The organism is Haloarcula sp. K1 (assembly GCF_001647155.1).
Lineage (GTDB): Archaea > Halobacteriota > Halobacteria > Halobacteriales > Haloarculaceae > Haloarcula > Haloarcula hispanica.
Window position 1 is genome coordinate 497,734 of record NZ_LRHL01000043.1, and the last position, 55,395, is coordinate 553,128.

The 55,395-nt window shown below is 64.4% G+C and carries 59 protein-coding genes and 1 tRNA gene (2 of these 60 cut by a window edge); 39 read left to right on the forward strand and 21 right to left on the reverse strand.

Features of this window, described 5'->3' with window-relative positions:
• Window positions 1-1,533: the 3' portion of a type II/IV secretion system ATPase subunit gene (locus AV929_RS16065; protein ID WP_023843417.1), read on the forward strand. It extends 141 nt beyond the left edge of the window; 1,533 of the gene's 1,674 nt are visible here — the last part of the coding sequence; its start codon lies beyond the left edge, outside the window; it ends in the stop codon at window positions 1,531-1,533.
• A gap of 2 nt (window positions 1,534-1,535) precedes the next feature.
• Window positions 1,536-3,284 (forward strand): archaellar assembly protein FlaJ, encoded by a 1,749-nt coding sequence (flaJ, locus tag AV929_RS16070; RefSeq protein WP_014041331.1) that lies wholly within the window; start codon window positions 1,536-1,538, stop codon window positions 3,282-3,284.
• 268 nt (window positions 3,285-3,552) lie between these two features.
• Here the strand turns inward: flaJ and AV929_RS16075 are convergent, their stop codons facing one another.
• Window positions 3,553-4,650 (reverse strand): aminopeptidase, encoded by a 1,098-nt coding sequence (locus AV929_RS16075; RefSeq protein ID WP_050037091.1) that lies wholly within the window; start codon window positions 4,648-4,650, stop codon window positions 3,553-3,555.
• 244 nt (window positions 4,651-4,894) lie between these two features.
• Here AV929_RS16075 and gnd point away from each other — a divergent pair, with 244 nt between their 5' ends.
• Complete coding sequence (gene gnd / locus AV929_RS16080) at window positions 4,895-5,818, forward strand: phosphogluconate dehydrogenase (NAD(+)-dependent, decarboxylating) (RefSeq protein WP_255359481.1); 924 nt, start codon at window positions 4,895-4,897, stop codon at window positions 5,816-5,818.
• An 18-nt stretch (window positions 5,819-5,836) separates the two neighbouring features.
• On the opposite strand, the gene AV929_RS16085 is transcribed toward gnd, so the two are convergent.
• The gene (locus AV929_RS16085) at window positions 5,837-6,286 is read right to left on the reverse strand and encodes a type IV pilin (protein ID WP_129755612.1); all 450 of its coding nucleotides are present in this window, start codon (window positions 6,284-6,286) and stop codon (window positions 5,837-5,839) included.
• Between the two features lie 145 nt (window positions 6,287-6,431).
• Here AV929_RS16085 and AV929_RS22870 point away from each other — a divergent pair, with 145 nt between their 5' ends.
• From AV929_RS22870 to AV929_RS16125, 9 genes are all read left to right on the forward strand, one after another.
• Window positions 6,432-7,016 (forward strand): 2Fe-2S iron-sulfur cluster-binding protein, encoded by a 585-nt coding sequence (locus AV929_RS22870; protein ID WP_014041327.1) that lies wholly within the window; start codon window positions 6,432-6,434, stop codon window positions 7,014-7,016.
• A 49-nt stretch (window positions 7,017-7,065) separates the two neighbouring features.
• Window positions 7,066-7,138 (forward strand) — tRNA-Arg (locus tag AV929_RS16095).
• A gap of 232 nt (window positions 7,139-7,370) precedes the next feature.
• A complete protein-coding gene (locus tag AV929_RS16100; RefSeq protein WP_014041326.1) occupies window positions 7,371-8,255 on the forward strand; it encodes an NAD(P)H-binding protein in 885 nt (294 codons plus the stop codon).
• Between the two features lie 43 nt (window positions 8,256-8,298).
• Window positions 8,299-9,201 carry an NAD(P)-dependent oxidoreductase gene (locus AV929_RS16105; protein WP_014041325.1) on the forward strand — a complete coding sequence of 301 codons (903 nt, stop codon included), beginning with the start codon at window positions 8,299-8,301 and terminating at the stop codon, window positions 9,199-9,201.
• Window positions 9,202-9,313: 112 nt separating this feature from the next.
• Complete coding sequence (locus AV929_RS16110) at window positions 9,314-10,711, forward strand: selenium-binding family protein (protein ID WP_064288705.1); 1,398 nt, start codon at window positions 9,314-9,316, stop codon at window positions 10,709-10,711.
• Window positions 10,712-10,733: 22 nt separating this feature from the next.
• Complete coding sequence (locus AV929_RS16115) at window positions 10,734-11,051, forward strand: 2Fe-2S iron-sulfur cluster-binding protein (protein WP_014041323.1); 318 nt, start codon at window positions 10,734-10,736, stop codon at window positions 11,049-11,051.
• Between the two features lie 107 nt (window positions 11,052-11,158).
• A complete protein-coding gene (locus tag AV929_RS21965; protein ID WP_155120759.1) occupies window positions 11,159-11,509 on the forward strand; it encodes a hypothetical protein in 351 nt (116 codons plus the stop codon).
• On the forward strand, window positions 11,506-11,838 hold the full coding sequence (locus AV929_RS16120; RefSeq protein ID WP_014041321.1) for a hypothetical protein: 333 nt from the start codon (window positions 11,506-11,508) through the stop codon (window positions 11,836-11,838). Before AV929_RS21965 ends, AV929_RS16120 begins: the two co-directional genes overlap by 4 nt.
• Window positions 11,839-11,899: 61 nt before the next feature.
• The gene (locus tag AV929_RS16125; RefSeq protein WP_064288707.1) at window positions 11,900-13,228 is read left to right on the forward strand and encodes a M28 family peptidase; all 1,329 of its coding nucleotides are present in this window, start codon (window positions 11,900-11,902) and stop codon (window positions 13,226-13,228) included.
• 466 nt (window positions 13,229-13,694) lie between these two features.
• Here the strand turns inward: AV929_RS16125 and AV929_RS16130 are convergent, their stop codons facing one another.
• Complete coding sequence (locus AV929_RS16130) at window positions 13,695-14,384, reverse strand: hypothetical protein (RefSeq protein ID WP_064288930.1); 690 nt, start codon at window positions 14,382-14,384, stop codon at window positions 13,695-13,697.
• A 134-nt stretch (window positions 14,385-14,518) separates the two neighbouring features.
• On the opposite strand from AV929_RS16130, the gene AV929_RS16135 reads away from it, so the two are divergent.
• The 4 genes from AV929_RS16135 (at window position 14,519) to queC (ending at window position 16,846) form a co-directional block, all read left to right on the forward strand.
• Complete coding sequence (locus AV929_RS16135; RefSeq protein ID WP_064288708.1) at window positions 14,519-14,797, forward strand: hypothetical protein; 279 nt, start codon at window positions 14,519-14,521, stop codon at window positions 14,795-14,797.
• 94 nt (window positions 14,798-14,891) lie between these two features.
• Complete coding sequence (locus tag AV929_RS16140; RefSeq protein ID WP_050037084.1) at window positions 14,892-15,341, forward strand: 6-pyruvoyl tetrahydropterin synthase family protein; 450 nt, start codon at window positions 14,892-14,894, stop codon at window positions 15,339-15,341.
• Window positions 15,341-16,123 (forward strand): 7-carboxy-7-deazaguanine synthase QueE, encoded by a 783-nt coding sequence (locus tag AV929_RS16145; RefSeq protein ID WP_064288709.1) that lies wholly within the window; start codon window positions 15,341-15,343, stop codon window positions 16,121-16,123. Before AV929_RS16140 ends, AV929_RS16145 begins: the two co-directional genes overlap by 1 nt.
• Before the next feature lie 24 nt (window positions 16,124-16,147).
• Window positions 16,148-16,846: a 7-cyano-7-deazaguanine synthase QueC gene (gene queC, locus AV929_RS16150; protein ID WP_064288710.1), complete on the forward strand. Its 699-nt coding sequence runs from the start codon at window positions 16,148-16,150 to the stop codon at window positions 16,844-16,846.
• A 35-nt stretch (window positions 16,847-16,881) separates the two neighbouring features.
• On the opposite strand, the gene AV929_RS16155 is transcribed toward queC, so the two are convergent.
• The 4 genes from AV929_RS16155 to AV929_RS16170 form a co-directional block, all read right to left on the reverse strand.
• Entirely contained in the window at window positions 16,882-17,265 is a 384-nt protein-coding gene (locus AV929_RS16155) for a methylglyoxal synthase (protein ID WP_050007260.1), read from the reverse strand.
• A gap of 50 nt (window positions 17,266-17,315) precedes the next feature.
• Complete coding sequence (locus AV929_RS16160; RefSeq protein ID WP_014041313.1) at window positions 17,316-17,594, reverse strand: HalOD1 output domain-containing protein; 279 nt, start codon at window positions 17,592-17,594, stop codon at window positions 17,316-17,318.
• A 225-nt stretch (window positions 17,595-17,819) separates the two neighbouring features.
• Window positions 17,820-18,479, reverse strand: coding sequence for a helix-turn-helix domain-containing protein (locus AV929_RS16165; protein WP_005537411.1), 660 nt, complete (start codon window positions 18,477-18,479; stop codon window positions 17,820-17,822).
• 222 nt (window positions 18,480-18,701) lie between these two features.
• Window positions 18,702-19,364, reverse strand: coding sequence for a deoxyuridine 5'-triphosphate nucleotidohydrolase (locus AV929_RS16170; RefSeq protein ID WP_315898943.1), 663 nt, complete (start codon window positions 19,362-19,364; stop codon window positions 18,702-18,704).
• On the opposite strand from AV929_RS16170, the gene AV929_RS16175 reads away from it, so the two are divergent.
• From AV929_RS16175 to AV929_RS16210, 8 genes are all read left to right on the forward strand, one after another.
• Window positions 19,326-21,299 (forward strand): aconitate hydratase, encoded by a 1,974-nt coding sequence (locus AV929_RS16175; RefSeq protein ID WP_014041311.1) that lies wholly within the window; start codon window positions 19,326-19,328, stop codon window positions 21,297-21,299. The two genes, AV929_RS16170 and AV929_RS16175, sit on opposite strands and share 39 nt — an antisense overlap.
• Before the next feature lie 644 nt (window positions 21,300-21,943).
• On the forward strand, window positions 21,944-22,441 hold the full coding sequence (gene rimI, locus AV929_RS16180; protein ID WP_050007259.1) for a ribosomal protein S18-alanine N-acetyltransferase: 498 nt from the start codon (window positions 21,944-21,946) through the stop codon (window positions 22,439-22,441).
• 132 nt (window positions 22,442-22,573) lie between these two features.
• Window positions 22,574-23,029 carry a DUF5810 domain-containing protein gene (locus tag AV929_RS16185; RefSeq protein ID WP_044952035.1) on the forward strand — a complete coding sequence of 152 codons (456 nt, stop codon included), beginning with the start codon at window positions 22,574-22,576 and terminating at the stop codon, window positions 23,027-23,029.
• Window positions 23,030-23,052: 23 nt separating this feature from the next.
• Window positions 23,053-23,466, forward strand: coding sequence for a DUF5809 family protein (locus AV929_RS16190; RefSeq protein WP_014041308.1), 414 nt, complete (start codon window positions 23,053-23,055; stop codon window positions 23,464-23,466).
• Window positions 23,466-23,879 carry a hypothetical protein gene (locus tag AV929_RS16195; RefSeq protein ID WP_050007258.1) on the forward strand — a complete coding sequence of 138 codons (414 nt, stop codon included), beginning with the start codon at window positions 23,466-23,468 and terminating at the stop codon, window positions 23,877-23,879. The genes AV929_RS16190 and AV929_RS16195 overlap by 1 nt, the downstream gene beginning before the upstream one ends.
• Window positions 23,876-24,418: an NUDIX hydrolase gene (locus tag AV929_RS16200; protein ID WP_064288711.1), complete on the forward strand. Its 543-nt coding sequence runs from the start codon at window positions 23,876-23,878 to the stop codon at window positions 24,416-24,418. The genes AV929_RS16195 and AV929_RS16200 overlap by 4 nt, the downstream gene beginning before the upstream one ends.
• A 38-nt stretch (window positions 24,419-24,456) precedes the next feature.
• Entirely contained in the window at window positions 24,457-24,843 is a 387-nt protein-coding gene (locus AV929_RS16205) for a rhodanese-like domain-containing protein (RefSeq protein WP_064288712.1), read from the forward strand.
• 343 nt (window positions 24,844-25,186) lie between these two features.
• Entirely contained in the window at window positions 25,187-25,972 is a 786-nt protein-coding gene (locus tag AV929_RS16210; protein WP_064288714.1) for a hypothetical protein, read from the forward strand.
• Between the two features lie 42 nt (window positions 25,973-26,014).
• Here the strand turns inward: AV929_RS16210 and AV929_RS16215 are convergent, their stop codons facing one another.
• The gene (locus AV929_RS16215) at window positions 26,015-27,019 is read right to left on the reverse strand and encodes a phosphate uptake regulator PhoU (RefSeq protein ID WP_014041303.1); all 1,005 of its coding nucleotides are present in this window, start codon (window positions 27,017-27,019) and stop codon (window positions 26,015-26,017) included.
• Between the two features lie 330 nt (window positions 27,020-27,349).
• On the opposite strand from AV929_RS16215, the gene AV929_RS16220 reads away from it, so the two are divergent.
• Genes AV929_RS16220 through thiE form a run of 7 tightly spaced genes read left to right on the forward strand, consistent with a single transcriptional unit; the run spans window position 27,350 to window position 35,690 of the window.
• Window positions 27,350-28,501, forward strand: a complete 1,152-nt coding sequence (locus AV929_RS16220) for a substrate-binding domain-containing protein (RefSeq protein WP_064288716.1) — start codon at window positions 27,350-27,352, stop codon at window positions 28,499-28,501.
• Between the two features lie 59 nt (window positions 28,502-28,560).
• Entirely contained in the window at window positions 28,561-29,682 is a 1,122-nt protein-coding gene (pstC, locus tag AV929_RS16225; RefSeq protein WP_014041301.1) for a phosphate ABC transporter permease subunit PstC, read from the forward strand.
• A complete protein-coding gene (gene pstA, locus AV929_RS16230; protein WP_064288717.1) occupies window positions 29,679-32,333 on the forward strand; it encodes a phosphate ABC transporter permease PstA in 2,655 nt (884 codons plus the stop codon). The genes pstC and pstA overlap by 4 nt, the downstream gene beginning before the upstream one ends.
• Window positions 32,326-33,267, forward strand: a complete 942-nt coding sequence (gene pstB / locus AV929_RS16235) for a phosphate ABC transporter ATP-binding protein PstB (protein WP_014041299.1) — start codon at window positions 32,326-32,328, stop codon at window positions 33,265-33,267. Before pstA ends, pstB begins: the two co-directional genes overlap by 8 nt.
• A 3-nt stretch (window positions 33,268-33,270) precedes the next feature.
• Entirely contained in the window at window positions 33,271-33,948 is a 678-nt protein-coding gene (gene phoU, locus AV929_RS16240; RefSeq protein ID WP_050037074.1) for a phosphate signaling complex protein PhoU, read from the forward strand.
• A 2-nt stretch (window positions 33,949-33,950) separates the two neighbouring features.
• Entirely contained in the window at window positions 33,951-35,012 is a 1,062-nt protein-coding gene (locus tag AV929_RS16245; protein WP_064288719.1) for a phosphate uptake regulator PhoU, read from the forward strand.
• Window positions 35,013-35,054: 42 nt separating this feature from the next.
• Window positions 35,055-35,690 carry a thiamine phosphate synthase gene (thiE, locus tag AV929_RS16250; RefSeq protein WP_014041296.1) on the forward strand — a complete coding sequence of 212 codons (636 nt, stop codon included), beginning with the start codon at window positions 35,055-35,057 and terminating at the stop codon, window positions 35,688-35,690.
• An 84-nt stretch (window positions 35,691-35,774) separates the two neighbouring features.
• Here thiE and AV929_RS16255 read toward each other — a convergent pair whose 3' ends face one another.
• Complete coding sequence (locus AV929_RS16255) at window positions 35,775-36,071, reverse strand: hypothetical protein (RefSeq protein ID WP_044952033.1); 297 nt, start codon at window positions 36,069-36,071, stop codon at window positions 35,775-35,777.
• Between the two features lie 106 nt (window positions 36,072-36,177).
• Window positions 36,178-36,432 carry a glutaredoxin family protein gene (locus AV929_RS16260; protein WP_050007255.1) on the reverse strand — a complete coding sequence of 85 codons (255 nt, stop codon included), beginning with the start codon at window positions 36,430-36,432 and terminating at the stop codon, window positions 36,178-36,180.
• 86 nt (window positions 36,433-36,518) lie between these two features.
• Between AV929_RS16260 and AV929_RS16265 the strand changes: the two genes are divergently transcribed.
• The 3 genes from AV929_RS16265 (at window position 36,519) to AV929_RS16275 (ending at window position 39,445) form a co-directional block, all read left to right on the forward strand.
• A complete protein-coding gene (locus tag AV929_RS16265; RefSeq protein ID WP_023843413.1) occupies window positions 36,519-37,460 on the forward strand; it encodes an oxidoreductase in 942 nt (313 codons plus the stop codon).
• A gap of 83 nt (window positions 37,461-37,543) precedes the next feature.
• Window positions 37,544-38,620 carry a hemolysin family protein gene (locus AV929_RS16270; protein WP_014041292.1) on the forward strand — a complete coding sequence of 359 codons (1,077 nt, stop codon included), beginning with the start codon at window positions 37,544-37,546 and terminating at the stop codon, window positions 38,618-38,620.
• Between the two features lie 39 nt (window positions 38,621-38,659).
• The gene (locus AV929_RS16275) at window positions 38,660-39,445 is read left to right on the forward strand and encodes a hypothetical protein (RefSeq protein ID WP_014041291.1); all 786 of its coding nucleotides are present in this window, start codon (window positions 38,660-38,662) and stop codon (window positions 39,443-39,445) included.
• Window positions 39,446-39,450: 5 nt separating this feature from the next.
• On the opposite strand, the gene AV929_RS16280 is transcribed toward AV929_RS16275, so the two are convergent.
• On the reverse strand, window positions 39,451-39,753 hold the full coding sequence (locus tag AV929_RS16280; RefSeq protein WP_014041290.1) for a cupin domain-containing protein: 303 nt from the start codon (window positions 39,751-39,753) through the stop codon (window positions 39,451-39,453).
• Between the two features lie 57 nt (window positions 39,754-39,810).
• Window positions 39,811-41,043 (reverse strand): hypothetical protein, encoded by a 1,233-nt coding sequence (locus AV929_RS16285; protein WP_064288721.1) that lies wholly within the window; start codon window positions 41,041-41,043, stop codon window positions 39,811-39,813.
• A gap of 154 nt (window positions 41,044-41,197) precedes the next feature.
• Here AV929_RS16285 and AV929_RS16290 point away from each other — a divergent pair, with 154 nt between their 5' ends.
• A complete protein-coding gene (locus AV929_RS16290) occupies window positions 41,198-41,377 on the forward strand; it encodes a ribbon-helix-helix protein, CopG family (RefSeq protein WP_050037068.1) in 180 nt (59 codons plus the stop codon).
• A gap of 28 nt (window positions 41,378-41,405) precedes the next feature.
• Here AV929_RS16290 and AV929_RS16295 read toward each other — a convergent pair whose 3' ends face one another.
• The 3 genes from AV929_RS16295 to AV929_RS16305 all read right to left on the reverse strand — a co-directional run bounded on the left by AV929_RS16295 (window position 41,406) and on the right by AV929_RS16305 (window position 44,515).
• Complete coding sequence (locus AV929_RS16295; protein WP_064288722.1) at window positions 41,406-42,641, reverse strand: MBL fold metallo-hydrolase; 1,236 nt, start codon at window positions 42,639-42,641, stop codon at window positions 41,406-41,408.
• Window positions 42,642-43,054: 413 nt separating this feature from the next.
• Window positions 43,055-43,360, reverse strand: a complete 306-nt coding sequence (locus tag AV929_RS16300; RefSeq protein ID WP_008307932.1) for a hypothetical protein — start codon at window positions 43,358-43,360, stop codon at window positions 43,055-43,057.
• Between the two features lie 294 nt (window positions 43,361-43,654).
• Entirely contained in the window at window positions 43,655-44,515 is an 861-nt protein-coding gene (locus tag AV929_RS16305; RefSeq protein WP_014041285.1) for a sulfurtransferase, read from the reverse strand.
• 263 nt (window positions 44,516-44,778) lie between these two features.
• Between AV929_RS16305 and AV929_RS16310 the strand changes: the two genes are divergently transcribed.
• Window positions 44,779-45,579, forward strand: coding sequence for a sulfurtransferase (locus AV929_RS16310; RefSeq protein WP_064288724.1), 801 nt, complete (start codon window positions 44,779-44,781; stop codon window positions 45,577-45,579).
• A 20-nt stretch (window positions 45,580-45,599) separates the two neighbouring features.
• Here the strand turns inward: AV929_RS16310 and AV929_RS16315 are convergent, their stop codons facing one another.
• Window positions 45,600-46,604 carry an AI-2E family transporter gene (locus AV929_RS16315; RefSeq protein WP_014041283.1) on the reverse strand — a complete coding sequence of 335 codons (1,005 nt, stop codon included), beginning with the start codon at window positions 46,602-46,604 and terminating at the stop codon, window positions 45,600-45,602.
• Window positions 46,605-46,668: 64 nt separating this feature from the next.
• Window positions 46,669-47,751 carry a geranylgeranyl reductase family protein gene (locus AV929_RS16320; RefSeq protein WP_064288726.1) on the reverse strand — a complete coding sequence of 361 codons (1,083 nt, stop codon included), beginning with the start codon at window positions 47,749-47,751 and terminating at the stop codon, window positions 46,669-46,671.
• A gap of 199 nt (window positions 47,752-47,950) precedes the next feature.
• On the opposite strand from AV929_RS16320, the gene AV929_RS16325 reads away from it, so the two are divergent.
• Window positions 47,951-48,337, forward strand: a complete 387-nt coding sequence (locus AV929_RS16325) for a hypothetical protein (RefSeq protein ID WP_064288728.1) — start codon at window positions 47,951-47,953, stop codon at window positions 48,335-48,337.
• 42 nt (window positions 48,338-48,379) lie between these two features.
• On the opposite strand, the gene AV929_RS16330 is transcribed toward AV929_RS16325, so the two are convergent.
• From AV929_RS16330 to AV929_RS16340, 3 genes are all read right to left on the reverse strand, one after another.
• Entirely contained in the window at window positions 48,380-49,354 is a 975-nt protein-coding gene (locus AV929_RS16330) for a hypothetical protein (RefSeq protein ID WP_064288732.1), read from the reverse strand.
• Between the two features lie 101 nt (window positions 49,355-49,455).
• Window positions 49,456-51,363: a prolyl oligopeptidase family serine peptidase gene (locus AV929_RS16335; RefSeq protein ID WP_064288734.1), complete on the reverse strand. Its 1,908-nt coding sequence runs from the start codon at window positions 51,361-51,363 to the stop codon at window positions 49,456-49,458.
• A 105-nt stretch (window positions 51,364-51,468) separates the two neighbouring features.
• Complete coding sequence (locus tag AV929_RS16340) at window positions 51,469-52,236, reverse strand: hypothetical protein (protein ID WP_014041278.1); 768 nt, start codon at window positions 52,234-52,236, stop codon at window positions 51,469-51,471.
• 127 nt (window positions 52,237-52,363) lie between these two features.
• Between AV929_RS16340 and AV929_RS16345 the strand changes: the two genes are divergently transcribed.
• Together AV929_RS16345 and AV929_RS16350 are read left to right on the forward strand one after the other, a co-directional pair.
• Window positions 52,364-52,660 carry a UPF0175 family protein gene (locus tag AV929_RS16345; protein ID WP_050007252.1) on the forward strand — a complete coding sequence of 99 codons (297 nt, stop codon included), beginning with the start codon at window positions 52,364-52,366 and terminating at the stop codon, window positions 52,658-52,660.
• The gene (locus tag AV929_RS16350; RefSeq protein WP_064288737.1) at window positions 52,657-53,238 is read left to right on the forward strand and encodes a DUF3368 domain-containing protein; all 582 of its coding nucleotides are present in this window, start codon (window positions 52,657-52,659) and stop codon (window positions 53,236-53,238) included. Before AV929_RS16345 ends, AV929_RS16350 begins: the two co-directional genes overlap by 4 nt.
• Here AV929_RS16350 and uvrA read toward each other — a convergent pair.
• On the reverse strand, window positions 53,235-55,395 hold the 3' portion of the coding sequence (gene uvrA, locus AV929_RS16355) for an excinuclease ABC subunit UvrA (RefSeq protein ID WP_064288739.1). Its footprint extends 821 nt past the window's final position; only the last 2,161 of its 2,982 coding nucleotides appear in the window; its start codon lies beyond the right edge, outside the window; its stop codon occupies window positions 53,235-53,237. The genes AV929_RS16350 and uvrA overlap by 4 nt on opposite strands.

The following is a 55,395-nucleotide window of genomic DNA, read 5'->3' on the forward strand; positions in this document are numbered from 1 at the left end:
TACGAGACGAACCGGCCGAACGTGCTCTACCCGGTCGGCGGCCCCATCTTCTGTCATATCTACGGCGACGTGGGCCAGGACATGAAGTACTACGCCATCGAGCCGGAACTCGACGAGGACGAGCGGGCCGTCTTCGGCAAGGTCCGGAACCGCCTGCTCCAGCGCAGCGTCAACAAGCCCGCGCCCGAAAACGAGGCCCAGTTCGACGACCGTATCGAGGAACTCCTGCAGGAAACCACCAAAGTCCGAGACGAAGACAGCGACAGCGGCGTCCTCACGCGCCTGTCGAACCTGACCGACGTGAACAGCGTCGAGGTCACACAGGAGACCTACGAGAACATCCTCTACCGGCTGAACCGCGACATCGTCGGCCTCGGCCCGCTCGAACCGGTCATGCGCGACCCGGCCAACGAGGACATTCACGTTATCGGCCGCAGCGAATGTCACGTCGACCACGGGGTCTACGGGATGCTCGAAACCACTGTCGAGTGGCAGAGCGAGGAGGCCTTCGACCAGTGGCTCCGCAACATGGGCGAACGGATGGGTGACCCGGTCTCTGACTCGGACCCTATCGTCGACTCGACGCTGCCGGACGGGTCGCGTCTGAACCTTATCTACTCCGACGACGTGAGCCTCAAAGGCCCGTCGCTCACCATCCGTCAGGGCGACGACGTTCCGCTCTCGATTTTCCAGATTACCAAGTGGATGACGCTGTCGCCGCAACTGGCCGCGTATCTCTGGCTCTGTCTGGAGAACGAACAGACGGTGTTCGTGGTCGGGGAGACGGCGTCCGGGAAGACGACGACGCTGAACGCCATCACCTCGTTCATCCCCGACGACGCGAAGATCTACACCGCGGAGGACACCGCCGAGGTGCTGCCCCCGCACAACACCTGGCAGCAACTCCTCACTCGTGAAGGCGAAGACGAGGGGACCAGTATCGACATGTTCGACCTCGTCGCCGCTGCACTGCGTTCCCGCCCCGACTACATCATCGTCGGGGAGGTTCGTGGTGAGGAAGGACGGATGGCGTTCCAGGCCGCCCAGACCGGCCACCCGGTGATGCTGACCTTCCACGCGAGCGACATCGTCTCGATGATTCAGCGCTTCACCGGCGAACCGATCAACGTCCCCGAGACGTTCATGGACGTGGCCGACGTGGCGCTGTTCCAGAACCGCGTCAAGCAGGGCGATCAGGTCCTGCGCCGCGTGACGAGCGTTCAGGAGATCGAGGGGTACTCGAAGGAGATGGACGGTGTCGTCACCCGGCAGGTGTTCAACTGGGACCCCGTCGAGGACGAGATCATCTTCCAGGGGATGAACAACTCCTTCGTCCTCGAAGAGCAAATCGCGACCCTCCTGGGGTACGAGGACACGCGTGACATCTACGACGACCTCCAGTTCCGTGCTGACATGATCGAGCGGGCCATCCAGGAGGGGATTCTGGGGTATCACGAAGTCAACGACTTCATCTCGGACTTCCAGCGTGACGGCGTCGAAGGGATTCCGTTCAACATCGCCAGGCCTGACTAACGATGGCACAGGGCGAAGCCGAAAGCGGACTCGACCTGACGATATCCGAGACGATCCAGTCGCTCGTGGAGTCCTACCGCCAGATGACGATCCCGCTGGAGCGGTATCTCTTCCTCATCCTGCTACCAGCCGTCGCCTTTTTCGTTATTTCGACGGTCGTCGCCTTGCTGCTGGATCAACCCCTTGCGGTCCGAGCACCGATTCCCCTGCTTGGATTTCTGGTGATGGCGTCGGCGATTTTCTACCCAAAGATCCTCCTGAGCCAGCGCAAACGCGAACTCAACAACCGGTTTCACCTGCTTATCACGCACATGACCGTGCTCGCGACGACGAAAATCGACCGCATGGAAGTGTTCCGAACGCTGGCCGAGGAAGACGAGTACGGCGAACTCGCGATGGAGATGCACCGCATCGTCCAGCTAGTCGACACCTGGAACCTGAGCCTCGACGACGCCTGCCGTCGCCGGGCCAAACAGGTCCCGAGCCGCGCAGTTTCGGACTTCTTCGACCGCCTCGCGTACACGCTCGGGGCCGGACAGGGACTCGACGATTACCTCCTGACTGAACAGGAGCAGATCATCCAGCACTACTCGACGGTGTACAAGAGCTCGCTCGACAGCCTGGAAGTCATGAAGGACCTCTACCTCTCGATGATTCTGTCGATGACGTTCGCGCTGGTGTTCGCCGTCGTCCTGCCGGTGCTGACCGGAACGAACCCGACGATGACCGTCAGCGCCGTCATCGTGATGTTCGTGTTCGTCCAGACCGGCTTCTACCTCGCCATCCGCTCGATGGCCCCCTACGACCCGGTGTGGTTCCACCCGGTCGACTACCCGTCGCCGATCGAGTCCAAACTCAACAAATCGATGGTCGCCGGCGTGGGACTGTCGATGCTGCTCGTGTTCATCACGCTTGGGGGGATGCTCGGCATCTCGCCGATCACGCTGAACGACCTCTTTTTCATGTTCGACGAGGTGCCGCTGCCGCTGTACGCCGCCGCGCCGATCACGCCGATGCTCATCCCCGGCATCGCCTTCCGACAGGAAGAACAGCGCATCAAGGACCGGGACTCCGAGTTCCCGAACTTCATCCGTGCGCTCGGGGCGACCGAGGGCGCGAAGCAGTCGACGACCGGTGCGGTGCTTCGTACCCTCCGCAAGAAGGACTTCGGCGCGCTCTCGCCGAACATCGATAATCTCTACAAACGACTGAATATGCGGATCGAGCCGACCTCTGCCTGGCGCTTTTTTACCGCCGACTGTCGCTCCTATCTCATCCAGACCTTCTCCGAGATGTACCTCATCGGCCGCGAGATGGGTGGATCGCCAAAGCAACTGGGCGAGCTTATCTCCGAGAACATGAATCAGGTGCTACAACTCCGCCAGAAGCGCAAGCAGGCGGCAACGACGCTTGTGGGCCTCCTCTACGGGATGACCGCCGCGTCGACCTTCGCCTTCTTCATCGGCCTGCAGGTCGTCAACATCCTCGCTGATATGTCGCTCAACCTGAGCACCGGGAGCCGGCTCGACGCTGCCTCGCTTATCAACACTAGCGTCTACAACATCCCGCTCATCGAGTTCCTGCTGATCATCATTATCATGTTCGGCGCGATGCTGTCATCGCTGATGATCCGGACCGTTGACGGTGGCCACAACGCCAACACCTACATGCACTTCGTGGTGCTCTCGTGGATCGGCGCAATTACTGGGACGTTTACGAAGTGGCTGGTGTCGCAGTTCCTCTCTATCTAGTACCTTTTTACTTCGTCGCCCTTCCTCGCGGCGCTTCGCGCCGCTGTGGAGGGCTCCTCGCAAAAATCTACGCTAAAAACGACCTCCGAGTCGCGGCCTGCGGCCGCGCTCGGAGTGAAACCGCTCGCTCCGCTCGCGGTACATCACAACAGCATCAGTACAGCCCTCAGCAGGCCTGCCCTCCCCCGGGTCGTGGCACGGAGGCCACTCCCGGCCCACAGCACTGCAACAGCGATTCCCGCCCGACAGCACTGCAGTACCGCGACAGCTACCCTTCGAAGCCGTCTTCCCAGCGGAACAGGCCGTCTTTCTGAATCGTCTCGCCGTCGACTTCGAGCCGCGACCCCTCGCCCATCGTCGTGATGAGGTCCTCGTGGACGGCGCTGTCGTTGCCGGATTCGCCCTCAGGGAGGCAGGCGTCGTACGCGCGCCCGAGCGCGAGGTGGACTGTCCCGCCCATCTTCTCGTCGAAGAGGATGTTGTCGGTGACGCGGTCGACGCCGCGGTTCATCCCGATACCGAGCTCGCCCAGTTGGCGCGAACCGCCGTCGGTCCCGATGATTTCGCCGATGACACCCTCGCCCTGTTCGGCCGCCCAGTCGACGACAACGCCGTCCTTGAACGTCAGCTCGACGTTTTTCACCCGGCGGCCCTGTATCGTCATCGGCACGTCGAAGGTGACGACGCCGGCGGTGTCGTAGGGCGCGGTGAACACCTCGCCGGAGGGGAGGTTGTGGGAGTCGTAGGCCACGCTGGCGGCGGAGTTGACGGCGATACGGCCGTCGATGTACAGCGTGATGTCCGTCCCGTCGGCCACGATTCGGACCTCTTTGCCGTCGTCGAGGATATCCTTCAGTTGGGCCTGCTCCTCCGCCAGCGCCTCCCAGTCCCGGAGCGTTGCGTCGTAGACGAAGTCTTTGTAGTCAGCGTAGGCCATCCCGGCCTGCTGGGCCATCGCCCGCGTCGGGTGCTGGGTCGACACCCAGTCGGTGTCCAGACGGGCCTCCCTGATTGCCTGTCGCGCCGTCGAGTACGCCTGTCGCTGGTCGCTGTCCACGTCGGCCGTCTCGGTAGTGTTCCGCGACCCTTTCAGGAACAGCACGCTGTCGGCCCGTTCGTACAGCGCCAGTTCGTACTCGGGGTTCTCGGTGAATGACCCGTCGTGGGCCCCCAGATAGGCCCGCGTGAGTTCGTCCGACTGGTACGTCGACAGGAGGTTCGCGCCGCGGTCGCCAAGCTGCTCGGCCACGGCGACTGCGAGATCGTGTGCGCCGTCCTCGACAGCCACGACCACGTCGTCGCCCGCGTCGATGCGAGCGCTCCAGTCGACGAGAATCCTGGCGTGTTCGCGTATGCGGTCGTCCATATTCTCACCAAGAGTGGCCGGAACAAAACGGCGGTGGTCCCGGGATTACAACGGACGATGTGATTGTATTCCGTGGATTTTTTGCGTTCCAGAGCCGGAGTATCCGGTGCAGTACGGGACAGGACTCGTGGCAATTGCTGGCTCCCACGACCGCTTCCGAGACGGTCGGCCGGGGCGGTACCATGACTGACGACGGCACGGGTGGTGTTCGTGCCACGCTTTTCTGTCGAACCGCAATCCCTACCTGTTCGGTCAGCGACTCCCCGGTATGGAACTTGGCGTCATCGGACTCGGACGCATGGGCCGAATCGTGGTCGACCGCGTGCTCGAAGCCGGCCACGAGGTCGTCGTCTTCGATATCGACGAGAAGAGCGTCGCCGACGCAGCTGAAGCCGGTGCACAGCCGGCATCGTCCATCGCCGACCTCGCGGCGAAACTCGGCTCGGAGAAACGAATCTGGCTGATGGTCCCAGCCGGGGACCCGGTCGACGCCGCGCTGGATGAACTGGCCCCATCACTGGACGATGACGACATCGTGGTCGACGGCGGTAATTCCTACTTCGAGGACTCGGTTCGCCGTGCCGAGTCGACCGATGCGGCCTACCTCGACTGTGGCACCTCCGGCGGCCCCGCCGGTGCGGAGCTGGGCTTCTCGCTGATGGTCGGCGGCCCGCAGTGGGCCTACGACGAACTGGTTCCCGTCTTCGACGCCGTCGCGACCGGCCCCGACGGCCACGACCGGATGGGGCCGGCGGGGTCGGGCCACTACGTCAAGATGGTTCACAACGGGGTCGAGTACGCGCTGATGCAGACCTACGGCGAGGGCTTCGAACTGCTGGCTAACGGCCGGTACGACCTCGATCTGGAATCGGTCGCAAACACCTGGAACAACGGGGCCGTCATCCGCTCGTGGCTGCTGGAGCTCTGCGAGGAAGCGTTCCGCGAGGAGGGCAACGACCTCGGCGACGTGGCCGACCGCGTCGAAGGCGGGTCGACTGGGACGTGGACCGTGCAAGAAGCGCTCGAACAGGAGGTGCCGATCCCGCTCATCTACCAGTCGTTGGCCGAGCGGTTCGGCTCGCGGGCCGACGACGGCCGCTTCTCGCGCCGCCTCGCCAGCCGCCTCCGATACGGCTTCGGTCGCCACGACGTCCCACGTCGGACGTGAGTGTGCTACCGTATCGCTTCAGAACTCGCTTGCCTGAGCGGTACCCTTTGCGAGCACCGTTGTCTGGTCGTCCCCGTGCCAAACGAGGCTGACTTCAGCTCCGTCTTCGACGCTAACGCGTGACTGGTCGCCGGCGGTCACCTCGCCGTCGTCATCGTCCCACCCCACTGTTCGTCCGTCCGCCACTTCGATAGTGAGTTGCTCCGCACTGATCGTATCACCACCGTCATGTGTCACGACGGCAACGACGCCGTCTGTCGTCTCTTCGTACTCGAACGTGAACGAGGCCTGCGGGGCCACAGCTACGTCGCCGCCACTGCTACCCATGCCCAGTACGAAGGACGCAATTATTGCCGCGACGATGATGATGATCGGAATCAGGATGAACAGGACAGCCACGCCGACGCCCAGTCCGACGAGTACCTTTCCGGCGGTACCGAGATCGTTCCACGAATCTTTTAGTCCCACGACATACTCCATTAATTGATAGTACTAAACACTGTGGAAATTAATCGCCCGTCGCCGGGCACACAGTCGTCTGGTGGCCGGGCCGTTCGCGGGCGGCTGCGGGTGAAACAACAGCTAATTAAACCAGTATTCCATAGCCGGACACATGGTAGAACTCGTTGGACTCGCCGCCGGGGCCACGCTCACCCTGATAGTGGTCGCGCTCCACTACGCCAAAGGGACCGGTTGGGAGGCACCGGAAGACATCTCCCAGGAGGTCCTCGAGCAGCGGGCCGCGACAGTCCCCGAGACGGACTTCCCGGAGCCGTACAACCGCTCTATCGGTGGTGGCGGTGCCACAGCGATTCCGGCTGGTGAGGCCGAAGGCGAACTCGGCGAAGGCGAGGAGGCCGAAGAGGAGGACGAGGGCTTCGACCCCGACGATATCGCCGAGGACGAGGTCGAGTACTACGAGATCGAATTCGCCAAGGAGGGTGAAACGATCGAGGTCGCCAACAACGAGCCGCTCCTCGACGCCGGCGAGGAGGAAGGCTGGGACCTCCCCTATGCCTGCCGCGAGGGCCAGTGTATCTCCTGTGCCGGCCACATCGAGGACGGCCCGGCCGAGGACTACATCCGCCACAGCAACAACGATTCGCTGATGGACGACGACATGGAGGAGGGGTACTGCCTGACCTGTGTCGCGTACCCGACCAGCGACTTCACCCTTGAAACTGGCGAGTCACCTTGACGCTGCGGTTCACAACCGTTAAGACGGACAGTCTGATAGCACTTTTCGTGGGCGGCTAGTTCAGCGGACAGAACGCCTGGTTCCGGACCAGATGGTCGGGGGTTCAAATCCCTCGCCGCCCGCTATTCTGCGAGGAACGGATGTGACGAGCGAATAGCAACACAAGAGCGGTTTGAACCCTGCCAGTCGCGCGCAGCGGAGCGAGCACGTCTGGCTTCGGTTCAAATCCCTCGCCGCCCGCTATTTTGCGGCCACACTGTGACCGATACGTCTCGTCCTACAGCTCTAGACAGCGGCAGGACTGCACGGCAATCGCCGCAACGTCCTTGAGGTTCCGACACAAGGTACGAACACATGCGTGTGCTCGTTATGGGTGCGACCGGATTCATCGGACAGCGACTGGTTCATACCCTGGCCGAAGCGGGCCACGAGGTGGTGGCGTTCTCCCGGAGCGCGAGCGAGGAATCCTTTCCCGACGGCGTCGAGCCGTTCGAGGGCGATCTCGGCGAGCCGGACTCTCTCGATGGCTTCTGTGACGATATCGACGTTGCGTACTACCTCATCCACTCGCTCACGTCCGAGAACTTCGCCGAGCTAGACCGGCGCTACGCCCGTCGGTTCGCTGACTCGGCGTCGGCTGCGGGGGTCGACAGGGTCGTCTATCTCAGCGGTATCAGCGGTGACGAGGAGAATCTCTCACCCCATCTGGCGTCGCGGCGCGAAGTCGAATCGGTGCTCGCAGAAGGGTCGTTCGATCTGACAGTGCTTCGGGCGGCGGTCATCATCGGCCCGGAAAGTGCGAGCTTCCGAATCGTCGACGACCTGACCGACCGCCTGCCGCTGATGCTCGTCCCCAAGTGGGTCCGAACGCCGTGTCAGCCCATCGGCGTCGACGACGCAATCAGCTACCTCGTGGAGCTACTCGGTGCCGACGAGACCCGCGGCGAGACCTACGACATCGGCGGGCCGTCGGTGTGGTCCTACGAGTCGCTGCTGAAACTCACCGCCGCGGAGAAGGGCAAGCGGGTGTTTATCATTGCCGTGCCGGTGATGACGCCGGGCCTGTCCTCGCACTGGCTTCGCTTCACGACAGACGTACAGTACGCCATCGCGCGGCCGCTGGCCGAGAGTATGCGGAACCCGGTCACGGTTGACCCGGAGATGGACCTGCAGGACGTCGTGCCGATTGACCAGACGCCGATCAAGGACGCCGTTCGGCGGTCGCTGATGGCATCGTAGGCCCTGCGGGACTGTTTTGGGGCTGTGCGGTGCAGACGTAGCTATGCCCGAATCGGTCGCCGTTACTGGTGGCAACGGCCGCGTCGGCCAGCACGTCCTCGAACACCTGACTGCAGCGGGGTATCGAACGGTCAACCTCTCCCGTGGGAAACGGGAGGAAGACCATTCGGACGCATACGTCAGGACTGACCTGCTCGATGCGGGCGAGGTCTACGGCGCACTCGCAAAATCCGGCCCCGACGCGGTCGTCCATCTCGGGATGATTCCCACGCCCGACCACACGCCGGGGTACCGGACCTACGAGAGCAACGTCATGTCCAGCTATCATGTGCTGGAGGCGGCCGGCGAACTGGGTGTCGATACGGTTGCCCTGGCGTCGAGTTTCAGCGCTATCGGCGGCGGGTTCGAATCAGACCCCATCACAGTCGACTACCTTCCGATCGACGAGGACCACCGCCTCACGCCGTCGAACCCGTATGCAATGGGGAAACAGGCACTGGAGATCACCGCCGACGGGTTCGCTCGCCGGAGTGCGGACGCCCCGGACACTATCACGTCGCTTCGGCTTCCGTGGGTCGTCGACGACGACCTGGCCAGGGAGACGTTCGTCGAGGCAGACCGGACACTCACCGGGTCTCGGGCGTCACCGCACTTCCACACCCAGCGGAACACGCTGTACGCGTACGTCCACACCACCGACGCCGTTCGGCTCGTTGAGCGGGCCGTCGCGGCGTCGTTCGACGGCCACGAACGCGTCTGGGTCTCGGCACCAGATACGAGCGCCGAGACGCCGAGCGCCGAACTCGCGGCGGAACTGTACCCTGATGCTGACTACCGGGGGCCGACAGCCGACGACGAGAACCCGTATGCGACGCTCATCGACACGACGAAAGCCGAGCGGCTGCTCGACTGGGAGCCGACTTGGAGCTGGCGACAACTGGCGTGAAGTCAGCGGCGGCCCGCGCATCGATCCGGACGCCGCCATTACCACGCCGCATGTAGCGGCCGTTTCATCCGGAACACGTTGCTAAAATGTAATGTGTATGTAACTAACAAGCATGAGTGACGCCGAACAGCCGTCAGAGAGCGAGACACACGACCATCACGAGCATCACGACCACGAGGGGCCGGGCTATGCCACCCCGCAGGCGGCCATTGAGGAGGCCGAGCGCGAACGGACCGCCTACGTGATGGGCCTCCACGTCGGTCAGGACGTCGACGCGCCGGACTTCCTGGCCGTCGTCGACGTAGACCCCGACTCAGACACGTACAGTGAAATCATCAACCGGGTCGAGATGCCGAACAAGGGCGACGAACTCCACCACTTCGGGTGGAACGCCTGCTCGTCGTCGTGCCACATGGAGGGGTTGGAGCGCCGACACCTCGTCATTCCCGGCCAGCGCTCCTCGCGCATCCACATCGTCGACACGAAGGAGCGCCGCGACCCCGAACTGACGAAAGTCATCGAACCGGAGGCGGTGTACGACCACGACCTCTCCGCGCCCCACACCGTCCACTGCATCCCCGACGGTGAGATTCTCATTTCCATGCTCGGCGATGCCGACGGCGACCTCCCTGGCGGCTTTCTGGAACTGAACGACGACTTCGAGGTGCAGGGCCGATGGGACCCGCCCGGCGAGATCGAGATGAACTACGACTACTGGTACCAGCCCCGCCAGAACGTGATGCTGTCGACGGAGTGGGCGGCCCCGAAGACGTACTACCCCGGCTTCGACCTGGACGATGTCGAGGACGGCAAGTACGGCCAGCGGCTCAACTTCTGGGACTGGGAGGCCGGCACCGTCGAGCAGACCATCGACCTCGGCGAGGACGGCCTGATTCCGCTAGAGGCCCGCTTCCTGCACACGCCCGAGAGCACGCACGGCTACGTCGGCGCGGCGCTATCCTCGAATATCATCCATTTCCATGAATCGGATGGCGAATATCACGCCGAGCCGGTCATCGAGTTCGACGACCGCGAACACGAGGGGTGGGACATGCCGGTCCCGGCACTGGTGACGGACATCCTCATCTCGATGGACGACCGCTACCTCTTCGGGTCGAACTGGCTCCACGGCGAGGTGTGGATGTACGACATCTCGGACCCGTCGAACCCCCGAAAAGCCGATTCCATCTCTATCGGCGGCTACTTCGGCGACATCGAGCAGGTCCAGGGTCGCGATATTGTCGCCGGGCCGCAGATGCTCCAGCTCTCGCTCGACGGCGAGCGGCTGTACTGGACGACCTCACTGTTTTCGTCGTGGGACAACCAGTTCTTCCCCGAGGAGGCCGAGCAGGGGTCGGTGATGCTCAAAGCCGACGTAGACCCGCGGACGGGGACGATGTCGCTGGACCGGGATTTCCTCGTGGACTTCGGCGACCTACCCGAAGGCCCTGCTCGCGCCCACGAGATCCGGTGGCCCGACGGCGACTGTACCAGCGACGTGTGGCAATGAGGACGATGCGACTGGGCGGCCGATGACCGAGGTCCTGCTGGACTGGCGGGACAGCGACCGGACGGAGACGGTTTCGGTGCCAGACGGCGAAACGATACTCGACGCCGCGGAGGCCGCGGATATCGGGCTGCCGTTCGGCTGTCGAACCGGAGCGTGCGGGACCTGTACCGCTCGCCTGCTGTCCGGCGACGTGGTCCATCACCGCCCGCCGCGGGCGCTCAAAGAGCAGCATCTGGCGGACGGCTACGTCCTGCTCTGTGTCGCCGAGCCGACGACCGACGCGCACCTCGCCGTCGGCGCGACGGTACAGGCCGAACTGGTGCCGAACCCCTGGAAGTAACCAGCACCGATTCCACTCAGCCCGACAGCGCTTGCTGGAGGGTTTGTCCCAGAAACCCGATAGCTGGAATGACGAACACTGTCGCGTGGACCCAGGCGTCGTAGGTGATGTCGCCAGGCTTGGTCAGGAGAAACAGGCCAGAGGACGATCATCACGACGACCCACAGGACGGTGATGACCAGGAACGGCACGGCGTCCCGGACCGGCTCGGCGACCGCTTCGCGCAGTGTGGCGGACATACCCGGGTAGTCGGACGGAATCGGCAAAAGCGTACCCCGCGACGGTCCGAACCCTGCCGCCGGTTCGATGCAGTCGGTTTCGGCTTCGATGGCCGCCGGCACGTCCGCGACGGCGCTGTCATCGATGCCGTGCCCCGGACAACGGCGCACCGGACCGCTGACCGGCCAGCTATCGGGAGCCGATTTTATGTATCCTCTCCAGCCATCTCCCAGATATGACCTTCCTCCCGGTTGTTGTCGCCCTGTTCGTGTCGCCGTCCGTCACCGCGCTGGTGTACGCCGACGCCAGGCGGCGCGACCTGTCCCAGCGGTACTGCACCGCCGCCGCCTCCGCCGTCGGTCTCGCCAGTTTCGGCGGGTTTCTCGCCGCGAGTGTCCTCGGTAGCGGGCTCCTTTCGGCGTTCTACCGCCTGTTGGACCGGCCGGTCATAGCCGTCACGCCGCTCGACCTCCTTTTCTCGCTGCTCTTCTTCGGACTCGCAATCACTGCAGTCGCAGTTCTGGGATACGGGTTCGCCAGCCGGTACGGCCCGCTCGCCCCTTCGTAATTGCTTCATCGGCCGCCCGACGACCCCTAATTTCAAACCCGGCACGGCCCCACCGGGACGTATGGACGACACTGACTGGATCGGCGAGACGTTCACCAGCACGGCCGGCTGGGATCACTTGGAGACGCTGGTCGACATCGGGAACCGGATGGCAGGCAGCGACGGCGAACGGGCGGCCGCAGAAGCGACTCGGGACGCGCTGGCGGCGTACGCCCGCGACGCTCGGCTCTCGGAGTTCGCAATCCAGGGCTGGGAACGGGGCGACAGCGCCGTCCACGTTGACGGGTCGCCGGTCGCGGCGCAGGCCGACGAGTGTATCGCTCTGCCGCGGTCGCCGGCCGGCGAGGTGACCGGTGAACTGGTCGACGTTGGGCACGGCCTCCCGGAGGAGTTCGAAGACGCCGACTGCGAGGGCAAAGTAGTGCTGGCCCGCTCCGACGTGCCCGACTGGTACGACCGGTACATCCACCGACGGGAGAAGTACTATCACGCCGTCGAGGCCGGCGCAGTCGGATTCGTTTACCGCAACCACGTCGAGGGCGTCCTGCCGCCGACCGGAAGCGTCGGGACAGCAGACGCACCTATCGGCGAGATTCCGGCTATCGGCGTCGCCAGCGAGACGGGCGCGCGACTGTCGCGTCGCTACGCGGGCGACGATATCACTGTCAGCGTCGACTGCGGGACGCCCGACGCGACGAGCCAGAACGTCCACGCCGAACTGGGACCGGACACCGACGAACGACTGTTGGTGACCAGCCACGTCGACGCTCACGACATCGCGGAGGGGGCGATGGACAACGGGGCCGGAACGGCGATGGTCGTCGAGGCCGCCCGCGCGCTGGCCGGCCGCGAAGACGAACTGGAGACACGCGTGGAGTTCGTCGCCTTCGGTGCCGAGGAGGTCGGCCTCGTGGGGTCGAACCGCCTCGCCGACGAAACTGCTCCCGACGACGTGACGGCCGTGCTCAACTTCGACGGCGTCGTCCAGGGCCGCACGCTGAAGTGTTACACCCACGGCTTCGACGCACTCGCGGCCGCCGCCGAGGACGTGGCCGACCGCTTCGATCACCCAATCTCGCTCACGCCGGAGCAAGGCCCCCACAGCGACCACTGGCCGTTCGTACGCCGGGGCGTCCCCGGCTATCATGTGACCAGCGAAACCGGCGGTGAGGGGCGTGGCTGGGGCCACACCCACGCCGATACGCTGGACAAACTGGAGCCCCGGACGTTCCGCGAGCAGGCCGTCCTCCTGACCGAACTCGCCGTGACACTTGCAGACGACTCAGTGCGGCCCGCCCACAAAGACCCCGCAGAGATAGCCGATGCGCTCGAAGCCCAGAACCTCGCCGAAGGGATGCGGATTACAGGTGACTGGCCCTTCGACGACTGACGCGACGCCAGTCACTTCACTGCCGCGTTCGACTCCCGCCACCTGTGCGAAAGAACTACCAGATTTCTAGCATTTTCGCCTCCTCCAGTGTTCCGGTTCTCTGGTCGCTGACGATTGGATATAATGATTTACTCAGTATAGAAGTAACATATTTCGTAGGTTATTTACCATATGGGTACCTGGAAATCGATGGCAGGTTGATTGGTCTACGTACTGTAGCCGTATGTGAACGCCGTCACCGGCGTTCGCTGCCAAGCTCCCATGCTTATCGGTCTCGCGGAGTCCGAGGCCGAGTCGACGTGAGTAAACCATCCCTGCCGTCGTCAGTCAACACCAACACCAATACCTGACACAACGGCCGTCCATGTGCCAAGACGGCCGTCGTGTCCACTTTCGGACTATTCCTCTGAGGAACACCAGTCAGTAGCGAGCGCGATGCAAGGCGACACCCAGCGGCGGAGCCGGTCTATGACTCGTAGGCCTGTTCTACGTCAGCCTTCGCCGACGGAATGACCTGCTGTTCAGCCCGTCGCATCGACCGCAACGCCTCGTCGGTGAACTCGACGTCGAGCGTAGGGAGGGCTCGTGCCAGACCGCCCAGCACCTCACCGGGGTCGATGGTGAGTTCGAAGGCGAAGGCGTTCTGATTCTCCCGCAGTGGGACGGAGAACTCGAAATGGGTCTGGACGATGTCCGTCGCCCTCTCCTGATCATATGCGTCGGTGACAGCCGTCCAGAAGTCGTCGCTGTCGGCGGCGACAAGCGGTGCGAGGTCGTCCCCGAACGACTGCTGGCGGGCCAGCAGGCTCTCTCGAATCCGGTCCCGGCGGTCGCCATGGACGGTGTCTCGAAGTGCGTTCCAGTAGATATCACGGGCCAGCACTTCGTCAGCATAGGTATCGAACGCCGCGTCAGTGGCAGCGTAATCCAGTACGGGCTCCAGTTGGGCGAGTATCTGTTGCTGGTAGGACTGGAGTTTCGGCCGGACGACGTGGCGCTCCAGCGGGCGGCTGTTGTTCAGCAGTTTGCCCGCAACGCGGCTTCCGCTCCCGTTTGACCCGCGTAGCACGGCTGCCACGTCGAAGGCCGCGTACGTCTCGTCGACGAACTGCGAGAGGTAACGTTCGAACTCCTGTTCGACGGCACGTCGTGTCACACCCGACTCTGTGGGCTGCAGCGACCTATCCCTTACGCCGATGTCCGCTGCCGATAGTCGTTCGCGATACGGGCCGCCGCCCATCGCTGTACAACTAACACGAGCGTTATGACTGTGCATAACTAACCGCGGATGTGCCCAGAGACCTGCCCAGCGACGTCCACGCGGTGCTGACACAACTCGCTGACGAGGGCGAAACAGCGATTATCGCGGCGGAGTTCGATACGGCCCGACAGACAGTTGCGACGGCTGAGACGGTCAGCCGGAACAAACTGCCGGAGTGTGATCTGCGGTCGCGGTTGTTGCACGGCTGCGAGCAAGTGTACACCGCGCTAGATAACGACCATCCCGATGCTGCCGCCGAGTATCTACGAGCGATGAACCGACGACTTGCGGCCGTCGACGACTGCTGATACCGGTCATCAAACTACTGTTGGCTCCGTAGTATCGAGACATTGGTGGGCCAGCTCCCGTGAGAGTTAATACATCGACCGATAATACCGTGGTATGTCTCAGCGACTATCGAAGGCCGAGGACACGCTCGCCGACGCGGGCGAACGCGAACTCGTCGTCGGCGGTGACCGGCCGATCCGGATCTCTGCGGGCCATCGACTGCGACACCACGACGGGAAATGTTCGCGCCCGCACGGACACAACTACGAGATAACTGTCCGCGTCACCGGCGAACTCACCGACGAGGGGTGGGTCGTCGACAAGGGCGAGGTCACGGACGTGGTCGACGAGTGGGACCACCGCTTCCTATTGGAGGCCGGCGACCCACTGGTCGAGGCTTTCGACGCCAGCGGCGACGGCGACGCCGTGGTCGTCCTCGACCACCCGCCGACAGCCGAGGTCATGGCGACGATACTGGAGCAGCGACTCGCCGACCGCCTCCCGGAGACGGTGTCGGACGTGGCTGTCTCCGTTCGGGAGACCAGCGAACTCTGTACCCGCTGATGCCGGTCGCAAACGACGCGCCCGGGCTCGGCATCGAGGGGACCGACGCCGACGCGGAGACGGGCGATCTCCCCATCAACGAATTGTTCCAGTCGCTTCAGGGCGAGGGCCGACTGGCCGGCGTCCCGAGCGTGTTCGTCCGGACCAGCGGCTGTAATCTGCGCTGTTGGTTCTGTGACTCCTATCATACCTCCTGGGAACCGACCCACGATTGGTTTACCGTCGATGACGTGCTCGCGGCTATCGAGGCGTACGACGCCGACCACGTCGTCCTCACCGGCGGCGAACCGCTCATCCATGATTCGAGCGCGGACCTGCTGAAACGGCTGGCCGACCGGGGCTACCACACAACGGTCGAGACCAACGGGACCGTCGTCCCCGACGCTCCTATCGACCTCGCCAGCGTCAGCCCGAAACTGGCCTCCAGTACGCCGACGGCCGAACGCGATCCCGACGGTGACGGCGAGTGGGCGGACCGCCACGAGGAGCGCCGACTCGATGTGCCGACGCTGGCCGAACTCGTCGAAACCTACGACACGCAACTGAAGTTCGTCGTCACGGGCCGCGAGGATATGGCCGAAATCGAGCGCCTCGTCGAGCGACTCCGCGACGCCGTGTCTACCCGCGTTCGTGACGACGACGTGTTACTGATGCCGGAAGGCCAGACGCGCGACCAACTCGAAGCGACCCGGGAAACAGTCGCGGACCTCGCGCTGGAGTTCGGCTACCGGTACACACCGCGACTCCACGTCGACCTCTGGAACGACGCACCGGGAACGTAACTGCTTGCGACACCACGTACAACGATGACCGACGATACCCGCGCTGTCGTGCTCGCCTCCGGCGGCATGGACAGCGCCACGGCGGCCTACGAAGCACAGACCCGCGGCTACGACCACCTGTACCTGCTGCACACCAGCTACGGGCAAAACACCGAAGACCGGGAGTACGACTGCGCCAGCGCGCTGGCCGACCACGTCGACGCGGCGGACTTCCTCCACGTCGAGACCGGCCACCTTACCCAGATAGGCGCGTCGTCGCTGACCGACGATTCGATGGACGTGGCGGACGCCGACACCGACAGCGACGAGATTCCGACCTCGTACGTCCCGTTCCGCAACGCCAATCTGCTGTCGATGGCGGTCTCCTACGCCGAGGCCAACGACTGCGGGGCCGTCTTCATCGGCGCACACAGCGAGGACTTCTCGGGGTACCCGGACTGCCGGCCCGCCTTCTTCGACGCCTTTCAGAGCGTTATCGACGCCGGCACGAAACCCGACACCGACATCGACCTCGTCGCACCCTTCGTCGAGTGGTCCAAGACCGACATCGCCGAGCGCGGCGTCGAACTCGGCGTCCCCTACGAGGACACCTGGAGTTGCTACCGAGACGACGAACCGGCCTGTGGGACGTGTGACGCCTGTGTCTTCCGGCTCGAAGCGTTCCAGCGAATCGGCGAACGTGACCCCATCGAGTACGCGGAACGGCCGACGTACGCTGAGTAAGTAGATTGCAGGCGGTTGTCTCCCGCTCCGACGGGCTAGTCGTCGGCTTCGTCTCGAACCAGCCCTTCGAGGATGTACTCCGCTGAGGTCCGCGTCGTCGCCAGCGGTACGTCGTGGACGTCACAGATACGCAGGAGGGCCGAGATGTCCGGCTCGTGGGGCTGTGCCGTCAGCGGGTCCCGGAGGAAGACGATGCCGTCCATCCGGCCCTCGGCGACCTCAGCGCCGATCTGCGTGTCGCCCCCCATCGGCCCGCTCTCCTTTCGTTCGACGGTGAGATCGGTCTCTGCCATGATGCGCTTGCTCGTCGTACCGGTCCCGACCAGGTCGAACTCCGACAGCGTGGCTTCGTAACTCTGTGCCAGGTCGATCATCTCGGGCTTCTCGTCGTCGTGTGCGATGAGTGCGACGCGGGTCATATCTGGGGCTCTCGGGCCATCGTCTTATGTCATTTGGACATAGCACCGACTCAACTGTCGACAGAAACCTCTCCGTCAGCGGTAATCGTCACGTCGTGTCCTTCGACACCGAACGTGAGCGACTCCGTCGTCCTCTCTGTGACGACCGCACGGAGTGACTCGATGTCGACGTACGTATCCAGTCCGTCAATATCGTCCGCATCTAGATCTGTCGCTTCGATCACCGCATCGGCAATAACATCACCTGCGGGTTCGGGGCTGACCCAGTCGTCGGACCCCTCCGTGGCCCGGTTCCGCAACATATACACAGTCCCCTCGTTCGAACTCATACCACAGTGTACGCTCCCTTCTCTTATAACAGCAGATGAGTGGTTTCACTGTCTGAAGTAACCGGTGGGCCGATGACAGACCATCGGTCTTGCATCTGACGACTGTCGCTTTGAGCAACGCAGAACGCAGCTATTCGGCACTACCCACCCCCGGACCCGCTGCTCACAGCGATTCGGCGTTCCACCACCTTCGTCTTCTCTCAACCGAACTCTGTTCCGCCCCGGTTACTCCGGCGGTGAGCCGACAAGCGGCCGCTCAGGGGCCGCCAGTGTGTTCTGGACCAGCGTCCGCGTCCCCCGCCGGAGCCGCTCCGAGGCGGCCTGACTGGAGATCCCGAGCTCCGCGGCGAGGTCCGAGAGGGACGATTCTCGCGGGACGGTGAAGTAGCCACGGTTGAGCGCGAGCAACAGTACTTCTTGCTGTGGATCCGTCACGCCGAACTGGGGAGAGGCTTCCGTGTCGTCGGTGATGGTCTGAATGTCGATGTTGATATCACTGGACACGAGCACGTCACGGAACGACAGCACCGAACTCTTCTCGGGGAACCGGGCTCGAAACACCCAGTCGTCGCCGGTCTGTGCGGCACCGAGTAGGAACCCGTCCGCGTTCAACAACGCTTCTCCGATCGTATCGATTATCGTGTCAGTTGTATGCAGGGTGTACCAGTGACCATCTCCTTCTGCCGCTACGTGGGCATAGTCGGTGATACTCTCGTCCTGGGCCAGATTCGCTTCGATGGCGGGCCGCTCGACGGGGCCAATCCAGGCGACGGCACGGCAGTCGCCACTCTCGCAGTGAAGTCGCTGTATCCGTATCGCTGCTTTACTCAGCGTTTCAGCTGTTCGCTGCAAGAGGGGGGCATCGATGTGAAATTCTACTATCATGTCTCACTGTCACGCAGCAACGGTGATAAACCCCGGTCAGACAGTTGTCGTACCTGAAAACGGTGCTTGTGTAATTTCCGGGTACTGAAGGCTGACGGCAGTATGGACCGAGGTATAGTTGCTTCAAGCACCAATCGATAGCACTCAGGAAATCCACTTAAATTCACAGCATGGCCTACCATGTCTCAGGCTATGAGACGTGTTTCGGACCGCGATCACGCATCAGAGATTCTCACCCTGATACGACCCCTCGTACGTCCCCTCGTGAGCGGCGTCGGCGAGAACGAGCTGTGCGATCCGCGCGCCCTGTTCGAGTTCTATGGGATGGTGGACCTCCAGTAACCCCTCACCTCGCCCCTCGTAGCCGGCGTCCCAGACGGCCGTATCGAGCATACACGAATTACGGAGCAACGACGACCGCGGGAGGAGAAAGCCGATGTGTCCATCCGGAATGACGACCCGGTCGGCGTACTCGACGATGTAGCCGCCGCGGTCGAGCTGATAGATCCCGTCGCTGGGTTCGAGTTCCCGACGGTCGCCGACGGTCTTGCCGCCGCGTTCGATGCGTCCCGGCTCGCTCTGCTCGTAGATCGCACCGAGCGTGAGGTCGACGCCGTTCGGTTGTACCTGTGATTCTCTCAGGTCGCCGAGGGAATCGGCGACGAACCGCCCGCTTTTGAACATACGCGATTCTGTGCGAGTGTCGTGGAAAGACCTGCCGATCTGGCCGACCGCCGTTCCGGTCGGTTGACTCGCTTCTGAGCGACGGACGGAGCGGGTTTTTATATGAAAAATACGACGGAATACGCGGGATTTATACCGCCGCGCCATCCATTGACGCACGTTATGGGACAGACGCTTACGGAAAAAATTCTCGACGACCATCTCGTCGAAGGGGAGCTAACACCCGGAGAAGAGATCGGTATCGAGATCGATCAGGTGCTGACACAGGACACGACCGGGACGCTCGTCTGGCTGCAGTTCGAAGCGCTGGGCCTCGAAGAGGTCCAGACGGAACTGGCCGCCCAGTACTGTGACCACCAGACCTACCAGTTCGACTTCAAGAACACCGACGACCACCGCTTCCTCCGCTCTGCGGCAGGCACGTTCGGGGCCCACTTCTCGCGCCCCGGTAACGGTATCTGCCACAACGTCCACAAGGAGAACTTCGCCGCACCCGGCAAGACGATGCTCGGGTCCGACTCCCACACGCCGACCCCCGGCGGTCTCGGCGAACTCGCCATCGGATCCGGTGGGCTCGACGTCGCCGTCGCGATGGGTGGCGGCGCGTACTACATCGAGATGCCGGAAGTCGTCAACGTCCGCCTCGAAGGCGAGCTGCCCGAATGGGCCACCGCCAAGGACGTCATCTTGGAGCTGCTCCGCCGACTGTCGGTCAAGGGCGGCGTCGGCAAGGTGCTCGAATACACCGGCCCGGGCGTCGAGACGCTGACCGTCCCCGAGCGGACCACCATCACCAACATGGGGACCGAACTCGGTGCCACCTCCTCGATCTTCCCGACGGACGACCAGACCAAGGACTACCTCGAACGCCTCGGCCGCGAGGACGTCTTCGAGGACATCGGCCCCGACGAGGACGCCGAGTACGCCGACGAGATCGTCGTCGACCTCTCGGACCTCGAACCGCTCATCGCCGAGCCGTCCATGCCCGACAACGTCGTGCCCGTCTCCGAGGTCGAGGGCGTCGACGTCGAGCAGGTCATGATCGGTTCCTGTACGAACGGCGCTTACGAGGACATCCTCCCGGCCGCGAAGATGCTGGAAGGGCGCAACATCGACAAGAAGACCGAGATGATCGTCGCCCCCGGCTCCAAGCAGGCCTCCGAGATGCTGGCCCGCGAGGGCTGGACCGCGGAGATGATGGCCGCTGGCGTCAACTTCTCCGAGGCGACGTGTGGTGCCTGTATCGGCATCGGTCACGTCCCGGCCTCCGACTCCGTCTCCCTGCGGACCTTCAACCGCAACTTCGAGGGTCGCTCCGGTATCGAGGACGACAACGTCTACCTCTGCTCGCCGGAAGTCGCCACCGCGGCGGCCATCAAGGGCGAAATCGTCGACCCGCGGGACCTCGCCGACGAACTCGGCGACCTCGAGGCCCCCGGTCTGGAGATGCCCGACCAGTACATCGGCAACTCCGAATCGGATCTCATCGCGCCCGACCAAGCCGTCGACGACGAACTCATCAAGGGCCCGAACATCGGCGACGTGCCGCTGAAGGACCCGCTGGAGACCGAAGTCGGCGGTGAAGCCCTCCTCAAGATGGAGGACAACATCACGACGGATCACATCATCCCGGCCACGCAGGACATCCTGATGTACCGGTCGAACGTCCCGAAGCTCTCCGAGTTCACGCTCTCGCGCGTCGACGACACGTTCGCGGAGCGCGCACTCGAAGCCGACGGCGGCGTGCTCGTCGCCGGCGAGAACTACGGCCAGGGCTCCTCGCGCGAACACGCGGCCCTGTGCCCGATGTACCTGGGTATCGAGACCGTCCTCGCACAGAGCTTCGCCCGCATCCACAAGGCGAACCTGTTCAACTTCGGTATCGTTCCGCTCACCATCGACGAGGAGACCTACGAGAAGATCGAGGAAGGCGACGACATCGAGGTCGTCGACGACGCTGCCGAAGCCGTTCGCTCCGGTCAGGAGGAGTTCACCATCCGCGTGAACGACGACTGGGAAGCGACCGGCCAGCTCGATGCCTCCGAGCGCGAACGCGAGATCCTCGCCGCCGGTGGCAAGCTCTCGCACACGAAACAGCAGCACGACGAAGGCGGCGCTGCACCTGCAGACGACTAGAGAGACTCCGAACATAGTGAGGAGTCTCTTACGGGTCGAACGGCGCGTCGCGCCGTGAGACACGCGAGGTTTCGCAGAAACCTCGTATTGGGAGCGGGACCGCAGGTCCCACGAGCAGAGCGATTCCGAGCGTAGCGCGGTCGCCTTGCGACCGCGGTTTTTTGTGAGCGGTGAAGCCGGAACAGCGAAGACGCTCGGTTTGTGCGAACGGCGCGAAGCGCCGTGAGACAGTGCGTTGCTCCCCGACCGCGGCTTTTCCGGCAGTGAAATCGGGCCTAGTGCCACGTCTGTCCTAGGTCAACGGCGATATACGAAGTCTGCCTCGCGACAGTGCCAGACCCATCGTGCCCTTCTGTGACTGCTGTCGCTTCCCCGGCGTGTGCAGTCGACTCTGACAGAACCTACATCTAGTACAACTCGGCAGCGATGGAAAAGTTCGGAAAGAGGGGTGGGGGTGGGGGTGGTGGCACCCAAAACGGGTGCAACTACACGTAGACTCGTCAGACTAAAGAACCTTCCGGCGTTCTAACTCTGTCTCGGCCCTATCGATGCATGAACTATCAGCACCTATCGACAAACAGTCAGATACCAGGGTATCTTCGGTCGGCGGTAACACATATGTAGGGCCACACCGAAGTACACATGTGACAACGGTCGCTCCTGACGGGCCGGAGACGCCGGATACGCCAGCGGTTCGGCGCGCCGTCCGCGCGGATCTCATCGAGATCCACCGTATCGAGCAGGCGTCATTTCCACAGCCATGGCCGTTTTCTGCACTGGAGAGCTATCTCGGCGAAGCGGGGTTTCTCGTCGCCGAAACCGGCAACGACGATGGCGACCCGCCCGCTGTCGCAGGCTATATCATCGCGGATACGGTGCCGAACCACGGTACCCCGCTTGGTCATGTCAAAGACATCGCGGTTCGGCCGGCGTACCGGCGACAGGGCGTTGCGAGCGCACTGTTGCGGCGTGCGATGGAGGTCATCGGCGAGACGGGTGCCGGTTCAATAAAACTGGAGGTTCGAGCCGACAACGAGGGAGCGCGACGGCTCTACCGGCGCTTCGGGTTCGAACACCGGAAGACTATCCCGAACTACTACAGCAACGGCGAGGACGCGCTCGTGATGGTCCGTCTGCTGTAGGCGTTCTGTCTTACTCCGCTGTTGTGTCTCCTCAGTGCAGTCCCGGCGAAGAGCGGGAACGCCGGTCTGAAACGACGACCGCTCCGAGACCCCGACTACATATACGGCTCCGAATCCACGGTTCGGACACCGATGGGATACGCCTGTCCAGTGTGTGACGACCCGCAAGCCGACGACGTGCATCTGGCGAACCACCTCGCGTTCACGGCGATGACCGGCGGCGACGACCACGAGGCGTGGCTCGACGAGCGCGTCCCTGACTGGGGCCAACTCGGCGAAGACGAACTGTCCACCGAGGTCGTCGAGTACGCCGAGGAGACCGAGTTCCCGCAGGTATTCGAGGACACCGTCGACCGCAGCGGCGACGGGCACAGCCACGACCACGATCACGGCCACGGTGACCTCCCCCAGGGCGCGGACCGCCACCGGGGGTCGAACGCGCTGAGCGACCACGACAGCGAGGTGCTGGCCGAGGCTCGGGACCTGACACGGGAGATGTTGCGCGACAGCGACGACGGCGGTACGGCGGACGACGGTTCGGACGCCGATGCTGCGGATGCGACCGCGTCCGGAGACGAAACCGAATAGTCCCGCCGGCGGCAAGGGGACGTATGGAAACTGCAGGGCAGTTCGCGCCGGCATCGGCAGCCGAGGCCCGCGAGCGCTACGAAGCGTTCGGGCCGACGGCGCAGGTCGTCGTCAAGGAAGTCGCGAAGGCGATGGGCCTCGACGCGGAGGCCTACGAAGAACGTGTCACCAGCGAGGTCGTCGAGACCGCCCGCGACGTGCTGTTCGCGGAATCGCTCGCTGTCCAGGTCGGTTCGATGACGGAGTTCGAGGAGTGGCGCGCGGACACCGATTGCGAGGTGACGCTGGTCGGCGCGGAGAACGTCGACAACGTCGTCTGGCACGCCGCACCGTTCACAGAGCAGGCCGTCGCGGCGACGTTTCAGGACGAACGCCGGGCCGCCGTCGGGACGCTCCGTCGCCAGGCTTTCGGCCGCATCTACCGCGAGGTCGTCTGATGCGCCCGGTCACGCGGAACACCCTACTCGGCATCATCGCCGTCGTCATCCTGCTACTGGCGCTGGGTGCGCTGCCGGGCCTCCTCAAGAGCGGGGATCCCTACTACACTGTCGCCACGCCGACCGACGGTGAGTACAGCGTCGACAACGGCACGGCGATCAACTGGAGTACCCAATCCGAGCGGCGCTTCCCGTACACGAGCGCGGCGCTTTCCGACGCCTCCCCGTCGGCCGCCGGGCAGTCCGAACCGTACTGGCGCGGGCCGCTCGGATTCAAGGGCGCGTTCACTCACTCGCCCTTTGACGAACGCGACGCACTCAGCCAGCAGTACGACGGGGCCGTGACCGACGACGGCGTCGTCGTCAGGCACAACGGCACGTTTTACCACATCGCGGTCCGACAAGACGTATGACCCGCGAACCGGCCCACGAGTGGCCAATCGTTGAGAGCGAACGCGAGTACGAGACCGGCTGGTACACCGGCGGTTACGACCGGGTTCGCCAGCCCGACGGCTCCGAGAAGGACTACTACTGGGCCGAACTGCCGGATGCGGCCGTCGTGGTTGCCACGACTGGTGACGAACTCGTCATGGTCGACCAGTACCGCCCGACCATCCGCGAGCAGTGCCTCGAACTCCCGGCTGGCATCGTCGAGGACGACGAGTCCTACACGGCCGCCGGTGCGCGCGAACTCCGCGAGGAGACCGGCTTCGAGGCCGCCGGCGTTTCACTTATCGAAGAGTTCTCGTGTTCGACCGGCGTGCTCCGCCATCGCCGTGGCATCGTCTTCGCCGAGGGGCTCGAACCCGTCGACCGGAACCTCGACGACAACGAGTTCCTCTCGGTGACGACTGTGCCCATCGACGAAGCGTTGCAGGTCGCCCGGCGCGAACCGGCTAACGACGCGACCATCGAAGGTATCCTGCTGGCACAGGCCGATGGCTTGCTGTAGCCGGTGAAGGTTTAGGTATCGCCCGCTAGCGGCTGGATATGGACGGCGAAATCGACGCCGACGAGCTACGGTCGAAACTCGACGAGGAGGCGGTCCGGGTAGTCGATATCCGCTCGCCCGGCGCGTTCGAGCGGGGCCATATTCCCGGAAGCGAGAACGTCCCGTTCCCGTCGCTCGTCGACGAGGTCGAACGGTTCGAAGGCGACGACGAGGTCGTGACAGTGTGTCCGAAAGGAAAGTCCAGCGTGCAGGCCGCCCGGCTCATTGCGTCGTACGAAGGGTTCGATGGCGACGTGGTAAGCTTCGAACCCGGGCTGAACGGCTGGGAGGGGCAGCTGGAGCGCGAGAACGCTGGCGGAGAGACAATGTCGGACAGTGCGACTGCCGACGGAGACACCGACGAAGGTCCTGCTGCACCGTTTTAGCCGCTGTTTGGAGTCGAAATGGTGGCTCAGGAAAAGTCCATCGTCACAAGGGGCTCAGCGGGGGTAACATCTCGTCATCGCCACCGTTGAGCCGTACTTGCCCGTGTGGCAAAAGTGCATCCGTTGACGACGACGCGAACGGACGATCTGACAGCATGGGTGCCCGGTATGATCTCCTCGCGTCCTGCTATTCCCGAAACCACTGGAACAAGAGTGGTCGCGCGGCCTGCTGAGCCTGTCCCGGACTACCCGTTGGCCGTTCAGCGGTAGCGGTACTGTCGACTATATAGCGAACATATAAAATACCTATACGACGACAGCTGACGGTTCGGTCGAGTACTCCGTGTCTGACACTGAGACGAGCCAGCCACAGATCGAGCAGGCGCTCGCCGTCGTTCAGCGGGAGATCGACTGTATCGAGGCTGAACTGTCGGCCTTCAGGCGCTTTCGGACCAGACTCGTGTCCATCGAACCGACGGGACAATCCGCAGGCACCGTCGACACCTCAGCCGGGGGGATGTCGGTGCTCAGTGCCCGGCAGCTGAAACCCGATACGAGTCTGCGTGCCGTCCAGGAAGCTTACCGAGAGACAGTCATGGCTGTACCGCACTTCGAGGCCGAGTACGACGATTCGCTGGAGGCGAATATGTCGATGGAGTTCGGGCCGGAACTCGGCACGCAGATCGCGACAGGAACACGCCTGCCCCCGCAATTGTACGAGGCGCTGCTGACCGCGAGCGAGGGGGCACGCGACGAACGCGAGACGTTGCTCCCGGCGCTCGAACGCGAACGGGAGTCGTTACAGTCGGTGCGGGCGACGCTCGACGACTGTGAACGCCGCGGGGCCGCACTCGGTGCGAACGCACGGCGAACGACCGACCCAGCCCGACTCGACACTATCGATGACCAGCTCGCCGAAATCGAAGCCGACTGCGAGACGGCGGCAGCGGCCCGCCAGCGACAGCTACACAGCCGGTCGGCCGCTGCCATCTCGGGCATCGACGGGACCAGTCTCGTCCGGTATCTCTACGGCGACTGTTCGGCGACGTGTCCGGCGCTCGCCGACATCCTCGCGTGCCTCGATACGATCAGGCGGCACCGCCGTCACTGTCTGGTTTCGACACGCTGAGATCACAGAACGGCTGTCCGTCGTTCCCTGTAATGACGACTCTCAGGACTGCGGTCGTGGTGCGGCCTTCTGGAGCGCGCTCTCGGCGATGTTGCCGCCGTAGTCGGCGGTCCGGGACAGGGAGTCGACGATGAGGCCCAGTACCTGTGCGCTCTGTGGGTCGAACTCGCGGATCTGCCCGTCGACTTCGCGAGCGGTTCCGTCGACGTCGGGGATCTGGCTCCGGGCCTCGTTTGCCAGTTCGACGGCCTCGTCGGAGTCCTCGGTCAACAGTGCGTCCATCGCGGTCTCGGGGACGGCGATAGCCTCGGCTTCCAGCTGATCGAGCAGTTCTGCGGTTTCCCCAGTTATTTCCCCGATTTCCTGGGAGAGGCTGGCGATCTTGGTTGCGTGGTCGGCGATACGCTCCAGTTGACGGGCGCTTGACTGGAAATCGAACACGGTCTCGCGTGGGAACCCGATCTCGTCAGCTGTCGTTGGGTTTCGGAGGACGGTGCGAAACACGCGCGAAACCATGTACCAGAGGCGGTCCACGTCGTCGTCGCGTTGCATCACGTCCGCCGCGAGGTCGTCGTCGTCCTCGATGAGCGCCTCGACAGCGTCGGAGAGCATCGTCAGCGAGACCAGCCGCATTCGTGTGATCGCGTTGTGGACCGACAGCTCCGAGGAGTCCAGCAGGTCCTGCAGGACAACCCGGTCAGTCGTCTCTTCGATCATCTCTAAACCGACCAGTCCCTGGGTCGCATCGCGGATGATCCGACGCTGTTCGGCCGTTATCCGCGTTGCTTCGAGCTGGATGATGTCGAAGCCGCTGACGTACATCGTCATCACCGCCCGCGTGAGTTCGTGCCTGTTTTCGAGTCCCTCCACGTCAAGCGTGCCCTCCACGCGGCCGTTGTCCCGCTGTGGAGCGAGCAACAGCAGGTCCCGTTCGGCGTGGAATTCGACGACGCTGCCCGCGCTCACGTCGTTTTCTGTCGCCCACTCTTTGGGGAGGGAGACGGTGTATGTCGACCCGCCTGTCACCTGGACCTTGCGTGTCTCCATGTGGCTGGCACTCGTTCACGGGATGATATAAACCCACTCATATCTATATACTATATCCAACCTCTAATATTTGGGGACATATTCTCCGGATAACCGTCGATTCGGCGACGAAATTCGCCGGTAACGGTGATTCAAACGGCTGAAAAAGCTATATTCACCGCTCGTTCATATACGGTGTATTCGGGATGCTGAAGGCACAATGGCGACGTGATTGCTGATATATGCCCGCCTATTTGCGGGTGTTTAACATACTATATCTATATAGTAATAACCCAATAGATATAGCTATCTTAGCAGGTTACTTATTACCTGTCTCACTGGACTCTGGTGATGGCGCACGATCCAGACGGGCTGTCAGAGTTCGTATCGCGGCGGAAATTCATCGCAACGACGGGTGCGACCAGCATTGCTGCAATCGCCGGCTGTTCCAGCGGCAGCGGCGACTCCGAGTCGGACGGGGGCGCCGGCGAGAGTGCGGACACCGAAGCGGTGTCGACGGAGATGGAAGCGACCGAAAGCACCGACGAGGGCGGTAGCTCCGGCGGTACCAGCGCACTCGAATCCGGCGGCTCCTCGACGGTGTACCCCATCGCGAACACGGCGGCCTCTTACTGGAACGCCAACCGGCCGGCCAGCGACACCGAGTACTGGCCCCACAGCGAGTACGACATCGACACGGACCAGAATCTCGCCGACTACTGGGCGGGGCTCTACGGGTTCGAGGCCGGCGGCGAGGACGGCCCGCCGTTCCAGTTCACGGTCGGTCTTTCCCACTCCGGGACCGGCGTCGAGAAGGTCATGAACGGCCAGAACGACATCGGCAACTCTTCCGGGAACGTCGAGGACGAACTCCCCGACCGTGACTCCTACGAACAGTTCGTCGACCACGTCGTCGGCGTGGACGGCCAGCCGCTGGTCGTCTCCCAGGAGATCGCCGACGCCGGTGTCGAACAGGTCACCGGTGATCAACTCAAGGGCCTCTACAAGGGCGAAATCACCAACTGGAGCGAACTCGGCGGCCCGGACCGCGAGATTCAGGTGCTCGGCCGCGTCAAGGGCTCCGGGACGCGAACGTCGTTCGTCTCCAACGTCTTCGGCAACCCCGAAGAAGACACCTCTGTTGCCAACCGCTACGGCCAGAACCAGCGCCTCGCCCAGGCCATCGCACAGGCCGACAACGCTATCAGCTACCTCGCGCTGGCGTTCATCGACACCGACGGGCTGGCCCCCATCGCGCTGGAATGGGAAGGGACGACCTACAGCTACCAGGACGACCAGAACGGCCTGGACTCGAAGGCCTACCCCCTCTCGCGCGACCTCCACATGTACACATGGGAAGGCACCTCGAAGAAAGAGGCCGCGGTCATCAACATGATCCTATCTGACTTCGGTCAGGACACCTTCGTCGCGCCGAACAACTACTTCAAGCTCGGCTCGCGCCGCCGCGAGGAAGAGCGCGCCAAGCTCCCCGATCAGGTGTAATCGACCGCGGTTCGAGTCGATCTGACGATTATCGGCCGTGTCGGTCGATTTTCCATACTATGACAGAGGACATACCTACGACGGAGGGCGAGGCGGTGTCGAACGGGGACAGAGCTGACGGGTCGACGCTCGCCGTCGTCACGATAGCGACGACGCTGGTGGCGACGATTCTCGTCTTCCTGTTTCGGCCCGCTCTTGCGTTGCCCATGCTACTGGCGTTCGTGTTCGTCACGGCGGTCGGCTGGGTCACCTATCAGGCCGAGGTTGCACGCCTGCTCACGCTGGTCGCGACGATCCTCACCGTGCTGACCGTCGCGTTCATCACGTTCTTCCTGTTCGCGAGCGCGCTGCCGGCGTTTCTCGAACACGGGACCGGACTGCTACTGATTCCGGAGCAGGGCGGGGAGGCCCGCTGGTTCTTCTGGCTCGAAACCGTCCTGCCGTCGGATTCGACGTTCTGGAACCCGCTCAGCGGGGCTTACTCGCTGATACCGATGATCTGGGCGACGGTGGTCGTCACCGTCATCGCAGGCGCGGTGGCGGGGCCGCTCGGCCTGTTCGGCGCACTGTTTATCGCCGAGGTCGCCAGCGACCGCCTGCGGGAGATAATCAAGCCCGGCGTCGAGATCCTGGCCGGCATCCCCTCCATTGTCTACGGGTTCATCGGCTTCCAGGTGCTGAACGGCTTCATCCAGACGAACTTCCTCGACGACGGGGCGAGCTTCCTCATCGCTGGCATCGTCGTGGGCGTGATGGCGCTGCCGACGGTCGTCTCCGTCGGCGAGGACGCCCTCTCTAGCGTCCCACAGTCGATGGGCGACGGCTCCGTCGCCATGGGCGCGACCGAGTGGCAGACGATGAAGAGCATCTCTATCCCGGCGGCGTTCTCGGGCATCTCCGCGGCCGTCATCCTCGGCCTGGGCCGGGCCATCGGCGAGACGATGGCCGTCGCCGCGATCATGGCTTCGGGGACACAGTTCGCCGACCCACTGTTCGACATCTTCGACGCGAACGCGACGCTGACCAGCCTGATCGCGACCCAGTACGGGAGCGCCTCCGAGAGCACCGTCGACGTGCTGTTCGTCGCCGGCGTCATGCTGTTCGTCATCGTCGCCGGGATGAGCATCGTCTCGCAGTACATTGAGCGACGTATGCAGCGGAAACTGAAGGGGCAACAATGAGTGACGCCTACGCGACCACGGACCGACTCGTCAGTGCGGATTCGAACAGCTACGACCGGGGGCTCGATACGGCGATCGCGCTGAGCGTCGTCGGCTTCACGCTCGGACTCATCACGCTGGTGAATCTGGTCCCGCCCGGTGCCAGTGGCAGTGCCCTCACCACGGCGCTCGGGACGCTACTTGCTGTCGTCGTCGGCGCGGTCGGGATCACCGGCCTCGCCTCCTACACCAACGTCGTCCCGGTCACCTCACAGCGAGTGCGCGGCATCGGGCTGGGCCTCGTCGTCTCGACGGTCGCGCTGACCGCGCTTGCCGCGGTCCTTCCCGTGACGATGGCGACGCTGCTTGGAACCGTGTTGCTGGCCGAAGCGCTGGCGATCACTGCCGCCGGTGTCTCCTCCCGGCTCGAACTCGTGGACACGGAACCGAACATGAGCGCCGGGCTGCTCTCCGGCGGCGCGCTCGGCGCGGTCGGCCTTGCTATGGGGGCTGCCATCGGCGGTGCGCTCACCAGTGCCGGCTCACTCCTGTGGCTCGTCGGGGCCGTCGTCGCCGGCGTCGGGCTGTTCCTGCTGGCGATTCTCCCCCGCGAGGACCTCGGTTCGACGCTCCCGACAGCCATCGTGGTCGGCGCGCTCGGGCTGACAATCGTGACCGGCACCATCGGCGTCGGCTGGCAGTGGAACCCCCAGACGCTCTCCGGTGGCTTCACCGGCGGCGCGGTCATCCCCGTGTTCCTCCTCGTCGGGACGCTCCTGTCAGCCTGGTCGGCCGCCAAGTGCCGGGCCGGGTTCGGCGCTCGGGGCCGCGAGTACGGAGCCTTCCTCGTCATCAACCTCAACGCCTTCCTGATGGTGGCCGTGATGGCGACAATCGTCGTGTTCGTGACGCTCAAGGGCGTCGGCTACGCCGTCCACGGACTTTCGGTCGGTGCGCTGACCGCCCTGGTCCTCCTGACGCCAGCCCTCCTCGCCGCCGTCCAGTTCGCTCGCACACCCGCGGGAACGGGTGACTGGAACGACGGCGCTCGACAGCTGTTCCGGGTCCTCCCGCTGGCGGCAGTCGGCGCGCTCGCCGCAACGTTCGTGAGTGTACTCGTCACCGGGTCCCCGCTGCGCTATTCCTACGCCTATATCGTCCAGGTCAACCGACAGGGACAGCCGCTCGATACGGCACTCGCGGTGACCCCCGACACGACGGTCGGGCCGCTACTGCTGCTCGCACCAGCGGTGCTGCTCGCAGTCACCTTCTTCCGGTCGTTCGGCTCGCTCCGAAACGTCGGGACGCAGTCAGAGCGGACCGGGTCGATCCGACAGGCCGTCCCGACCGCGGTCCTCGTGCTGGTCGTCCTCATCGGCTTCTTCCTGATTCTCGGCCCGGCTCCGTTCGGTCTCTCCCTCGGTGAGACGCTCGGATTCGCTGCTGTCGTCGCCGGAGCAGTCGCCGCGGGCGGCCTCGCCGTCTCCCCGCTCGTCGGCGTGCTCACGAGCGACGGACCGACGCTGGCGGACAGCGCACAGCGCGAGGCCCCGCTGTTCACGCTGGGGGTCTTCGGCGGGCTCGGACTGTTGCTTGCCGCGCTGTTGCTCCAGCCCGTCGCCGGCATCAATCCGCGGGTCGGCCCGGTGAACCTCGTGCCCGCGGTCGCGTTCGGGGCCGCCGTCGCCTCGCTCGTACTGGCGACGCTCACGACTGTCGCAAAGCGGTCCAGCGAGGAGACGATCACCCGCCGGTTGCTCACTGAGGAGACGCGACTCGGCCTCATCGGCGCGGCCGGCTTTACCGCCCTAGTGGGTCTCCACGTCGCCGCTACCGGCGTCTCGTTCACCGTGCTCGGCGTCGCTGTCTCGAACGAGGGGAGCCTCTCGTGGCCGATGGTGATGCAGGCCTACATCCCGCTTGGGGCCGAACCTGGCGGGATCATGCCCGCAATCGTCGGCACGGTGTGGCTGGTCGTCGGGGCGACGCTGTTCGCCGTCCCGCTGGGGGTCGGTGCGGCGGTTTTCCTCACCGAGTACGCCGAGCAGGGCGAGTTCACTGCGGTCGTCGAAATCGCGACGAACGCGCTCTGGAGCACGCCGAGTATCGTCTTCGGTCTATTCGGGGCGGCGTTCCTGATTCCGCGGCTGGGCGGCGACGAGTCGCTGCTGGCCGGAATGCTGGTGCTTGGTTTCATGCTCTTGCCGCTGGTGCTCATCACCTCGCGGGAATCGATCAAGGCCGTTCCCGACGAGTACCGGGACGCCAGCGCGGCCCTGGGTGTGACCCAGTGGGAGACGATCAAGAGCGTCGTCTTGCCGGCGGCGATGCCGGGCGTCATCACCGGTGTCATCCTCGGCGTCGGCCGTATCGCCGGTGAGACCGCCCCGCTCATTCTCGTCCTCGGATCGACGCTGAACGCGACAGAAAGCGTCGACGTCATCGACGGCTTCCGATTCGTCTCGGGGCCGCCGTTCATCGCTAACGACGCCTTGCTGACGGCCTCGGCGTCATTGCCGACACAGGTGTGGGCCGTCATCGCGGCCGGGGTGTCGGGGTCGCCGCAGATGGGGTGGGCGACGGCGTTCATCCTGCTGATGGTCGTCCTGACGTTCTATGCGGTCGGTATCACGGCGCGGACGTACTTCCGGAGGAAACTCAACTATGAGTGATAGCATCAACACGGAGCCGAGCACGGACACGCAAACGAACGGCGAGCAGACGGTCACAGCCACCTCGCCGAGCACCGAAACGACGGCCGGTGAGAGCGAGGAGCAGGTCCGCGAGGAGTGGCGGCAGTACGAGTTTGACGGCGATACGAAGCTCTCGGTCGAGAACCTCGACGTCTGGTACGGCGACGACCACGCGCTGAAAGACGTCTCGATGGAGATCCCGGAAAACAGCGTCACGGCACTCATCGGCCCGTCAGGCTGTGGCAAGTCGACGTATCTACGATGTCTGAACCGCATGAACGACCGCATCAAGGCCGCCCGCATTGATGGTTCGGTCGAACTGGAGGGCACCGAAATCTACGACCCCAACGCCAACCTCGTCGAACTCCGCAAACGTATCGGGATGGTGTTCCAGTCGCCGAACCCGTTCCCGAAATCCATCCGGGAGAACATCTCCTACGGCCCGCGCAAGCACGGCGAGATCAACAAGGGCCTGCTCGCGCGCCTGTTCGGGCGTGACGACACCGAAAAGGAGGGTGAACTCGTCGAACGCTCGCTGAAGCAGGCCGCCCTGTGGGACGAGGTCAGTGACCGCCTCGACGACAACGCCCTCGGCCTCTCGGGCGGCCAGCAACAGCGGCTCTGTATCGCCCGCTGTCTGGCCGTCGACCCCGAGGTCATCCTGATGGACGAGCCGGCGTCGGCGCTCGACCCAATCGCCACGTCGAAAATCGAGGACCTCGTCGAGGAGCTGTCGAAGGACTACACGGTCGTCATCGTCACCCACAACATGCAGCAGGCGGCCCGCATCTCCGACCAGACCGCCGTGTTCCTCACTGGCGGCGAACTCGTGGAGTACGACGACACGGACAAGATCTTCGAGAACCCCGAGAGCCAGCGCGTCGAGGACTACATCACCGGCAAGTTCGGGTGACCTATGTCACGAGAGTCGTACCAGCAAGCACTGGACGAACTCCGGGAGAACGTCGTCGAGATGGGAGACCTCGTCGTTGAGCGACTCGAAGCCGCACTCACTGCGCTTCGGTCCGTCGACGAGGACCTGGCACAGTCGGTCATCGATGGCGACGACGAAATAAACGACCTGTATCTGGCACTCGAAGCCGACTGTATCGACCTCTTCGCCCTCCAGCAGCCGGTCGCGACCGACCTCCGCTTTGTCGCCGCCTCGTTCAAGATAATCACTGACCTCGAACGCGTCGCGGACCTCGCCACGAACCTCGCGGCCTACGCGCAGTCCGCCGACCGCCGTCTCGCCCCGGAAGTCGACGTCGACACAATCGGCCGCGAGGCCACCGAGATGGTCGAGCGCAGTATCGACGCGTACAGACGCGAAGACATTGACGAATGTCGTTCCATCGCGGCTGACGACGACGCCCTCGATGCGCTCTGTCAGCGGGCCAGTGAGACCGTCGCACGGGACCTCATCGAACGGGAGGCGGACAGTGACGACGGCTGGGCGGTCGAACAACTCCTCGACGACGTCTCTCGGCTCTTGTTGACCGTGCGGGACCTCGAACGCGTGGGCGACCACGCTGTCAACATCGCCGCACGCACGCTGTATATGGTCGAAACCGACTCGGAACTCATCTACTAAGCATGGAAACACGAAAGATACAGACCGTCGGTGGCGGCACGTACACCGTTTCACTGCCGAAAGAGTGGGCCGAATCGGAGAACTGCACGGCCGGGACGACGGTGAACCTCCACACACACATCGACGGCCTGCTGGTGATTCAGACCCCCGAGTCCCAGACGACGGCGCGGAACCGCGTCGAACTCGAAGCCGGGACCGACGACCCGGCCGAGATAGAACAGTTACTCCGGGCAGCCTACGCCGCCGGCGTCGAATCAGTCGTCCTCGAAGTCCCTGATGGCTACACCGACGAACAACTCCGGGCTATCGAACGCGTCACTCGGAACCTGACCGGCGTGACCGTCGCCGAGGAAACCGAGACACAAGTCACGGTCCAGACGTTGCTCGACGCCGGCGAGGTGTCGGTCAGGCAGTCGGTCCGCCAGCTCCAGTTCGTCGCCCTGTCGATGCACCGGGATGCGATGGCCGCGCTCACGACCGGGACGACCAGCGACCGATGGGCCGACCGAGACGAGCAGGCCGACCGGCTGCACGCCATGATCGACCGCTACTTCGAGCGGGGACTGGCACGGCTCGACGAGATCGACGCGCTCGGGCTGACCCGCCCCGAACTGTTCAGCCTCTGGGCGACCGCCAACGAACTCGAACGCGTGGCCGACCACGCCGAGCGAATCGGGACCGTCGCCGACCAGCTCGACGGCCAGCCAGGGCGGACCATCGTCACAGCCCTCGAAGGTATCGCTCAGGAGGTCCGAACCGTCGTCGAAGACGCTGTCCGCGTCATCATCGGTGACGCCTGCGTCGCTACCGCTCGACAGACGCTGGCCACGCGCCGGGCCGTCCGCCAGCGGATAACCGACCTCGACCGACAGCTGTTCGAATCCGGCGACGCCGACTACCGGCTCACGCGCGCCCTCGATAGTCTCTCCAGAACGGCTGAACACGGCGGCAACATCGCCGAGTTCGGCCTCCGAATGGCCGTCCGCGACGGGGCGCTCACGGCTGACAACGCCGGCACTGACGAGGCAAACGCACCGAGTTCGACAGCCGAAACGGAGTCCTGACGAACGCACAGCACACAAGACCCGTCGGTCCGGAGACCCGCTATGGTCGACTGGGACGTGTACCTCGTCACGCAGGCGTCGCTCTCGGCGGGCCGGACAACCGCCGACATCGTCGCGGACGCGATTGACGGCGGCGTCGGCGTCGTCCAGCTCCGCGAGAAGGACCGAACCGCGCGCGAACGCTACGAACTCGGTCGGGAACTGCGAGCGCTGACCCGCGAGGCCGGCGTCACGTTCGTCGTTAACGACCGCGTGGACATCGCACAGGCCCTCGACGCCGACGGGGTCCACCTCGGCGACGACGACCTTCCGGTTCCCGTTGCACGGGAACTTCTGGGTGAGGACGCGCTCATCGGCCGCTCCGTTTCGACTGTCGCAGACGCCGAAGCGGCCGCGGCCGCCGGCGCGGACTACCTCGGCGTCGGCGCGGTGTTTGCCACCGGATCGAAAGACGACATCGACGACGACGAGTACGCCATCGGCACCGACCGCGTCGCCGCCATCGCCGACGCAGTGGACATTCCCTTCGTCGGTATCGGCGGAATCACGACCGAGAACGCCACCGAGGTCGTCGAAGCCGGGGCCGATGGTGTGGCTGTTATCACCGAAATTACGCAGGCCGACGACCCGGCGGCGGCCGCTGAAGCGCTGAAACACGCGGTCGAACGCGGTCAGTAGCACCGGCGTCCGTCGGCGACTGTGCGCACACTCCTGAAGTGGCCCAGCGAAAGGGGAGGATACACTCCCGACACAGTACAGCGGTCAGCCAACGATGAACTCGGGTGCAACGATGGACGCAACGACGAGACTGAGGAACACGAGAATCGCGACGGAGCGGAGGATACCGGCCGCTTGGTGTCGGCTCTTCGGAAGCGCTTCCGCAGTGCCGGCTAATCCGGTCCCGATTACCATGGCGAGCAACCAAGCAGCCGGGGTTCCTTCGACGACCCAGCCGTAGAGATACAGGCCGGCGAAGATGAGTGCACCGGCAGCGTGGACGAGTGTAATGGGGCGTCCGGACGGCTCAGTAAAGATTCTCTCGCTGATACTGGAGGGCATCGCCGACGTATTCTCCTCGAGAAATAATAAACAGCACTGGTACTTGCCCAATAGCGCCGACCCAGTCCCGACAGCGAACGGCTCTGGTGGGTCCGATGCCCTGCGGTTACGCCGACTGCTGCAGTTTCTCGCGCAACTCTCCCTCGACGACGTGGTACTTGAACGCCGGCGACCCGTCGACGAAGACGTATGGAACGCGCTCGCCGTACTCGTCGCGGAGGTCGGGGTCCTCGTCGACGTCGATGAGGTCCAGTTCGATGGCGACCCCCTCGTCGTCGGCGACCCGCTCGATTGTCTCGATGGCTTCTTCACAGAGATGACAGTCCTCCCGCGTGTAGACGGTGACCGGCACGTCGCTCATTACTGGAAACACGGGGGGCCACGGCATAAGACTCTCACTCTCCCACCGGCGATGGGTTTCAGTGTCTCGCGCCCGTATCTGCGTCAATGACAGGCTGGACTATCGAAGATATGCCCCCGCTGAGGGACCGAACTGTGGTCGTGACTGGTGCGAACAGCGGACTGGGACTCGAAGGCTCGAAGGCGTTCGCTCGCAGGGGTGCAACGGTGGTGATGGCCTGCCGGAGCGTCGAACGCGGTGAATCGGCCGCCACGGAAATTCGCGAAGCCGTTCCGAACGCGACGCTCGACGTCCGGGAGTGTGACCTGGCCGACCTGTCGAACGTCGCGGCGTTCGCCGACGGCCTCCGGGACGACTACGACGCCGTCGACATTCTCTGTAACAACGCCGGTGTCATGGCGATTCCCCGGAGCGAGACGGCCGATGGCTTCGAGACGCAGTTCGGCGTCAACCACCTGGGCCATTTCGCCCTGACCGGACACCTGCTCGACCTGCTCCGGGCCGCCGACGGCGAATCCCGGATTGTCACGCAGTCGAGTGGCGCCCACGAGATGGGCGAAATCGACTTCGACGACCTCCAGCGCGAGCGCTCCTACGGGAAGTGGTCAGCCTACGGCCAGAGCAAGCTCGCAAACCTCCTCTTCGCCTACGAACTCCAGCGTCGTCTGGGCAACCACGGCTGGGACGACGTGATAAGCGTCGCCTGCCACCCCGGCTACGCCGACACCGACCTCCAGTTCCGCGGGCCGCGGGAGATGGGGTCGACGCTGCGAACCGCGGCCATGGGCGTCGCCAACGCCGTTTTCGCGCAATCTGCCGAACAGGGCGCGCTCCCGATGCTGTACGCCGCCACCGCCGACGACGTCATCGGCGGCGAGTACGTCGGTCCCGGCGGGCTGTTCGATATGCGCGGCGCGCCAGAATTCCAGCAGTCGAACGAGACCTCGCGTGACGAGGAGACCGCCGAGCGGCTCTGGGCGGTCTCGACCGACCTCACTGGCGTCAAGTACGACTTCGAACGCCCCTGAGAACGGCCGACAGTGCTGCCGCGGCGTGAGTGGAGACTACAATCCCCACTTTTTCACCGCCGGAACGTGAACCCCGCCGGCACATGCAACCAGTCGAAGTCGCGGTCAGGCTGCTTGCAGGAATCGCCCTGATTCTCGCCAACGGCTTTTTCGTCGCCATCGAGTTCGCACTGACGCGGGCCAGACAGTACGACGAGTCCGAGTTCGACGAACCCGGCCTCCGGCGTGCCTGGGAGATGACCGACGACCTGGAGATCTATCTGACGAGCTGTCAGGTCGGCATTACCGCCTCCAGTATCGCCGTCGGTATCATCGCCGAACCGGCGCTCGCGGCCATCTTCGAGCCGTACTTCGAGACATCGGCACTGGCCGGGGTCGGCATCGGCGGCGCTATCGCGTTCCTCCTCATCAACCTCGTCCACCTGACCCACGGCGAGCAGACGCCGACGTATCTCGGCGTCGAGCGCGCGAAGTTCGTCTGCCGGTACGGTGCGACCCCGCTGTACTACTTCGCCAAGCTAATCTCGCCGATTATTTCGGTCGGTGACGGGGTCGCCAAGTGGACGCTGGGACTGTTCGGCGTCGAGATGTCCGGCGCGTGGCTCGAAGCCGAGGTCGAGAGCATCGAGTCCCGCGCCGAACTACGCAACGAACTCGGCTCCGTCCTCGACCGCGGCGACGTACCCGACGAGCGGCGCGAGGAGGTTCTCTCCGCGTTCCGCGTCGGCGACCGCGAAGTCAGCGAGGTGATGGTTCCGCGGGGGGATATCGTTGCGCTGTCGCCCACCGACGACGACGCGACCAACGCCGAGCGGATCGCCGAGACGCCCCACACCCGCTACCCGCTCGTCGGCGAGACGCTCGAAGACTTCCTCGGCATCGTCTACATCCCCGCGCTCGTCGACGAGCGCGAGGAGCAGGACGGGTCGGGCGGTCTGCTGGACGGCATCGACCTCGAAGCCGTCGCCTCACCGCCGATGACGATGTCGCCGGAAACAACCGTCAGCGACGCTATCGACCAGTTCCAGGCCGAGCGTCAGGAACTCGCATTCGTCCTTGAGGACGGCGAAGTCATCGGGCTGGTGACGGTCACGGACCTGCTCGAAGAGGTCGTCGGCGACATTCAGGACCCGATGGACGCGGAGGCCGGCGTCGCCTGACGCTGAAAGCATTTACCGGTCGCCCAGAAATCGGCGACTGTGCCCTCCCGCAGGACCGTTCTTGGAACCATCGCCTGTACGCTCGTGACCGGCTGTTCCGGACTCGGCGACGACTCCTCGACGGAAGAAGCCACGGCGACAGCGACGCCAACCCCGGTAGTGTTGTCACCGATCGACGCCGCAGCAGTGCCCGAAACGGCGACTGTCGGTGTCTTTTCCGAGACGACCGATGCACTCAAAACAGCCATCCGTGACCCCTCGGCAGACGTGACAGCCCACGAGTGGGCGCATGTGTTTCACGAGTTCGGCTGTTTCGCGTTCGACGGCGAGACGTACGCAGTCGCGGAGCGAACGACCGGATTCGGCGGCTACATCAACAAATACAGCGTGAGCGAAGTCGACGACCCCGGAAACGAGTCGACGGTACGGGTCGACGACCTCCCCGACAGCGACCGACGCGCTGTCATCGACGCGATAGACTCGGGCGAGCATCGCTACGACTCCGACGTGGGCGGCTTCGACCCGAACAGCTCGGTGTACGTCCACAACGGCTCGTACTACGTGTTCTCGCTTGCAGTCCACGGCGACAAGCCGGCCGAAGTCACGTATGCAGTCGAGGCGACGGATAGCGCCCGGTGTGTAACGCTCGAACCGCTGTCGCTCGCCGACGCGCAGGCTGAGGCGCTCGACACGGCCCTCCGGCCGGATGAGGCGGCGACTATCACTGGTGAGGCAGCCCGCGCGCTTATCGCATCGGACGTGCCCTTCGTCCTTCGGGACGGCACCTGCTACGAACTGTCTCCGGTCGACGACACCGAGTCCTGAGACGGCTATCGCGGCGGCGTGTAGAAGTTGACCGTCTCCAGTGGCTCGTCCCCGTCGTTTTCGAGACCGTGGCGTTCGCCGGCCTCGATGCGGACGAGGTCGCTGGCGTCGACCCGGTGGGCGTCGTCGTCGATGGTGACGACGCCGGTACCGCTGACCACGAACAGCCACTGGTCGCTGTGCTCGTGATAGTTTTCCGGGCCGCCGACGGACCGACCCGGCTCGACAGTCATCTCCGCGGCCTGTGCCTCGTCGGTCTCCATTGCGACCTCGAAGTAGCGGTCGAAATCGAGATGTGCCTGCTCCATACGTTTCGGTCCGTCTGCACCGTAGAGCCGCTTTCGGGAACAGAGGACGTCAGGGACTCAATCACCGCTTGTGAGCCGCCCGACCCGCCCGGTGAGTCGGGCCGCGAGACCCTCGAAGTGGGCGGTGCTCCAGCCCGCGACGACGAGTGCGCCGACCGTATTGAACACGAGGTCGTTCACGATGTCGCTCGTCCCGTACTGGGCGAGGACCGCCTCGCCGCCGATAATCGACGCGATGCCGCCGCTGGCAAATTCCAGGATCTCCCAGCCGACGCCCACCGCGAGGACGAACAGAACGACGAAGGTCGCGCGGAACTTCCTGTTGAAAGCAACCGCCCCGGAGTGGCGTTCGACTGCTCGTGCGACCGCGTATCCCACGCCGGCCACGAGCGATGCCGAGACGGCGTGGGCCAGACTGTCGTACCAGCCAAACGCTCCGTACAGTTCGAACGCGCCGGCCGCGTGCAGCGTCGACGCCACTGTGATCCACAGGACGAGGCCGGTGTCCATCGCGTAGCCGTACTCCCGGCGGAGCAGCGCCGGCAGGAACGTTATCGCCAGTGGGCCGCCGCTGTTGACGAACAGCGTCACGTTGCCACGAACGAGTGCGAATGCGGATATCAGACCGAGGAGCGCCTGTAGCGTCCGGACAGCGATGCGGTGGTGCGTGCCGTTTCCAGGAAGGGACGCTTCCGACTGGTCACCTTCCGGGGGATCCGGGTCCGAGACGCGCAGTCGAGCGATGCGTGCTGACCGCTCGAAGTACAGTTCGAACACGACGCCGGCGACGACACCGGCACCCGCCGCAGTGACGAGATCCCACATCAACTCTGTCTGTCCATCGAGAAACGTGGTTCCCAGTAGCGTGTCGGTCGCGTAGATACCGACCGCCCAGACGCCGGCGACGGCCATCGTCACGATGACGACGAACACCGTCGCGAACCGCGGCGTCATCGTCAGTGAGGTGCCCGCATCGAGCACGACGGCCAGCAACAGCGCGACCCCGGCGACCACGAGGAACGGCGTGACCTGCGGGAAGCCGCCGAACGCCCGGACGAGTACCGGCACCGCGACCAGTCCGAGCAACTCCGCGGGCACCGTCGTTTCGAGGTCCCGCGTGGCGAACGGAACTGTGACCGCGATAGCCACGAGGAGTGCCGTGAGCACTGCCCAATCGAATTCGCCACCGGCCGCGAACCGTCCGACGCCACCCACGAGAATTCCCGTTACCGCCCACGCGCCGAGCGCGTCGAGCCGGTGGGGGCCGATGAGAGACTGTAGCGAGCCCATCACTGACTGTGGATACGACGCGAGTCGTAATCAAAGCATGGCGGTCTCCTGACACCCTTCTGGAACTCTCCGCCTTCGCGGCCGCTGTCACGCGACTGACCGACGGTTGTCTGACGAGGATATATTTCTCTGGCCGTCCAACTCCCCGTAATCAATGGACGAAGCGTTTCTGGACCTCGAATCGATTGAGGTCGAACTGGACGAGGAGTTGCTCGACGCGATTGACGACAAGGCGTTCGCCGACCACCGCGACAACCGGGACGCCGCAATCCGCGACCTGCTCGACGAGTGGTTGAAGCAGCGTGCCACCGGAGACGCAGACGAGAGTGACTGAACGTGGCCGAGGTCATCTGTGTGGCCGTCTACCGGACGGCGACGGTCGCGCCTAGCTCGGGCGCTGTCGCGTCGTAGCCGTCCTCGCGGAGCGTGGTCGCAAAGGTCTCACAGCGGTCGCCGTGGTTCACGAGCACCGGCGTGTCACGATAGCTGTTGAGGTACGCAAACAACCCGTCGCGGTCGGCGTGTGCCGAAAAGTCGTACTGCTCGACCCGTGCGCTGACCGGCATAATCCGGCCGTCTATCTCGGCGCTCCCCGTCTCTAGCAGGTCCCGTCCCGGCGTCCCCTCGACCTGATACCCGGTCATGGTAATCTTGTTCATCGGATTCCCGCGGATTTCGGGGATGTACGTCATCGCCGGGCCGCCGGAGAGCATCCCGCTGGTGGTGACGATGGCCGCCTTCTGGTCGGTAATGCGCTTTCGCTGGCCGTCCTTCCCAGTGACGAACCGGGCGTGGGATTTCGCCCGCTGGAGCGCGTCCGCGTCGCGGACGAACTCGGGGTACTGCCCGAGCATCTCGGTCACCTGTTTGCCCATCCCGTCCACGTAACAGGGTATGTCGTGCGCTTCGCAGATGAGCAGCATCTCCTGGGTTCGGCCGATGGCGAAAGCAGGCACGACGACGGTCCCGCCTTCCCAGAGCGTCGTTTCGACGCTCTCGACGAACCGCTCCTCGACCGTCTCCCTGGGTTCGTGGTCGACATCGGCGTAGGTGCTCTCACAGATAATCGCGTCCGCGTCGGGGCGTGCCGTCGTCCCCGAGACGAGGCGCTGGTCGTCGGTGTGGAAATCACCCGTGTACAGCAGTCGGGTGTCGCCATCGTCGACGAGGACGTGTGCGCTCCCCGGGATGTGGCCGGCGTTGTAGAACGTGACTTCGTAGCCGGCGGCCTCGAACGACTCGCGGTAGCCGTGGGTCTCTGACACCTGTGTGACCCGTCTGACGTTGGTCTCGGTGAACGGACAGTTGACGGTCCCGCCGTGGAGTTTGAGCGTGTCCCGTGCGAGCGTCATCGCCAGTTCGTACGTCGGCGGCGTCCAGTGAATCGGCGGCCGCGCGTCGCCCGACACCAGCGCCGGGATGGTCCCGACGTGGTCGAGGTGGCCGTGCGAGACGACGACGGCGTCCGGCGACGGCGTCCGCACCGGAAACCGTGGCGGTGAGTCGGTCAACATTCCGAAATCCAGCAGCAGCGACTCGTCGATGAGGACGGCGCTCCGGCCGATCTCACCCGCCCCGCCGAGAAACTGCACATCCATTATACCGACGGAAGCGTCGCGCCCGTTTCCGTTCGTCGGTTCTGACCGAATCGTGCCATCAACCGCCGGGAAGGCGGAATATCTATGAACCGGAACACGACGATATCCGGGTTCTTAGGGGCTATGAACTGTCAAGGGAGTCTTTCCGGTTGTGGTATTATGTAAAGATAACACGTCGGCTGGGCAGTGTTATCACGCTAGCATAAACAATTATTATACTCGGGGCTCATTGTTCAGTTGTCATGGCGACACGCCAGCAACCCCCGACGACGTACCACACGTGCAGTTGCGGTGAGGAGTTCGACACGACGGAGGAACTCCTCGAACACGCACGAGAGGCACACGGGCTTAGCGTACACTGACTGGCGTCGCGCCGTTTTTCCCATCCACGCAGAAACACCGACAGCGACAGATCAGGACGTCTTGTCGATGTCCTGTCGCACGCTGAACCGCGCGTAGCCGCCGTGTGAGAGGTCAAGCGCACCCAGCCACCAGTTCCACCGCTCGGCGAGTTGATAGTCCTCGGGCGCGTCCGCGAGGTTGTCGACGACATCCCCCACCGTCAGCTCCGCCCCGAAGTCGGTCACGAACTGGTCCGATTCCGAGAGGTCCCGCGCCTGTCTGGCCACGACCGTGACGATATCGGGGTCGGCGTCGAAGGCGTCGCGGAGTTCCCGTTCGAGTTCCTTTCGGTCCACATTCGGGTGTACGACCCGCATCTGACTTGAATGTACGGTTGGGCACACCGCTGTATTTCGGCGTCGGGAGATAGCCGTTCGGAACGGCCGCCACCGTCTCGGCGACGCTACCGGCTCCGAACAACGCTACAAAAATTCGAAAGTCGGTCTCCGATTTTGCGCTGTCGCTTACTCAGCCTCGCCTTGCTTCACGGCTCCCGGTGGTCGCCGTTCCGCTACGAGGCCGATTCCTTCGCTACGCTCAGTCGTCGGCCTCGCCCTTCTCCGCGGCTCCCGTCGGTCGCCGCTTCGATTCGAGGCTTCGTACGCTGTCGCTTACTCAGCCTCGCCCTTCTCGATAGGCGCACCAACCAGATTGCCCCATTCGGTCCAGGAGCCGTCGTAGTTGATGGTGTCGTCGTAGCCCAGCAGTTCGTGCAGGGCGAACCAGGCGACGGAGGAGCGCTCACCGATGCGGCAGTAGGCGACCGTCGTGGAGTCGCCGTCGATGCCGTACTCGGCGTAGAGCTCTTCGAGCTCGTCGTAGTCCTTGAAGGTGCCGTCGTCGTTGGTGACGGCCGCCCAGGAGATGTTCTGGGCACCGGGTACGTGGCCGCCGCGCTGGGCGGTCTCCTGGAGTCCAGGGGGTGCGAGGATTTCGCCGGAGAACTCTTCGGGCGAGCGAACGTCGACGAGCGGCAGTTCACGCTCGATGGCGTTCTCGACGTCCTCTCGGTAGGCGCGGATGGACTCGCGCGGACCGGCGGCCTCGTAGTCGACTTCGGAGAACTCGGGCACTTCGTCGGTGAGTTCGTAGTCGTTCTCGACCCAGTACTCGCGACCGCCGTCGAGGAGCTTCACGTCGTCGTGACCGTAGTACTTGAACTGCCAGTATGTGTAGGCGGCGAACCAGTTGGAGTTGTCACCGTAGAGCACAACCGTCGAGTCCTCGCTGATGCCGTGGGCACCGAGCAGGTCCTCGAAGTCGTCCTTGTCGAGGATGTCCCGCGTGGTCTGGTCCTGGAGGTCCGTCTCCCAGTTGAAGCCGATTGCGCCGGGTGCGTGGCTCTCGTCGTACAGTTCCGTGTCGACGTCCACCTCTACCAGTCGGTGGGCGGGGTCGTCGCTCTGGAACTCGTCCAGATGCTCGCTGACCCAGTCGGCCGAGACGAGCACGTCGTTAGCGTAGTCAGTCATAGTGCGTCGAAGCGTAAGTCTACCAGACATATATTACCACGACTTTCGGCATGTTCGGCCACTCATCCACCCTGGCGGCATATATTACCCCTATTTGGAGGTGCCGAAAGACGGCGTTCCAGCGGTGGAGGGAATAAGGGCCATGGAGTACCATGTCCGGGACGGCTCGCTCTGTTCTCCCGTGAGAACGAGCAATATTTGCAACCACCTTCGACCGACTGCGATGGGAGTTTTCAAGCGGACAGAGCGGTAACGCCACGACAATGACTGATTTCGTCTCTGCGGAGTGGGTGGCGAGCCAGGGCGAGGGTATCCGAATCGTCGACGTGCGCGACGCCTGGGAATACGACGGCCTCGGCCACCTCCCGAATGCGGTGAGCGTGCCCTTCGATTCGTTCCGGGCAGACGAACACGGCGCGGAGTCCGACGCCGACGCTGGCGAAGGGATGCTCCCCGACGAGGACGACTGGGCACAGTTGCTCTCGGGGGCCGGCATCACGCCGGAGAGCGAAATCGTCGCGTACGACGACCACCACGGCGTCTTCGCCGCGCGGTTTCTGGTCACCGCAGAACTGTTCGGCCACGACCCCGCCCGGCTCCATCTCCTCGACGGCGACTTCTCCAGTTGGCAACTCGAACGGGAAACGTCGAGCGAGACGCCGGCTGTCGAGCCGACCGACTACGAGCTGACTCGTCCCGACGCGACGCCGCTGGTCGGTCCGGACGCGGTCGCTGACGCCGCGGACGACCCTGACGCGGTGCTGGTCGACACACGCGAGGACGGGGAGTACGACGAGGGCCACATCCCGGGTGCGGTCCTGCTGGACTGGCGGGCCCTCGTCGACGACGAGACGCGGGGACTGCTTCCGCAAGACGAAGCGCGATCTGTTCTCGAACGTGCAGGTATCGTCCCCGAGAAACGTATCGTCCTCTACTGTAACACCGCTCGGCGAATCAGCCACACGTACGTCGTTCTCCGGCATCTCGGCTTCGAGCAGGTGGATTTCTACGAAGGGAGCCTGACCGAATGGGAGGCACAGGGGCGGCCGCTGGAGACGAACTAACTGTTATACCGACTGCTGGCTCAGCTCAGTTGCTGCTGGTCTCCCTGCCGCTCGTTCGTCAACAGCGACGACAGTTCGACCAACAGCGCGATGACGACTGGCCCGGCGATAAAGCCGATGACGCCCAGCGTCAGCACGCCGCCGGTGAACCCGACGAAGTAGAGGCTGGCCGGGAGGCCGGTCGTGTAGCGGGCGAGTTTCGGCCTGATGACTGCGTCGGGGAGGAAGCCGACGAAGACGAGGCCGAACACGGTCACCAGTATCGCACCGGTGATGTTTCCGTTGATGAGGTCCGCGACAGCGATGGTAAGGACGACGACGCTGGGGCCGATGACGGGGACGAACTGCAGGATGCCGGCAACCACCGCCAGCGCGAACGCGCCCTGATAGCCCAGCAGCCAGAACACGACCCACGCCACGACGAAGGTCCCGAACGCCGTCGCCGCCTGGAGAACGTAAATCGCGTACAGCGTCCCCCGGAGTCGCTGATGGAGTCGGTTGACGACCTCGTGATACGACGCCGGCACCGTCCGATAGGCGGCCTTTTTGGGCGCCTGTGGCCGCCACAGCATCGCGTAGACGAGAATCGTAAACAGGACGGCTTTCAGCGCCAGGACGGGCGATTCTGCCGCGAGGTCGACTGCGAAATCCGTGAGTATCCGTCGCGCTGATAGCAACGTCGGCGCGATCTCGACCGGGTAGCTAAACCCGCCGACATCGATGGTCACCATCGGTGGGAGTTGCTGGAAGAACGAAAACAGGTCACGACGGCGGAGATACAGCACGGCCCCGAGCGGGACGACGATGAGTGTGCCGCTGACGAAGGCGATACCAGTCGTCACGGCCGCCGACAGTCGCTTGTTGAGCCCGTGGCGCCCGAGCCACTTCGAGACGGGGAACAGGACGTATGCGACTGTGATTGCGAAGAATATCGTCGATAGCACTCGCGCGAGAAGGACTGTCGTCAGACAGCCGGTGAGAACGAGCAGGCCCGCGAGGACGTAGGTTCGTCGGCGTGTTACCACGCCCGACCTTTTCTATCGGTCGGTAAAAACGTTATCTGCACACGCCAGGCGAGTAACAGGTCCGTTAGGACCGGGAGAACAGCGCCGCCAACTGCTCCCGTGAGAACAGCGTCGTCGGCCGGTCCATGTGGACGCCGATCTCGCCCTCGAAGGCCTTCATCCCGGCTTTCTGTATCGGCTCCGGCGCGGAGTAGCCGGCCCGAACCGCATGGCCCAGACGGATCTCCTGCCGGAGGTCGTCGCGCCACGCTCGCTCGTACTCGCCCAGCGTCGCCGGGTCCTCCGGGTCGATTTCCCGGGCCGCGTGGTCGGCCGCGGTCATGCCGTAGCGGATGCCGCCGCCGGTGAAGGGCTTGGTCTGTGCCGCGGCGTCGCCGACGAGGAACGACCGCCGACCGGTGACCCGCTTCGGCGGGCCGATGGGGATAAGTCCGGAACAGCGGTGGTCGGTTTCGACGCCGTAGCCGTCGACGAATGCCTCGAAGCGGCCGCGAGCGTCGTCGCCCGGCGGCACAGCCAGCCCGTACTCGACGCCGGCCTCGCCCCGCGGGATGCGCCAGGCGAAAAAGCGCGGGACTGTGAGGTGAACGTCGACGAAGTCGGTGTGGTCCACCTCGTCGCTGAACCCGAGCACGCCGTGCAGCAGTTCGTCGGGCTCCGGCAGGTCCAGTTCCCGCCGGACGCGGCTCTTCGGGCCGTCACAGCCCGCGACCATCTTCGCTCGGTACGCCTCGACGCCGTCATCGCCGCGGACTTCGACGGTAACGCTGTCCCTGTCCTCGGTGACCCCGACGACGGAGTGTGCTTCTCGAACGTCCGCACCGGCGTCGCGGGCCAACCCTGCGAGGTGCTTGTCCAGGCCGACGCGGTCGATGACGTTCGAGATGACCTCATCCTTGTAGAATGGGTGGTCTTGGCTCCCGGGGCCGCCGGTGTGGAACCGCGCGCCGGAGATCTCGTTTTGGAACAGTTCGTCGCGGGCGTCCTCGGTGAACTCCCAGATATCTGTACTCACATGGCCCGAGCAGGCCAGCGGCTTGCCGATCTCCCCCTGTTCGAACACCACCACGTCGAGCCCCCGGCTCGCCGCCTGACGCGCGTACCGGGACCCAGCCGGACCCGCGCCGACCACCACAACATCGTGCATACACATTCTCTCGGTGTCACGAACCAAATAGCTTCTCGATTCAGACGGACTGTTGTACCTGTTTTCGGGACGACCGCTGGGTTAGCTATCCGTCGCAGGGACCCGAGAATGGGCCTGTTGCTCGGCCAACCGCCGAAACGGCCGTCGCGTCACCAGCCGAAGCAGGGCGTATTTGTCGGTGTAGCCCCTGTCACCGCCCATGGCAGAGTACCAGCCCGGCGTCTGCAACATCGGGGCGAACCAGCGCCGTGCCCGCCGACTGTCGGCCATTGCTTCGTTTGCAGTCGCCATCGGTATCGCCCTCGCCGCCACCCTCGGCGCGATACCCGACCTGTCGCTGTGGGCGACCGTCCCCTTCGTCTTCGGCGGGTACGTCGGCGCGCTGCAGGATTACTTCCGGTTCTGCGTCGCCTTCGGGGCACTCGCCCGCTACGACCTCTCCGGGTCGGGCGGGGAAAGCGGGCGCGTCGACGCAAGCGAGGCTGTTCGCGCCGACCGGCGAAAAGCGGCGAAGATTCTCCTGCTCGCGACCGTTGCGACGGCCGTGACGAGTGGTTTCGGTGCCGTTTTGCTCCGACTGGCGTAGCTGCGGACGGACTCTGATGCCGGCCACTTGCTCGGCCGCCCCTCACACGACGGCCAGTCCGCTCGGGACCTGGTCGTACTCGACCGGCCAGCCCACGCCGTCGGGACCCTCCCGAGTCCACGTCTCCCCGCGCTTTGACTGGAACAGGCCGTGGTTCGTCAGCGCGAGGAAGCCGTCGTCCGGGTCGGCGGTGAGAATCGGCCGGGCCAGTCCCGCCGGCCCCGGTAGACCGTCCATCGACTGTCTCCACCGGTCGCCGTCCCACCGGTAGACGTAGCTCTCGCCGCTGGTGCTGTGGGCCGACCGGGGGCCGCTGGCGGCCGAGACGACGATGCAGTCCGGATCGTCAGGATGGACGGCTAGCCCCCACACGTACCGATGTTCTAATCCTTCCTGCGGGTGGGTCCATGTCTCGCCGCGGTCGGTCGACAGCGCGTAGCCGTCGCCGGCGGCGGTGTACACCCGGTCCGGGGCATCGGGATGAGTCGCCAGCGTGTGGTTGTCCCGCCGCGCGCCCTCGGGGTGGTCGACCCACCTCCCACCGCCGTCGGGACTGCGGACGAACGCGCCGGCCTCGATGGCGGCGTACACCTGTTCCGGGTCGTCCGGTGCGAGGGCGATCCACCGGACATGGTGGGTGTCGGGCCGCGGCGGGAACGACCACCGCGAAGCCGAGTCCAGTTCCGTCAGCCCGGGTTTCTCAGTCCACGTCTCTCCACCGTCGGTCGACTGATAGACCGCGCTCGGCTCCGTTCCGGCCCACACCACGTCGGCATCGTGTGGGCTGACTGTGACGCTCGTCACGCGGTCCCCGGCGTCAAGGGCCGACTCCCACGTCGCTCCGCCATCGGTCGTCCGCTGGAGACCAGCGTCTACGGTGCCCACGAAGGCACGGTCCGGTTCCGCCGCTCCTGCAGCGACGCACTCGATGTCGTGACCGATGAGGCCGTCGTCCCAGCCGCTGCCGGCGTCGCCGACGAGGACGCGGTCACCGAGCGCAGCGTAGGCGGTGTGCATGGCCGACTGTACGACGCCCGAGCCAAGAACACTGGCGGTGTCAGCGACTGACCGACCGCGTCAACGCGAAGACGTACAGCGCGGCGAAGCAGCCGCCGAGCTTAGTCGTCAGCGGCGACCGTTTCGGTCCCGATCCGGCGGTCGAGGAAGCCATCGAGCAGGCGGAACAGCCGCGTTTTCTGCTCGATGTCGGAGGAGGCGTGGCCCTCCTCGCCGAGTTCCCGATACTCGAAATCGCCGTCCGGTCCCTCGGTGTAGCCGGCGACTTCGAGCGCGTCGCGGAACAGGCGGGCCTGCGAGACGGGGACTCGACGGTCGTTGACGCCGTGGACGATGAACAGCGGGGCGTCGAGGTTATCGGCGTGGGTGATGGGCGACCGCTCCTCGTACAGCTCCGGGTTCTCCGCCGGGGTGCCCATGTTCTTCTCCATGAGCTCAGTCCGGTAGTGTGGCATCGTGTTCTCGTACTGGTCTTCGAGGTCCGTGAGGCCGATCCAGGCGACGCCGGCGTCGTACAGGTCAGGGTACTGGACCATTTGCCAGTACGCCGAGTAGCCGCCGTAGGAGCCGCCGAAGACGACGATGCGGTCCTCGTCTACCCACTCACACGTCGCGAGGACGTGCTCGGCGGCCGAGGCCACGTCGCCCTGCTCGGCCCCGCCCCAGTCGTCGTACAGTTCGCGGATGAACTCGCGGCCGTGGCCGGTCGAGCCCCGGTAGTTCACCTGCAACACCGAGAAGCCCCGGTGGACGAGGAACTGCGTGTAGAGGTCGAAGGACTTGCTGTCCATCCCGCGCGGGCCGCCGTGAGGATTGACGATGAGCGGCGACGGCCGCTCGCCGGAATCGTACAGCAGACAGCCGATCTCCAGCGTGTCGTAGGAGTCGTACTCGACGGCGGCCTGCCGCGTCTCTGGCACGCCGTCGGACTCGATGGTGAAGTACTCCGCGTCGGCGAAGTCGTCAGGTGAGAACGGGCCGTACTCGGCTTCGACCAGCGCCTCCGTCTCGTCGGTGTCGAGGTCGTAGGCGAGCAGTTCGGGGCGGCGCGTCGGCGTCGTGTGTAGCGCCAGCAGGTGGTCCCCGGAAAGCACCGGGTCGCCGCCCATCATGCCGAAGGAGGCGACGCCCTCTGGCAGGTCGAGTTCGCGCTCCTCGCCGGATTCGATGGCGTACACGACGGGCACCTTCGTGGCCTCGCGGGTCCGAACGGCCAAGAACCGCTCGCCGTCGGGCAGGAGCGCCTGTGGCTCCTCCTCGTACTCGCCGCCGAACCACGTTACCTCGTCCGTCGCCAGGTCGTAGACACCGCTCCGGGACAGGTCCTCGCTGTTGTCCACGACCAGCAGGCGGTCGCCGTCGGGTCCCCAGTCGGCTGGGGCGGCTTCCGCGCCGGTGACACCGATTTCGAGGGGCTTCGGGTTTGCCCCGTCAGCGTCGCTGACGTACACGTCCATGTTGTCGAAGTCGTCGGTCTCGTTGGTCGTGTATGCCAGCTGCGAGCCGTCGGGTGAGAGGATGCCCGTGTGAACCGCGCGGTCGTAATCGGTCAGCTTCGCCGTCTCGCCGCTCCCGAGGTCGTGGCTGTAGAGGTTTATCTGGCCGTCGCGTGTCGACCCGACCAGCAGGGCCTCACCGTCCCTGCCGACGTCCTGTATCACCACCTGCCCGTCCATCTCGACGACTGCCTCGACCGACCCGTCGCGCTCGATGGCGTACACGTCGTTCTGTTCGTTGCCGTCGTCGTCGAGGTGGAAGAACACCCGCTCCCCGTCGGCTCCCCACTCGACGTGCCAGCGGGCGTTCCGGGGAACTTCGCCGTCGCTCCACTGCTCGTGGGTGCCGCTCTCGACGTCAAGGACGTGAAGCTCGTTGCGCCCGCTCACGTCGTAGTAGAAGGCCACTTCGTCGCCGTTGGGGGACGCCGTCGGATGGGCCAGCGTCGGGAGTCTGGCGAGTTCCTCCAGTACCGTTTCGGGGTCCGTCGCACCGCTTTCAGGGTCGGACATACGACGTGTGCTAACTCCGGCTAGATTGTAGTTGTTCTGCCGACACGAGAGCGTATGTGGTAAGGATGACTGTTCCTGTCGCCCCCGATGGGCGGTACCCACAGACTACGGCGTCCACCAGCGCAGGCCGACCATCACGAACACGATTGCCAGTTGCAGCAGCCCCTGCAGGCCCCCGAGCCTGGCGTTTCGCATCCCGATCTCGGAGACCAGGTCCACGTCCGGGTTCTCTGAGACGACCTGCCGGTAGATGCGGACCTCGCCGGGCAGGATGACCCCGAAGCCCTGCACGGACAGCAGCGTCACGATACCGAGCGTGGCGACGATCCACCACGAGGTCATCGCGAAGGCCGGCAGCGTGGCCGCGAGATACGCGCCGGAACCAACGACGGCGACGCCGAGGACGCCCAGCGTCTTCGGGTCGGTCAGCGCGTCGAACTGGTAGCCGATGAGGAGAACGACCGGAAGCAGCGTCGCGGCGGTCAGAATCGCCAGCCACGGGTCGGCGTTGGGGAACTTCCCGAGGCGGAGCGCCAGCAGGATGCCGCCGCTGATAGTCACCGTCGCCAGCGACGGCATCAGGAACGTCATCTTGGGCGTGAACGAGGCGAAGAAGTCGGCCCGCGCCTCTGGTTCCTGGCCGCCGAGCACCGGCCCCAACACGAGCCCCATGAACAGGTCGATGCCGGTCCACAGCACCCCAGCCATCACATGTACGTAGGTTAGCGCCCGGATGTTGCCGCTGGCGACGGCCCCCGCAAACGCAATGAGCGGGACTGCGACTGCGCCCACGGCAAAGGCCGGGTTCGCTTGCTTCGCCAGCCCACCGATACCCCGTTTCCGCTCGATGCGGTCCGCTGTCGACTGCGCCATAGCTGGCTATATCAGGTTTCGCCGTCGACTAAAACGTTGGTGGCGGGTGCGGAGATTTATCCCGGAACACGGCATCACTCTCAGGTATGACCGCACGCTTAATACGATGCAATACGTTGCATTTCGCATGGAGAACGTCACTACTCGAATGAGCGATACGGAACTCGATCTGGTGGCGCGTCTCGCTGAGGCGAAAGGAGAGAGTCGGAGCGACGCGATCCGACAGGCGATCCGGCAAGGCGCTCGCGAGGAACTCGTTCGGGTCGCCCTCCAGCGCTATCAGGACGGAGCGGTCGGGATGCGCGGTGCGGCGGAGTTGGCAGGGCTCACCATCGCGGAGATGATGGCTGAAGCGAACGACCGCGGAGTTCTGTCGAACTACGACGAGGTCGATTTGGCCGACGACGTAGACGCACTTCGATGACCTGGAACGGGCGGGTCGTACTTCTTGATGCGAGCGTTATTATTACATTAGCTGAAACCGGGTCGATTGATTTACTCGATTCCGTGCGTGGCGGATTGGCCGTCCCTCGGGCGGTAAAATTCGAGATCTCGAAAGAGCCTGCTAAATCAGCACTCGACACCTGCATAGATGAAGGGAGTATCGTTCAAACTAATATTCTCGCCTGGGCCGGAGAGGAAGATCAAGATGAACTCGTTTCCGATTCAGCAGCTCGACTCGGGAACGATCCTGGGTCAGTAATTGATACCGAAAGAAAAGTTCCAATGATCGTCGACGGCGATGTTGCACTGCTCACCGGCGCTCGACTTGCGGACGAGTGTGTCGTCATCACCGATGACAAACCGCTCCGGAATGCTTGTAAGTCAATATGGCTACCAGTTTCGGGGACAATCGGTGTACTCGTCCGTGCCGTGGAAACCGGGGATATCGATCCGGACGCCGCAAAGGAGACGCTCTATGCGATGGATGAAGTCGGAGCCCGCCTCAGTGCGAGTCTCGTGAGGCGAGCGGAGCGATTGATCGACGACGCGGCCGATTAGTCGTCGTCCGCAGCCGGCTGTTCGGCCGATAGCTCGCGGTCTGCTCGCGGCCCCTCTAGGTCGACGTTCGGCAGCAGGTCACGGAGGTACTGCCCGGTGTAGGACGCGTCGGTCCGGGCCACGTCCTCCGGGGTGCCCTCGGCGACGAGTTCGCCGCCGTTCTCGCCGCCCTCCGGCCCGAGGTCGATGATGTGGTCGGCGTTTTTCACCAGGTCGAGTTCGTGCTCGATGACGACCACCGTGTTGCCGTCGTCGGTGAGCCGGTGGAGCACGTCGATGAGCTTGCGCTCGTCCTCGGGGTGGAGCCCGGTTGTCGGCTCGTCCAGCAGGTACAGCGTTTCGCCCGAATCCTTCTTGCCGAGTTCCTCGGCGAGTTTCACCCGCTGGGCCTCCCCGCCCGAGAGGGTGGTCGAGGGCTGGCCCAGGCGCATGTAGTCCAGGCCCACGTCCTTCAGGAGCTCCAGCCGGCGGCGAATGCCGCCGTGGCTCTCGAAGAAGTCGTAGGCCTCCTCGACGGTCATATCGAGCACGTCGGCGATGGTCGCGCCCTTGTAGGTCACGTCCAGCGTCTCGTCGTTGTAGCGCGCGCCGCCACACTCCTCGCAGGGGACCGTCACGTCCGAGAGGAAGTTCATGTCGATGGTGACCGTCCCCTGGCCGCCACACCCCTCACAGCGGCCGCCCTTGACGTTGAACGAGAACCGGCCCTTCTCGTAGCCGCGCTGTTTCGCCAGGTTCGTTTCGGCGAACAGCTCGCGAATGTGGTCGAAGACGTTGGTGTAGGTCGCCGGGTTGGACCGCGGCGTGCGGCCGATGGGCGACTGGTCGATGAGCCGCACCGTCTCGACGTTGTCGAGGCCGTCGATGGCGTCGTGCTCGCCGGGGTTCACGTCGGTGTCGTTCATCCGACGGACCAGCCCTTTGTACAGCACGTCGTGCATCAGCGTGGACTTGCCCGACCCCGAGACGCCCGTGATGGCAGTGAACGTCCCGAGCGGGATGGACACGTCGAGGTCGGCGAGGTTGTGCTGGCGAGCGCCCCGAACCGTGAGTTCGCCGTCGGCCTCGCGGCGGCTGTCGGGCACCGGAATCGTCCGCTCGCCCGAGAGGTACTCCCCGGTCACCGACGCCTCAGTGTCGATGACCTCCTCCATCGGGCCGTTGACGACGACCTCGCCGCCGCGCTTGCCCGGGCCGGGACCCATGTCGATTATCTGGTCGGCCCGGCGCATCGTCTCGGTGTCGTGTTCGACGACCAGCAGCGTGTTCCCGAGGTCCCGCAGTTCCTCCAGCGTGTTCAGCAGGCGGTCGTTGTCCCGCTGGTGGAGGCCGATGGAGGGTTCGTCAAGGACGTAGAGGACGCCGACGAGGCCGCTGCCGATCTGGGTGGCCAGCCGGATGCGTTGACTCTCACCACCAGAGAGCGTCGAGGCCTCGCGGTCCAGCGTCAGGTAGTCCAGACCCACCTCGGTCATGAAGCCGAGGCGGGCGCGAATCTCCTTCAGAATCTCCTCGGCGATTTTCCGGTCCCGGGACGAGAGGTGCTCCTCCATCCCCTCGAAGTGGGCCAGCGCGTCGCTGATGGACATCTCGTTTACCTCGGTGATCGAGGTGCCGTCGACGAGCACCGCCCGCGATTCGGCTTTGAGCCGCGTCCCTTCACAGGCCGGGCACGTCGTGGTCGCCATGAACTCCTCGATGTGCTCGCGAGCGCGGTCCGAGTCTGTCTCGACGTGTCGCCGCTCCAGGTTCGGGATGACTCCCTCGAAGCGCTCGGTCTTCTCTCGGGTGCCGTTCTTGGTCCGCCACTCGAAGTGGACACGGCTGTCGGTCCCGTAGAGGAACTGCCGCTGGATGGATTCGTCGAGTTCCTCGAACGGCGTCGAAAGGTCCACGCCGAAGTGCTCGGCGACGTTGTCCAGTTGCCGTGAGTAGTACGTCCGGTCGTAGCTCCAGGGCTCGAAGACGTGCTTGAGCGGCTTCGATGGGTCGGTGATGACCAGATCCTCGCTGACCTCCTTGGTCTCGCCCAGCCCCTCACACTCCGGGCAGGCCCCGTGCGGCGAGTTGAACGAGAACGACCGCGTCTCGATTTCGGAGATGTCGATACCGCAGTGGGTACAGGCCAGATCCTCGGAGAGTTCGACGACGAGGCGA

Bases quoted from the DNA above. Each gene is read 5' to 3' on its own strand.
- flaJ (WP_014041331.1), top strand. From the start codon at position 1,536: ATGGCACAGGGCGAAGCCGAAAGCGGACTCGACCTGACGATATCCGAG.
- AV929_RS16075 (WP_050037091.1), bottom strand. From the start codon at position 4,650: ATGGACGACCGCATACGCGAACACGCCAGGATTCTCGTCGACTGGAGC.
- AV929_RS22870 (WP_014041327.1), top strand. From the start codon at position 6,432: ATGGTAGAACTCGTTGGACTCGCCGCCGGGGCCACGCTCACCCTGATA.
- AV929_RS16100 (WP_014041326.1), top strand. From the start codon at position 7,371: ATGCGTGTGCTCGTTATGGGTGCGACCGGATTCATCGGACAGCGACTG.
- AV929_RS16105 (WP_014041325.1), top strand. From the start codon at position 8,299: ATGCCCGAATCGGTCGCCGTTACTGGTGGCAACGGCCGCGTCGGCCAG.
- AV929_RS16110 (WP_064288705.1), top strand. From the start codon at position 9,314: ATGAGTGACGCCGAACAGCCGTCAGAGAGCGAGACACACGACCATCAC.
- AV929_RS16115 (WP_014041323.1), top strand. From the start codon at position 10,734: ATGACCGAGGTCCTGCTGGACTGGCGGGACAGCGACCGGACGGAGACG.
- AV929_RS21965 (WP_155120759.1), top strand. From the start codon at position 11,159: ATGTCGCCAGGCTTGGTCAGGAGAAACAGGCCAGAGGACGATCATCAC.
- AV929_RS16120 (WP_014041321.1), top strand. From the start codon at position 11,506: ATGACCTTCCTCCCGGTTGTTGTCGCCCTGTTCGTGTCGCCGTCCGTC.
- AV929_RS16125 (WP_064288707.1), top strand. From the start codon at position 11,900: ATGGACGACACTGACTGGATCGGCGAGACGTTCACCAGCACGGCCGGC.
- AV929_RS16140 (WP_050037084.1), top strand. From the start codon at position 14,892: ATGTCTCAGCGACTATCGAAGGCCGAGGACACGCTCGCCGACGCGGGC.
- AV929_RS16145 (WP_064288709.1), top strand. From the start codon at position 15,341: ATGCCGGTCGCAAACGACGCGCCCGGGCTCGGCATCGAGGGGACCGAC.
- queC (WP_064288710.1), top strand. From the start codon at position 16,148: ATGACCGACGATACCCGCGCTGTCGTGCTCGCCTCCGGCGGCATGGAC.
- AV929_RS16155 (WP_050007260.1), bottom strand. From the start codon at position 17,265: ATGACCCGCGTCGCACTCATCGCACACGACGACGAGAAGCCCGAGATG.
- AV929_RS16160 (WP_014041313.1), bottom strand. From the start codon at position 17,594: ATGAGTTCGAACGAGGGGACTGTGTATATGTTGCGGAACCGGGCCACG.
- AV929_RS16165 (WP_005537411.1), bottom strand. From the start codon at position 18,479: ATGATAGTAGAATTTCACATCGATGCCCCCCTCTTGCAGCGAACAGCT.
- AV929_RS16175 (WP_014041311.1), top strand. From the start codon at position 19,326: ATGGGACAGACGCTTACGGAAAAAATTCTCGACGACCATCTCGTCGAA.
- AV929_RS16170 (WP_315898943.1), bottom strand. From the start codon at position 19,364: ATGGTCGTCGAGAATTTTTTCCGTAAGCGTCTGTCCCATAACGTGCGT.
- AV929_RS16185 (WP_044952035.1), top strand. From the start codon at position 22,574: ATGGGATACGCCTGTCCAGTGTGTGACGACCCGCAAGCCGACGACGTG.
- AV929_RS16190 (WP_014041308.1), top strand. From the start codon at position 23,053: ATGGAAACTGCAGGGCAGTTCGCGCCGGCATCGGCAGCCGAGGCCCGC.
- AV929_RS16195 (WP_050007258.1), top strand. From the start codon at position 23,466: ATGCGCCCGGTCACGCGGAACACCCTACTCGGCATCATCGCCGTCGTC.
- AV929_RS16200 (WP_064288711.1), top strand. From the start codon at position 23,876: ATGACCCGCGAACCGGCCCACGAGTGGCCAATCGTTGAGAGCGAACGC.
- AV929_RS16205 (WP_064288712.1), top strand. From the start codon at position 24,457: ATGGACGGCGAAATCGACGCCGACGAGCTACGGTCGAAACTCGACGAG.
- AV929_RS16215 (WP_014041303.1), bottom strand. From the start codon at position 27,019: ATGGAGACACGCAAGGTCCAGGTGACAGGCGGGTCGACATACACCGTC.
- AV929_RS16220 (WP_064288716.1), top strand. From the start codon at position 27,350: ATGGCGCACGATCCAGACGGGCTGTCAGAGTTCGTATCGCGGCGGAAA.
- pstC (WP_014041301.1), top strand. From the start codon at position 28,561: ATGACAGAGGACATACCTACGACGGAGGGCGAGGCGGTGTCGAACGGG.
- pstA (WP_064288717.1), top strand. From the start codon at position 29,679: ATGAGTGACGCCTACGCGACCACGGACCGACTCGTCAGTGCGGATTCG.
- pstB (WP_014041299.1), top strand. From the start codon at position 32,326: ATGAGTGATAGCATCAACACGGAGCCGAGCACGGACACGCAAACGAAC.
- phoU (WP_050037074.1), top strand. From the start codon at position 33,271: ATGTCACGAGAGTCGTACCAGCAAGCACTGGACGAACTCCGGGAGAAC.
- AV929_RS16245 (WP_064288719.1), top strand. From the start codon at position 33,951: ATGGAAACACGAAAGATACAGACCGTCGGTGGCGGCACGTACACCGTT.
- thiE (WP_014041296.1), top strand. From the start codon at position 35,055: ATGGTCGACTGGGACGTGTACCTCGTCACGCAGGCGTCGCTCTCGGCG.
- AV929_RS16255 (WP_044952033.1), bottom strand. From the start codon at position 36,071: ATGCCCTCCAGTATCAGCGAGAGAATCTTTACTGAGCCGTCCGGACGC.
- AV929_RS16260 (WP_050007255.1), bottom strand. From the start codon at position 36,432: ATGAGCGACGTGCCGGTCACCGTCTACACGCGGGAGGACTGTCATCTC.
- AV929_RS16265 (WP_023843413.1), top strand. From the start codon at position 36,519: ATGACAGGCTGGACTATCGAAGATATGCCCCCGCTGAGGGACCGAACT.
- AV929_RS16270 (WP_014041292.1), top strand. From the start codon at position 37,544: ATGCAACCAGTCGAAGTCGCGGTCAGGCTGCTTGCAGGAATCGCCCTG.
- AV929_RS16280 (WP_014041290.1), bottom strand. From the start codon at position 39,753: ATGGAGCAGGCACATCTCGATTTCGACCGCTACTTCGAGGTCGCAATG.
- AV929_RS16285 (WP_064288721.1), bottom strand. From the start codon at position 41,043: ATGGGCTCGCTACAGTCTCTCATCGGCCCCCACCGGCTCGACGCGCTC.
- AV929_RS16290 (WP_050037068.1), top strand. From the start codon at position 41,198: ATGGACGAAGCGTTTCTGGACCTCGAATCGATTGAGGTCGAACTGGAC.
- AV929_RS16295 (WP_064288722.1), bottom strand. From the start codon at position 42,641: ATGGATGTGCAGTTTCTCGGCGGGGCGGGTGAGATCGGCCGGAGCGCC.
- AV929_RS16300 (WP_008307932.1), bottom strand. From the start codon at position 43,360: ATGCGGGTCGTACACCCGAATGTGGACCGAAAGGAACTCGAACGGGAA.
- AV929_RS16305 (WP_014041285.1), bottom strand. From the start codon at position 44,515: ATGACTGACTACGCTAACGACGTGCTCGTCTCGGCCGACTGGGTCAGC.
- AV929_RS16310 (WP_064288724.1), top strand. From the start codon at position 44,779: ATGACTGATTTCGTCTCTGCGGAGTGGGTGGCGAGCCAGGGCGAGGGT.
- AV929_RS16320 (WP_064288726.1), bottom strand. From the start codon at position 47,751: ATGCACGATGTTGTGGTGGTCGGCGCGGGTCCGGCTGGGTCCCGGTAC.
- AV929_RS16325 (WP_064288728.1), top strand. From the start codon at position 47,951: ATGGCAGAGTACCAGCCCGGCGTCTGCAACATCGGGGCGAACCAGCGC.
- AV929_RS16330 (WP_064288732.1), bottom strand. From the start codon at position 49,354: ATGCACACCGCCTACGCTGCGCTCGGTGACCGCGTCCTCGTCGGCGAC.
- AV929_RS16335 (WP_064288734.1), bottom strand. From the start codon at position 51,363: ATGTCCGACCCTGAAAGCGGTGCGACGGACCCCGAAACGGTACTGGAG.
- AV929_RS16340 (WP_014041278.1), bottom strand. From the start codon at position 52,236: ATGGCGCAGTCGACAGCGGACCGCATCGAGCGGAAACGGGGTATCGGT.
- AV929_RS16345 (WP_050007252.1), top strand. From the start codon at position 52,364: ATGGAGAACGTCACTACTCGAATGAGCGATACGGAACTCGATCTGGTG.
- AV929_RS16350 (WP_064288737.1), top strand. From the start codon at position 52,657: ATGACCTGGAACGGGCGGGTCGTACTTCTTGATGCGAGCGTTATTATT.